This window comes from Amycolatopsis sp. NPDC114504 (assembly GCF_055633595.1).
In genome coordinates this window covers 1,142,498-1,198,144 of record NZ_JBVKDU010000004.1, presented here as the reverse complement: position 1 = coordinate 1,198,144, position 55,647 = coordinate 1,142,498, and the positions used below count along the sequence as shown (strand labels likewise).

The window sequence follows — 55,647 nt, the reverse complement described above, 5'->3', positions numbered from 1 at the left end:
GGCGGTGAGCCGCTTGACGGTGCGCATGGGGTCTCGCTTCCTGAGGGGAATGGGTCGTCCACGACCTGCGAGGCCATCCACTGTCACCCTTCGCGCGCGCCCGGGTCAAGGGAGATGCCCGGAATTACCCCGTGCCCGGTACCCGTGGGCACTCCGCGCGGAGTCCCGTTTGGAATTCTTGTGCTTTGGGAAACGCGCGGGCCGGTGGGACGGTGGTCTGGACCTTCTTTCGAAGGGTTGCCAGGTAACGAAACCGGAGTCATAGTTTGTTGACGTCCACAACGAATACCTGCGAACCGCCCTCGGATGTCCTTTATGGACTCCGTAATCCGTCTCCTCAACGTGGAGGACGCCATGATCTCCCGTCGCTCGTTCCTCAGCCTCACGGCGGCGACGCTCGCCACGGCCACCGCGTGGCCCCTTGCGCGCGCCGCCGACGCCGCGACGCCGGACACGTTCGGCCTCAAGCTGGTGAACAACTCGGGCTCCGGCACCGTGTACGCCTACGTCACCGGCACGACGCCGGACGGGCGACTGGTGCTGCTGCGTGCCGACGGTACGCCGTACTACCCGGACTCGCCGTCCGCGCCGACGACCCCGCTGCCGGAGGACTGCGCCATCCCGATCTCTTCGGGAGCGCAGGTTTCGGTGCCCAAGATGGGCGGCGCGCGCATCTACGTCGTCACGGACGCGAAGCTGGACTTCTTCCTCGACCCGGGGCCGAACCTGGTGCACCCGAGCTTCCTCAACTCCGGTGATGCGAACTTCGGGAAGAACTGGTCGTTCAGCGAGTTCACCTTCAACGACACGCAGCTGTTCGCCAACATCAGCTACGTCGACTTCGTGGGCATCCCGATGGGTCTTTCCCTGACCACGTCCGGATCCGGTACGTCGACGGTCAACGGGCTGCCGGCGGGCGCACTGGACCAGATCGCGTCGTCGCTCTCCTCTTTGGGCGGCGAGTGGGCGGGCCTGGTGCAGACGGGCGGCGGCGGCAACCTGCGCGTGCTGTCGCCGCACCACCATGCGTCCCAGTTCGGCGGGTACCTCGACGGCTACATCGACCAGGTGTGGCAGAAGTACGCGGGCACGGACCTGGTCGTGGACTCGCAGAACCCGGGCCTGGGAACGTTCACGGGCCGCGTCTCGGGCGACCAGTTGGTGTTCGGGGCCGAGTCCTTCGCCAAGCCGGCGACGGCGGACGTGTGGAGCTGCGACAGCGGCCCGTTCGCGCTGGCGGCCGGAGCGAGCGACGCGCGCAAGGCGATCGTCCCGCGCCTGGCGGCGGCGTTGAACCGGACGACGTTGCTGGACAACCCGAACCAGCCCACGGCGGAGGACCCGGCCCGCTTCTACGGAGGCGACACGACCAATCACTACGCGCGGATCGTCCACTCGAAACTGCCGGACAACAGGGGATACGCGTTCCCGTACGACGACGTGAGCCCAGGCCCGGACTTCAGCGGCGCGGTCTTCGCGGGCGACCCCCAGGTGCTGACGCTCACGGTCAACGCGGCGCACGGCTAGAGGCAGTGCGAAAACTGTCGGTGGTGACGGCTAGCCTCATGGCATGAACACGGACGACGCGACGGTCCCGGCGGACCAGCTGACCAAGGGCCAGTGGTTCTGGCACGAGCCTGCGCCGGGCCTGCCCGCGTGGCAGCTGCAGGTGACCTCGGCGGAGTTGCTGGAGGACTCCGTCGAGATCTTCACCACGGACGAGGAGAGGGAGCTGGTTTCGTACCCGCGGAACCGAATGGTGCGGCTGGCTCAGGCCGCTTGAGGGGGAGTTTTTGAGGGGGTTGTGACGTAGGGCACTCGGGCTTCCGCTCGCCGGCGTGGATGGCGGGTTTGAGCGGCGGCCTAGGAGGGGCGGACTCCACTCGCCCCGGCGGCGCTTGCTGGTAGTCGCGGGGTTTGAGCAAGGCCCCGCGAGCCGGCCGGTTGTCTTTCAACGCAGCCGGGCGCCAGGTGATGCGGATCGTCCAGGCCGGACTCTCGTCCGCAGAGCGGTCGGACTGACTGTTTCCGTCGCGTAAGAGTCGCTGGGTGCCAGGCAATGCGGATCGTCCAGACCGGACTCTTGTCCGCGACGCTGTCGAGCTGACCATGCGGGCGTGTCCCGTGGCGCAAGTGCCGCCAGGCGATGCTGACCGCTCAGGCCCGGCCCTCGTCCCGCAGGGCCGCCGGGCGCCAGGTCATGCGGACCGTTGTGCCGTCGTCGCTCGTGTCGATGTCGGACTGGTCCGTCACTTTCTCGATCAGCAGCAGACCCCGGCCACCCGACGTGTGCAGGCCTCGGCGGCGGGGGCGGGCCGGCGGGATTCCGCAGCCCGTGTCCGTCACCGTGACCGTCACCGCGTCTCCGGTGCGGGTTGCCTGGAGGCGGGCCCAGCCGTGGCCGTCCGGGTACGCGTGGGCCGCCACGTTCGCCAGCGCCTCGTACGTGGCCAGCGTGATGTCGTGCGTGCTCTCCGCGTCGAGCGGGAGCTCGCCCAGCCAGCGGGTCAGCTTGCGGCGCAGGTCCGCCACCTCGTTCGGCAGCGCGGGCGCCAGTTCTTCGAACGTCGCCGTGACCACCGTGCCGGCGCCGGTGCGCGCCGGGGGCGTGGTCCCGGTTCGGTCGGCGTCGGTGCGCTGACCCATATCGACGTCGGGTTCCGGGGTATGTCGATACACGATCCGCTCCCATCATCAGCCACGGTTTCCCCCGTGCTTCGGGCTTCTCTGGTGAGCTACCCAGCACGGCGGAGTCTTACCCGTTGTGCTTTTCGTGACGTCGCGCTACCGTTGAGTCAGCACCTCGCGGATGTCGGCCTCTCGGCCGCCCGGAGGAAGCTCCCCGGATCAGGCCGCTCGGCCTCCTTCCTCATTTCCGGTTCCGCCGTTCGCGCGGGCCGGACCCTCATCAGGAGAACCCCCATGTCTTTTCACGGAATCCTTGACCTGTCAGGAAAAACCCCCTTCGTCCGCACCGGCTACCGGCCGGCCCCGGACGACATCGCACTCCCGCTTTCCGTCGTCCGCAGGCACAAGCTGCGTCCCGGCGACGAAATCACCGGCACTGCCGAGGAAATCACCAGCGTCGACGGTGCCGACCCGGCAGAGCCCCGCCTGGACTTCGCCGACCTGGTTCCGGTGCACCCGGACCAGCGGCTGTTCCTCGAAACCACGCCGACGCGCCTGTTGCCGCGCGTGCTCGACCTCGTCACCCCGCTCGGCAAGGGCCAGCGCGCGCTGATCGTTTCGCCGCCGAAGGCCGGGAAAACGACCGTGCTGCGGGAAATCGCCCACGGCATCGCGGTCAACCACCCGGAATGCCGGCTGATGGTGCTGCTCGCCGACGAGCGCCCGGAGGAGGTCACCGAACTGCGCCGGACCGTGCGCGGCGAGGTGATCGCGTCCACATTCGACCGTCCGCCCGCCGAACACGTGGCGGTGGCGGAACTCGCGGTCGAGCGCGCGAAACGCCTGGTGGAGCGCGGCGAAGACGTAGTATTGCTCCTCGACTCGCTGACCCGCCTCGGCCGCGCGTACAACTTGTCGGCCCGCGCATCCGGCCGCACGCTGTCCGGCGGCGTCGACGCGGCGGCGTTGCAGCCGATGAAGCGCATCCTCGGCGCGGCCCGCAACCTAGAAGGCGGCGGATCCCTCACGATCGTCGCGTCGGCACTGGTGGAAACCGGTTCTCTGGCCGACACGGTGTTCTTCGAGGAGCTGAAGAGCACGGGCAACGCCGAGCTGAAACTCGACCGCAAGATGGCCGAGCGCCGCGTGTTCCCGGCGATCGACGTCGCCACATCCGGCACCCGCCGCGAAGAGCTCCTGGTCACGCCGGGCGAGCTGGCCGCGATGCGCGAGGTCCGCCGCGCACTGCCGGGCCCGCACGCGATCGAGCAACTGCTCGACCAGCTCCGCAAGACGGGCTCCAACGCCGAGTTCCTGCTCCGCGTAACGGGCGCCGCGCTCCCGGCCGCCGCCTGACCCGGCGCCGCGCTGCCCGACGCAGCACCACGCTGCACCGTGACCTGACCCAGCGCTGAGCTGTCCGCCGCGGCCTGGCCTGGCGCCGAGCTGCCCCGCCGCGGCCTGACTCGGCGCAGTGTTGCCCGACCCGGTTCCGCGCTGCACCGCGGCTTGATCCGGCGCTGAGCTGTCCGGCGCGGCCTGGCCTGGTGCCGAGCTGCTTGCCGCAGTCTGACCCACCGCCGCGGCCTGCCCTGGCGCCGCGCTCGCCGCTGCAATCTGACCCAGCGCCGCGCTGCCTGCCGCGGCCAGCCCCGGCGCTACCCACCGCGGCCTGACCTGGCGTTGCGCTGTCCGCCGCGGCCAGCCCCGGCGCTACCCACCGCCGCCTGACCCGGCGCCGCGCTCGCCGCTGCAGTCCGACTCAGCGCCGCGCTGCCGCCGCGGCCGGCCCCGGCGCTACCACCGCGGCCTGACCCGGCGCCGCGCTCCCCGCCGCAGTCTGACCCAGCGCCGCGCGGCCTGACCCACCGCCGAGCTGCCCGCGGCGACCTCACCGCGCGCACCGGTCACCAGCGCCGTCAAACCCTCAGCTGCCCCGCCCGGTGGTCTGCTGCAGCTCATCGATCCGCGCCGAGGCCTGAGCCTTCGTCAGCCCCTCCGGCACCTCTTCCCCGGCCTCCTGCGCCAGCGTCTGCAGATACGACTTCTGCGGCCCGGTCATCGGCTCGTCGCCGGTGGTCCAGTCGCTCGGGTCCTTCTCCGGGTTGGGCTCCACCTGATCCGTCATCACAGCCTCCATTCGAACGTCTGTTCGGTCGACTCCGACCCTAGCGCAAGGGTCCGACAATCGCCGGTCACGAGCCCGGCGGGGTGCTCGGCGGGCCCGCCTCGTGGCCCGGCCGGCCGCGGGTCCGGCGCTCGTCCTTCATCCGCTGTTCCGGCACGTGGCGGCGGCCGTCGTTCAACGATTCCAGCAGCTCGCGGTGGAAGTCGCGGAACGTCCGGTAGTAGCCGTCGTCGTAGTCCTCGACGACCTGGAACGTCCACCGGTCGGGGACCACGTTGAGCCCGATCAGCTCCTCGGAGATCCGCCGCGCCCAGTCCGCGTGGCCGGCCTTCTCCAGCGCGTCGACGGCCTCGTCGAGGACGAGGTCCGCGTTGCCCGTCAGCTGGTGGAACGTGTAGAGGTGGCCCCGCGCGCGTTCGACCGTCTCGAACGCTTCGATGACCTTGCCCACCGCCGTGATCGTGGCGTCGTCGTAGTTGTCGACCATAGAACGGAAGATGCCCCGTCCCGGGCGTTCTACACCTCCCGGAACGGGGCATTGACGAACGAACGTCAGGCTGTCGGCCGCGTCGCTCCCGCGTACTCCTTCAGCAGCGGCGAGATCTTGACGACGTCGCCGCTCGTCGGCGCGTGCACCATCTTGCCGTCGCCGATGTACATCCCGATGTGGGACACGGGGGAGTAGTAGGCGACCAGGTCGCCCGGCTGCAGCTGGTCGCGCGGCACCGACGTGCCGAAGCCCGCCTGCGCCGACGACGTGCGGGGCAGCGTGATGCCGGCCTGCTTGTAGGCCCACTGCATCAGGCCGGAGCAGTCGAACGTGCTCGGGCCGGTGGCGCCGTAGACGTAGGCGCTGCCGAGCTTGCTCAGCGCCGCGTCGACCGCCTTCTGCGCGGCCGCGGTGGCCGCCTTGACGGTCGGGGCCTTGCCGCCGGTGTCCTTCTGGGCGGTCTTGTCGGCGGTGCTCAGGGTCTTGCCCTGGGCCTCGATCTGGTCGATCTGGGCCTGGAGGTTCTTCTTCTTGCCCTCGATGTCCGACGCCAGCTTCGCCGCGGCGTCCCGGGCGTCGGTCGCCCGCTTCGCCGCGTCGGTCGCCGCCTTCTCGGCTTCGGTGGCCTTCGCGGCCGCGCCGCTGAGGTTGCCCATCGCGGCGTTCTTGTCGGTCGCGATGACCTCGAGGGCCGCCGAGCGGTCCAGGAAGTCCTGCGTCGACGTGCCGGCCAGCAGCGCCGACAGCTTGTTCAGCTGGACGCCGCTGGTGAACGACGCGCCGGCGAACTTGTCCACCTGGCCCTGGTACTTCTGCTTGGCCTCGATGGCCTGCGCGCCGGAGTCCTTGGCGGCGGTGACGTCGGCGTTGGCCTTGTCGAGTTCTCCCTGCTTCGCGGTGAGGTCGTCCTTCGCCTTGAGCAGGTCTTCGTTGAGCTTCTCCGCCTGGGCCGAGAGGTCGCGGTACTTCGCGAGGGCGTCGGACCCGGTGGGCGGGGCCTGGAGGACGGGGATGGGGGCGGCGGTGGCCGTCGGCTGGGCCATGGTGATGACAGTGATCACCGAGGCCGCGGCGAGGGCACCTGACACCACGCGCTTGACGGGATGCGAACGCATTCTCGCGCGGGTCTCCTTTGCTTATCGGCCGCCGTCGGGCACCGGGGCGAGTCGGGGGCCTCGCCCGTGTCCGGCGCGTGCTCGACCGCAACAGGAAGAGCACGCGGTGGGGTCCGGTACCCAGCAGGGGGTATCGGCGGCGATCTCGCGTCGCCGTCTCATCGACGACCGGGGGCCGCGAGATCTCGAACAGGTTACGAAACGAGCACGGCAACGTCCAGGGGCCCCCTCTGAGAACTCTCCGTGACGGTGAGAAACACGCTTGGACCAGTGATAACCGGATCGACTGTGACCGGGATTACATGTCGCCATCGCGCTTGCTTACCCTACCCCCCTAGGGTATCCATGAGTCATGGCAGACACGACCTACACCGTCACGGGCATGACGTGCGGCCACTGCGCCCGCTCGGTCGAAGAGGAGATCCGCGGACTCGGGGGCGTCACCGGAGTCACCGTCGAACTGACCACCGGCGCGGTGACCGTCAGCAGCAGCGAAGACCTTTCCGTCGCCGACGTGCGCGGCGCGGTCGAAGAAGCGGGGTACCGGCTGACATGAACACCGCAGCGAAGCTCTCCGCCTACGGTGCGGCACTCGCCCTGGTCGCCGTCGGCGCCTGGGCGGCCGGCACCGCCGTCGGTCCCTTCCCCGGCGCGGCCGGGGTGCACGGCGGCGAGGACGCCGCGCACGGGGACGTCCACGGCGGCACCGTCGCGGAGGCCGCGAACCACCAGCCCGGCGGGCTGGCGTCGGCCGCGGGCGGCTACACCCTCACGCCCACCGGCACGACGCTCACCCCGGGCACCACGACGAACTTCACCTTCAGGATCACCGGCCCGGACGGCGCCCCGGTGACCGCCTACGACGTCGAGCACGAGAAGCGGATGCACTTCATCGTCGTCCGCCGCGACACCAGCGGCTACCGGCACCTGCACCCCGGCCTCGGCGCCGACGGCACGTGGAGCGTGCCGATCACCGTCGCCGGCGCGGGCAGCTACCGCGCCTTCGCCGACTTCACGCCCACCGGGGGACCGGCGCAGACGCTCGGCGTCGACCTCGTCGCGCCGGGCGATTTCCAGCCCGTCGAACACCGCGAGTCGCGCGTCGCCGAGGTCGACGGCTACCGCGTCCGGCTCGACGGCGACCTCGTTCCCGGCCGCTCGTCCCGCCTGACCGCGACGGTGACGGAGGACGGCCGGGACGTCACCGATCTGCAGCCCTACCTGGGCGCCTACGGCCACCTCGTCGCGCTGCGCGGCGGCGACCTGGGGTACCTGCACGTCCACCCGGACGGCCGCACGGGCGCGGCCGTGACGTTCATCGCCGAGGTGCCGTCGGCCGGCACCTACCGGATGTTCCTGGACTTCCGCCACGGCGACGTGGTCCGCACCGCCGAATTCACGGTGACCACCGGGGGAGGAGCGCACTCGTGACGCTGCAAGTGGAAGCGAAGAACGTCGAACTCGCCATCACCGGCATGACCTGCGCGTCCTGCGCGGCGAGGATCGAACGCAAGCTCAACAAGCTGGACGGCGTCACGGCGACCGTCAACTACGCCACCGAGAAGGCGAAGGTCGTTTACGGCGGCGAGGTCGCCCCGCAGGACCTCGTCGCCCAGGTCGAAGCGGCCGGCTACGGCGCGGCGCTGCCCGAGGCCGAGCCGGAACTCCGACAAGACGACCCGATCCGGACGCTGCGGCAGCGGCTGGTCGGTTCCGCGGTGCTTTCGGTGCCCGTGATCGCCCTGGCGATGGTGCCCGCGTGGCAGTTCACCTACTGGCAGTGGATTTCGCTCGTCCTGGCCGCGCCGGTGCTGGTGTGGGGCGCGTGGCCGTTCCACCGCGCCGCGTTCGCCAACCTCCGCCACGGCACCGCGACGATGGACACGCTCATCTCGATCGGCACCCTCGCCGCGTTCGGCTGGTCGGTGTACGCGCTGCTGTTCGGCAGCGCGGGCACGCCGGGCCTGAAGCACCCGTTCGAGCTCACCATCGAGCGCATGGCCGGGGACGGCGCCATCTACCTCGAGGTCGCCGCCGGCGTCACGACGTTCATCCTGGCCGGCCGCTACTTCGAGGTCCGTTCGAAGCGCCGCGCCGGCGCCGCCCTGCGGGCGTTGCTGGATCTGGGCGCGAAGGACGTCACCGTCCTGCGCGACGGCGTTGAGCAGCGGATTCCCGTCGGTGACCTGGTCGTCGGCGACCGGTTCCTGGTGCGGCCGGGGGAGAAGGTCGCCACCGACGGCGTCGTCGAGGACGGCGGGTCCGCGATCGACGCGAGCCTGCTCACCGGCGAGAGCGTGCCGGTCGAGGTCGGGCCGGGCGACGCGGTCGCCGGGGCGACGGTCAACGCCGGCGGCCGGCTCGTCGTCCGCGCCACCCGCGTCGGCGCCGACACGCAGCTGGCCCAGACGGCCCGGCTGGTCGAGGCGGCGCAGACCGGCAAAGCCCGGGTCCAGCGGCTCGCGGACCGCGTTTCGGCGGTGTTCGTCCCGATCGTCATCGCGCTGGCCGTGGCGACGCTCGCCTTCTGGCTCGGCGCGGACGCGACGCCGTCGGCCGCGTTCACCGCCGCGGTCGCGGTGCTGATCATCGCCTGCCCGTGCGCACTGGGCCTGGCGACGCCGACGGCGCTGCTGGTCGGCACCGGCCGCGGCGCGCAGCTCGGCATCCTCATCAAGGGGCCGGAGGTGCTGGAGTCGACCCGCCGCGTCGACACCGTCGTGCTCGACAAGACCGGCACGGTGACCACCGGCCGGATGACGCTGGTCGAGGGCGACGGCGAGGTCCTGCGGCTCGCGGGCGCCGTCGAAGTCGCGTCCGAGCACCCGGTGGCCCGGGCGATCGCGGACGCCGCCCGGGAGCGCTTCGGGACGCTGCCACCCGTGACGGACTTCCGCAGCACGCCGGGGCTGGGCGTCGAAGGCGTCGTCGAGGGACGCGCGGTGAGCGTCGGCCGCGCCGCCGGCGGAAGCGCGCTGACCACGGTCGCCGTGACCTGGGACGGCGCGGTCCGCGGCACGCTGGCCGTGGCCGACACCGTCAAGTCGACGTCCGCCGAGGCGGTCCGCCGGCTGCGCGGGCTGGGCCTGACCCCGGTGCTGCTCACCGGCGACAACGCCGCGGTCGCGCGGGCGGTCGCGGCCGAGGTCGGCATCGAGCGCGTGATCGCCGAGGTGCTGCCGAAGGACAAGGCCGACGTGGTGCGCGGGTTGCAGGAGGACGGCAAGGTCGTCGCGATGGTCGGCGACGGCGTCAACGACGCGGCGGCGCTCGCCCAGGCCGACCTGGGCCTGGTGATGGGCACCGGCACGGACGTCGCGATCGAGGCGGCCGACCTGACGCTCGTCAGTGGCGACCTGCGCGCGGCGGCCGACGCGATCCGCCTGTCCCGCCGGACGCTGCGCACGATCAAGGGCAACCTGTTCTGGGCGTTCGCGTACAACGTCGCGGCGCTGCCGCTGGCCGCGGCGGGCCTGCTGAACCCGATGCTCGCCGGCGCGGCGATGGCGGTCAGCTCGGTCTTCGTCGTCACGAACAGCCTGCGTCTGCGACGGTTCGCGGCCGGGTGATTTGTACGGTCCTTGTACCGGGCGGGGTGATGCTGGGCGGGTAAGGATTCCGACCAGTGGAGGACAGGGATGTTCACGAAGGCCGCCGTGCTCACGGCACTCACCGCAGCGGCGTTCGCCGTGGCCGCACCGGCTCAGGCCGAGCCCGCGGCCACGACGGCGCTGCCCACGGCCAACATGGAGGCCGTGCTGAAGGCGGCCCAGATCGACCCCCGCCGCGCGGACGACACGCAGACCCCGGGAGCGCACGACAGCGTGTTGCTCGTGGAGCAGGCCCTGCAGGCGAAGGGCCTGCTGGCCGCGACCTACGTCGACGGGTACTTCGGCACCACGACGATCACGGCGTACTCGCAGTACCAGAAGTCGCTGGGGTACACCGGGATCGACGCGTCCGGGCTGCCGGGGAAGACGTCGCTCGAGAAGCTGGGCGAGGGCCGGTACACGGTGACCGCCCCGGTGTCCGCGGGCAGCCGCATCGCCTACCGCGGGGTCACGACGAACACCCGCACCAAGGCGATGTTGTCGGCGGCCGAAGGGATCGCGGGCATCACCGTCACCCTCACCCAGGGCGGCTACAACCCGGGCGGAGTGGACGCGTCGGCCGGCACCCACGACGGCGGCGGAGCGCTGGACATCTCGGTGTCCGGCATGTCGTCGACGACCCGCACGAAGCTGCTGACGGCGCTGCGCAAGGTCGGCTTCGCGGCGTGGTACCGCACTCCGGCGCAGGGCTTCGACTACCACATCCACGCCATGGCGATCTCCGACCCGGACCTTTCGTCGGGGGCTCAGCACCAGACCGGGGACTATTACCTGGGTATGAACGGGCTCGCCGGGCGCGGGGCCGATGACGGTCCCGCGGTCACCAAGGTCACGTGGGAGGAGTACCAGCGGGGCTGATCCCGCGGGTGTGGCTGTGCCGGGGCGCGGGATCGGACCGCGCCCCGGCACTGGCACACCCGGCCCGAGCGGTGGTTTGATCGAAAGCACCAAACGACCAGGGGGTGCTCCGATGGCCGGCAAGGCTTTCCGCTTCGGTGTGGTGGCGGGCGCGACCGAAGGCGGGGCGAAATGGCTGCGGACCGCTCGGCGGGCCGAGGAACTCGGCTACTCCACCCTGCTTTGCCCCGACAACCTCAACCTGCCCACTCCGACCGCCGCGCTCGCGGCGGCCGCTGCCGTCACCACTGAGCTGCGTGTCGGGTCCTTTGTCCTCGCCAGCCCGCTGCGGACCGCGCGGGCCGCCGCCTGGGAGTCGCACAGCCTCTCCGTCGTCACCGGCAACCGGTTCGAACTCGGGCTCGGGACCGGCCTGCCCACCATGCGGCAGCAGGCCGAAGAGCTCGGCCTGCCCTACGGCTCGGGCCAGGAACGCCTCGACTCGATCTCCGAGACCGTCGACCACGTCCGCCGGCTCGATGGTGACGCTCACACCCCCGTCATGATCGCCGCCGGTGGGCCGAAGGCCCGGCGTCTCGCCGCGGCGAAAGCCGACATCGTCACTCTTGCCGGTGGGGTGCTGACCACCCGGGACGAGATGGCGGGCTACGTCGCGGAGATCCGGGACGCCGCCGGGGATCGCGACATCGAGCTCGGGCTGAACATCTTCGTCGTCGGTGACCACGTGCCGCCGTGGATTCGGGGGTTCATCGGGGTCGATGCCGAGACGCTCATCGAGCACGACTCGCTCACCATGCTCCGCGGCAGCGTCGACGACATGGCCGCCGAGCTGGAACGGCGGCGCGACGAACTGGGCGTCTCCTACGTCAGCGTCAACAGCGCCTTCATCGAGGAGTTCGCGCCGCTGGTGGAGCGGCTGTCGGGGAAGTGAGCGTCGCCGGGTCGGTGTTCGCGCCGCACAGCAGGACCGCGACGCGTTCGCCCGGCTCCGGGCGGTACGCGCCGGCCAGCAGCGCCGCGTACGCCGTCGCTCCGCCGGGCTCCACCGCCAGGCGGTAGCGGTCCCACAAGGCCGTCCTGGCCGCGACGATCGCCGCGTCGTCCACCAGCACCGAGCCCACACGAGTGCGGGTGGCGACCGCGAACGCGATCTCGCCGAGCCGCGACGCGCCCAGGGAGTCGGCGGCGATGCCGGACACCTCCACCGAGACCGGTGAGCCCGCCGCCAGCGCCGCGTGCAGCGTCGGGGCCGTGCGCGGTTCGACGCCGACCACGCGCGCCCGGCCTTCGACCGCCGCCGCGATGCCGGCCAGCAGCCCGCCGCCGCCGACCGCGACCAGGATCGTGTCCAGCGCGTCGATGTCGGCCAGCAGCTCGAGGCCCACCGTGCCCTGGCCGGCGCAGATCTCCGGCTGGTCGTACGCGTGGCAGAAGAGCGCGCCGCGGTCCGCCGCGTCCTTCACCGCCGCGTCGTACGCGTCCGCGTACTTGTCGCCGACCAGCTCGACGGCCGCCCCCAGCTGCCGCAGCTTCGCCACCTTGACCGCCGGCGCGGTCACCGGGACGTAGACCCGCGCGGCCACGCCGAACTCCCGGGCGGCGTGGGCGACGGCGAGTCCCGCGTTGCCGCCCGACGCGGCCGCCACCCCGGCCGCCGAAAGCTCGCCCGCGGCGATGATCCGGTTGAAGGCGCCGCGGGCCTTGAACGACCCGGTGTGCTGCAGGTGCTCGAGCTTGAACCACACGCCGTCGTCGCTGAACACCGGCGTCCGGCGGACGTGGCCCTCGATCCGCGCGGCGGCCCGCTCGACATCCGAAATGCTGATCATGCGCACCAGCATGCGCGCGGACCGCCGTAAGCACCAGCGACGTCTCCTATGCTGGCATTAGCGACGCTTACGGCTGGAGGCTCCCGTGCTCGACGCTCACCGCCTGGCCCTGCTCGCCGAGGTCGCGCACGCCGGGTCGATCGCCGGCGCGGCCCAGCGACTGTCCTTCACGCCGTCCGCCGTCTCGCAGCAGCTGGGCAAGCTCGAACGCGACGTCGGCGCGCCCCTGCTGCACCGCAACCCGCGCGGTGTCACGCTCACGCCCGTCGGGGAGGCGCTGCTGACCCACGCGGAGACCATCGTCGGGGAGCTGCGCACCGCCGAACGGACCGTCCGCGCCCTGCTCGACGAGGAACCGGCGCAGCTCGCCGTCGGCACGTTCGCCAGCGCCGGCATGACGCTCGTGCCCGCCGCGCTCGCCGGGTTCCGCCGCGACCACCCCGCGGTCGCGCTGCGGCTGCTGGACCTCGAACCACCCGACGGGTACGGGCTGGTCAGCTCGCGCGACCTCGACCTGCTGATCACCCACCGCTACCCCGGCGCGCCGCTGCCCGACCCGCGCGGGCTGACGCGGACGCTGCTGCGCTCGGAGCGGTTCCGGCTGATCCTCGCCGAGGGCCACCCGCAAGCCCGCGTCCGACGGCTTACGCTGCGGGCGCTGGCCGGCGAGAACTGGATCTCCGGCAGTCCGGGCGTGCCCAACCGCGGCTGCCTCGAGCAGCTCGCCGACGCCGCCGGGGTGACCCTCACCGTGGCCTACGAAACCCGGGACTACCAGGTGATCCTGGCCCTGGTCGAGGCCGGGCTGGGGGTCGCGTTCGTGCCCGAGAGCGTGCTCGCCCGGATGGGCCCGGCGCGGATCGAGGTCCGCGACGCCGCCGACGCCCAGCCCGCGCGGGACGTCTTCCTGGTGCACCACCGGCGCCCGGGGAAGCTGGTGACCGAGATGGTCGAGCGGCTCAGTCCACAGTAGACGTCCGGGCGGAGAACCGCGCCGAAGCGGCCTGCAGCGCGTCCAGGCACGCGCGGACCGCGCCGTGGTCCTCTTCGCCCGCCCGGCAGATCGCGTAGATCGTCCGGGTCAGCGCCGGGCGCGTCGCGAGGATCCGGACGCCCTCCGGCCGCGGCTCGCGGGCCAGGCGGGGCACCAGCGCCGCGCCGACGTTGCCCGCCACCAGCGCCAGCTGCGTCGGGTAGCCGCCGACCGTGCAGCTGATCCGCGGCTCCAGCCGTTGCTTGCGCAGCACCTGCACCAGCCACTCGTAGCAGCCGGACCCCAGGCTCCAGCCGATCCACGGCAGGTCGCCCACTTCGGACAGGTCGACCGTCTTGCGGTGCGCGAGGCGGTGGCCGGCGGGCAGGGCGAGGTCCGCGACGTCGGAGAACAACGCGATCCGCGTCGTCGACGGCGGGAGCACCGTCGGCCGGTCCTCCCAGCTCTCCAGCACCGCGACGTCGAGGTCGCCGGCCAGCACGCGGGGCATCGTCTGCTCCGCCTCGCCCTCGTGCAGCGTCACCGCCAGCCGCGGGTGCTGCGCGGCGAGCGTCGCCAGTGCGGGCGGCAGGAGCGCGTGCACCGTCGTCGGGATCGCGCCGATCCGCAACGGCCCGATGACGTCCTCGCGCAGCAGCTCCAGGTCCGCCTTCGCCTCGGCGACCTGCGCCAGGATCCGCTCGGCGTGCCCGGCCAGCACCTGGCCCGCCTTCGTCAGCCGGACGCCCCGGCCGCGCGGCTCCAGCAGCCGCTGCCCGGCTTCCTTCTCCAGCTTCGCCAGCTGCTGCGACACCCCCGACGGCGTGACGTGCAGCGACGCGGCCGCCGCGGCAACCGAGCCGTGCGTGGCGACCGCGTGCAGCGCGCGCATCCGCTCGATTCCCAACACGGTAGAGATGCTACCGAATGCCACGCAGAAACATTCGCTTGTCCTTGACAGTCGTCACCCGCAGGCTGGAACCGTGACCACGACCGCGCCCCGCCCCACGACCACCCCCGCGCCGTTCACGGAGCGTTTCGACCCGCGGCTGCTCGCGGCGCTCGGCAGCTTCTGCATCTCCCTGTCGTCGGTCTTCATCAAGGTCTCGCACGCCAGCGGCAGCACGAGCGCGTTCTGGCGCTGCCTGCTGGCCCTGCCGGTGCTGGTCGCGCTCGCCGTGCGGGAACGGCGGAAGTCCGGCCCGGCGCCCCGCGTACTGCTCCCGCTGCTGGCCGGCTCCGGTCTCGGCCTGGACTTCGTGCTGTGGGGTGAGGCCATCCCGCGGATCGGCGCCGGCATCGCGACGGTGCTGCTCGCCGTCCAGGTGATCATCGTGCCGCTGCTGGCGTTCGCGTTCCTGCGGGAACGCCCGGCGAAGCGGTTCGTCCTCGCCGTGCCCGTGCTGCTGGGCGGCGTCGTGCTGGCCGGCGGGTTCGCCGGCGGCGGCTCGTTCGGCCCGGACCCGGTCACCGGCGCCGTCGCGGCGATGCTCGCCGGTGCGGGGTACGCCGTCTACCTCTTCCTGATCCGGCTCAGCGGCGGTGCGGGCGCGCAGGCGCAGTCCCTGGTGCTGGCGACGATCTCCGCCGGGGTCGTCGCCGTCGTGCTCGGCCTCCCGACCGGCACGCTCGACCTGAGCCCGAGCCCGGCGACGTTCGGCTGGCTCGTCGCGCTCGCCGTGGTGGGTCAGCTGATCGGCTGGATTCTCATCTCCGCCGCGCTGCCCCGGATGTCGGCCACCACCGGTGCGACGCTGATGCTGCTGCAGCCGGTCGGCGCGGTGCTCCTGGGCATCGGCCTGCTGGGGGAGACGCCGAGCGTGCCGCAGCTCGTCGGCTGCGCGGGCGTGGTCGCCGCGGTCTGCTTCGCCGGGCGGACCCGCCGCGGAGGATCTGCGGGCCGGGACCGTCGCGGCTAACGTCGCCGGTATGCGTGTACTGGTGGCCGGGGCTTCGGGGTTCGTCGGCGGCCGGTTGTGCCCGGCGCTGGAAGAAGCGGGGCACGACGTCCTCGCGATGACGCGTCACCCGGCGAAGTACGACGGTGCCGGGACGCCCGTCCGCGGCGACGTCGCCGACGTCGGTTCCCTGCGGGACGCGCTCAAGGGCGCCGAAGCCGCGTACTACCTGGTGCACTCGCTCGGCAGCGCGGACTTCAAGCGCCGCGACGCCGACGCGGCCCGCGCGTTCGCCCGGGCGGCGTCGGACGTCGGCCTGAGCCGGATCGTCTACCTCGGCGGCCTCGGGGACGACGAAGACACGCTTTCGGAGCACCTGCGCAGCCGGCGCGAGGTCGAGCGGCTGCTGGGCGAGACGGGCGTGCCGGTGACCGTGCTGCGCGCCGGGATCGTCATCGGGCACGGCGGGACGTCGTGGGAGCTGACCCGCCAGCTGGTGGAGCACCTGCCGGCGATGGTCACCCCGCGCTGGGTCGGCACGCGCACCCAGCCGATCGCGATCGCCGACGTCGTCCGCTACCTGGCCGGCGTGCTCGACCATCCGGAGGCGGCGGGCCGCACGTTCGACATCGGCGGGCCGGAGGTGCTGGCCTACCGCGACATGCTGCAGCGGGTCGCGGCGATCGAGGGACGGCCGCTGGTGATCCTGCCGGTGCCGCTGCTCTCGCCGCGGCTTTCGTCGTACTGGCTTTCGCTGGTCACCGACATCGACGTCACCACCGGGCGGGCGCTGATCGACTCGATGACGAACGAGGTCGTCGTCCGCGATGACGCCATCCGCCGGATCGTCGAGTTCGAGCCGATGGGCTACGACGAAGCCGTGCTGCAGGCACTGGGCGAGCGGGCGAAGAGCCGGCGGCCCGCGTGAAGAAGGCGCTCCTCGCCGGGGTGACGGCCGCCGGGTCCGGCCTGCTCGGCGCGTCGCTGGCCAGCCGGCCGGGTTCGCGCCGGTTCCACGTCCTCACGGCGGCGGTCGCGGCGACCTGGTTCGCCGGCGCGGGGCCGGTGGAACGCGGTCGCCCGGACGTCGCGCAGCCGGTCCTGGCGGGGGCCGGCGCGTTCGGAGTGTTCTACGGCTGCGCGCTGGTGTCCCGCCGCATCCCGCCGCTGCGGCGCGCGATCGCCGGGGTGCTCTCCCACGCGCACCGCGGTTCGACCCCCTCGGTGGTGGCGACCACGCTGGTGACGGGCGCGGCGGAGGAGTTCTTCTTCCGCGGCGCGCTGTACGACGCGTTCGGCGCCCGCGGATCGACGGCGCTCTACGTCCTTTCGACGACGGCGACGCGAAACCCCGCGCTGGTACTGGCTTCGACCGTGATGGGCGCGCTCTTCGCCGTGCAGCGCGGCCGGTCCGGCGGGCTGCAGGCACCGGTGCTGACGCACGTGGTGTGGTCGGCGCTGATGCTGGCCTTCATGCCGCGCCTCTTCCCGCCGGATCAGAACGCTTCGTAGGCGGCCATCACCACGCCGAGACCCCGGTCGTACCCGTTTTCCCAGAGGGTCTGGTTCATCACGTACGACACCACCAGGCGCTGGTCCGCGTCGACGAGGACCACCGAACCGCCCCAGCCGCCCCACGAGCACGTGTGCCCTTCCACGCGGAAGCCCATGCCGTAGCGCATCTTCGCGCCGAGGACGCGGTCCTCGCCGTGGAACTGCTCCTCGAAGACCCGCTCGGCGCCGGCCGGCGACAGCAGCCGGCCGCCACCGCAGGCCAGCACCGACTGCACGGCCGCGACCGAGCGGGCGTTGCCGTATCCGTTGACGGCGGGCAGTTCCGCGCGCCGCCAGGCTTCGGAGTAGGAGTCCGACACCCCGATCAGGAAACCCGGCGGCCGGTCGCCCCGGGGGTCGGGGATGAGCGGCGCGACGCGGTGGTCGTGCTCGGCGGCCAGCCCGATGTGGAAGTCGGCGCCCAGCGGGCCGGCCACCTCCTCGGCGAAGAACGTGCCGAGGCTGCGCCCGGTGACCCGGCGGACGACCTCGCCGACCAGGAAGCCGAAGGTCACCGAGTGGTAGCCGCCCGCGGTGCCGGGCTCCCACGCGGGCGCCTGCGCGGCCAGCCGGGCCGTCACGGCCGGCCAGTCGAACAGGTCCTCGACGGCGATCGGTCCCTCGAAGTCCGGCAGGCCCGCGGTGTGCCCGAGCAGGTGCCGGACCAGCGTCTTTTCCTTGCCCGCGGCCGCGAACTCGGGCCAGTACCCGGCGACCGGCGCGTCGAGGTCGAGGTCGCCGCGGTCGGCGAGGACCAGCGCGCACACCGCGGTCATCGTCTTGGTGGTGGACCAGACGTTGGTGATGGTGTCGCGCTCCCACGCCACCGTGCGCGCGGTGTCGACGTACCCGCCCCACAGGTCGACGACGGGCTCGCCGTCCACGAACACGGCGACCGAGGCGCCCACGTCGTCGGTGTCCAGCGACGCCGCCAGGACGTCGCGCACCTTGCCGAACCGGTCTTCGCACGTTCCCCAGGTGTCAGCCACGGCGGCCAGCAAACTCCGTCCGGCCCGGCCGCACCACTCATTTTAGTGGTGGAGAACCTTTGTCCGGAACGAGCCAGAACCGGGCGGAAACCTTCAAAACCGGCCGCGAGCTTCCTATGCTGGGACGAACCCCCGTGCGTGGAGAGGGATGTCGATGCGGACATTGCTCGTGCTCCTGCTCGTCTTCGGTTCCCTGACCCCGATCCCGGCCGTCGCGGCGACAGCCGTGTGCGTGACCTCGTGCGACACGCTCGACCCGGCGCGGGCCGCGCGGGAGAGCTTTCCCTTGCCCGACAAGGTGATCAACAACCGCGTCGTGCGGCTGCACGCCTCCGATCCCGACGGCATGGCGTGGGCGAGCATCGACAACGGCGTCGCCGGTGACGCCGTCTGGCTCGACCGTTCGTGGGACGGCGGCGCCACCTGGGAAGGCCTGCTGGGCAAAGCGACCATCCCCGGTACGTGGACGGGCACCCGCACGCTCATGTACAACCTCACCGACCCGCAGCACCACCACCGGGGACTGGTCCGGGCGTGCGGGGACGCGCAGGGCGTCGCGTGCACCGCGTGGATCTACCCGGACGTCTGCGACGCCGCGTGCGACCGCACCGCCCCGGGCGCCGGGGACAGCCAGCCGGTGGCACCGACGACGCTCTTCGGCCGCACGATCCGGCTCCACTTCGATGGCAAGGGCATGGCCTGGGCCGGGATCGAAGCCGGCGGCGCCGGCGACGAGATCTGGCTCGACCGCTCCTGGGACGCCGGCGCGAACTGGCCGGACGGCTCGTCGCTGGGCCGCACGAGCGTCGCCTCGGGCGCCACCGGCACCCACACCACGGCGTTCGCGACGCGGGACCCGCGCGGCCGGCTCTACGGCGGCGCGGTGCGGGCGTGCGGCCGCGAAGCCACGCACGCGCAAGGAAGCTGCACGGCCTGGGCGCGCCCGGCGACGACCCGCGCCGCCGGCGCTCTCGACGCCCTGATGTGGTCCTACGACCCGTACACCGCGTGGTGGCCGTCGAGCTGGTGGAACTCGGCGGTCGCGGTGACGGCGGTGGCCGACGCGGGCGGGTTCGACGCCGCGCTGGCCCGCACCTTCGACGTCAACCGCGCGGCTTTTCCTGCCGGGGTACGGAGTTCCGACGCGATCGAGGGCGACTTCGTCAGCCGGGCCATCGACGACAGCGGCTGGTGGGGTCTGGCCTGGATCGCCGTCTACGACCGCACCCACGACCCGCGCTACCTCACCGAGGCGACGACGATCGCGAACTACGTCCACGGGTTCTGGGACACCGGCAGCTGCGGCGGCGGGGTCTGGTGGAACCGCGAGCGGACGTACAAGAACGCCGTCACGGCCGGGTTGTACCTGCGGCTGACCGCGTCCCTGCACAACCGGGTGGCCGGCGACACGGTGTGGGGCCAGCGGGCCAGGACCGCGGGCGACTGGTTCCTGAACAGCGGCCTGATCAACTCCTCGGGCCTGGTGAACGACGGCTTGACGTCGTCGTGCGCCAACAACGGCCAGACCGTCTGGACGTACAACCAGGGGCTCGGCATCGGCGGCCTCCTGGAGCTCTGGCGCGCGACCGGCGTCCAGTCCTATTTGGACGCGGCGAAGCGCCTGGCGGACGCGGCGATGGCGCGGCTCACCTCGGGCGGGGTGCTCGTCGAGTCCTGCGACACCGGCTCGGGCTCCTGCGACGACAACCAGAAGCAGTTCAAGGGCATCTTCACGCGCTACTTCGGCGATCTCGCGACGGCGACGGGCTCGGCCACCTACCGCGCGTTCGCGCAGAAGCAGGCGGACGCGCTGTGGGCGGGCGACCGGGACTCCCTGAACCGGATCGGCCAGCGCTGGACCGGCACCACGCCGAACGTGACGGACTGGCGGACCCAGGCGTCCGGGCTCGAAGCGGTCCTGGCGGCCGGGTAGGTCCGCACGCCAGAATGAGCGGCGTGCGGATCTTCCTCCTCGCGGCCGTGGCCGTGCTCGTCACCGGGTGCACGACCGAGGTCGCGGGCCAGGCCGTGCCCACCGGCTTCATCGTCGAGGACGGCACCCAGCTGCGGTTCCGGCCGGTACTGGCCGAGCTGCCGCCGGGACCGCCGACCGGCTCGGTGACCGCCCGGCAGAGCACCGACCCGGCCACGCAGCAGGCCGCCGCGCAGGCGCTGAACTGCTCGCCCGGCGCGGACCCGCTCGACGGCCGCGACGACCCGGCGCTGCCGCTGGTCAGCTGTGACCGCGCGCAGGGCACCAAGTACGTCCTCGCGCCCGGCTTCCTCAGCGGTGCCGACGTGAGCCGGGTGGACGCCGCCCTCGATCCGCGGAGCGGAAGCCCGGTCATCACCCTCCGCTTCACCACCGCCGGGACGAAGACCTGGGCGGAGTGGACCGGGCAGAACATCGGCAAGCAGGTCGCGATGGTGCTGAAGAGCCGCGTCCTGACCGCGCCGGCCGTGCAGTCCGCCATCACCGGGGGCGAAACGCAGATCACCGGGCAGTTCACGCTGCCCGAAGCGCGGCAGCTGGCGCGCGACATCGCCGGCGGCTGACGCTCTCAGCAGACCGGCGGCTTGACGGCTTCCGTGCAGGCTTCGAACTCCGTCTTGTTCGTCGCCTGCTGCAGCAGCGTGTAGAGCGTCTCGCGCTGGTCGTCGCTCAGCCCGCGGAACACCTCGTCCTCGACCGCGGCGAGCGCGAACTCCGCCCGGGCGAGCAGCTTCGCGCCGACGTCGGTGAGCTCGACCACGTGCCGGCGGCGGTCGACGGGGGAGCGGCGCCGCTCGATCAGGTTCTCGGTTTCGAGCTCGTTGAGCAGCCCGACGACGTTCGTGCCGTCGATCTCGAGCGTCTTCGCCAGGTCCTGCTGGGAGCTGCCGCCCTGGTCGCGCAGGACCGTGAGCGCGATCAGGTGGCGCGGCCGCAGTCCCAGCGGGGTCAGCACCGACTCGCTGCGCAGCTGCAGCCGGCGCGTGAGCTGGCCGAGCAGCGCCCCGCAGCGGTGGGGCGGCTGGTTGACGACCGGCAGCGAGGTCATGCGCCCAGTATATGGGCAGTTCAACGGTCGGTGTGCTATTAATGGTTTGTCTTACATCAACGATCTATGGGTGGCTAACGACATGGCGCATCTCCTCCACATCGACTCGAGCATCCAGGGCGACCGCTCGGTGAGCCGCCGCCTCAGCGCGCGGGCCGCGGCCGCGTGGCAGGCCGCCCACCCGGACGGCACGGTCACCTACCGCGACCTGGGCGCCCACCCGCTCCCGCACCTCGACGCCGACAGCGGGGCGGCCCGCGCGATCCCGCCGGAGCAGCACACACCGGCCCAGGCCGCGTCCTGGGCGCTGACGCAGGAGCTCATCGGCGAGATCAAGGCGGCCGACACGGTGCTGCTGGGCCTGCCGGTCTACAACTACGGCGCGCCGAGCAGCGTCAAGGCGTGGGTGGACCACCTCATCGCGCCGGGCCTGTCGGTCGACCACGCGACGATGACCGGCCTGCTCGGCGGCCGCGAGTTCATCGTGCTGGCGTCGCGGGGCGGCGGGTACGGCGAAGGCGCGCCCCGCGAGGGCTGGGACCACGCCGAGCAGTGGCTCCCGCACGGCGTCTCGCTGACCGGCCTGGAGCCGCGGTTCATCACGGCGGAGCTGACGCTCGCGCACGTGAACCCGGCGATGGCGGAGCTCATCCCGCTGGCGGACGCGAGCCTGGCGACGGCGGAGAAGACCATCGACGCCCTGTGGGCCCCGGCGCGGGTCTGACGCGTGGCCGGGCTTCCCACCCCTGGGCCCGGGGGTGGGAAGCGGCCCCGCCGGACCGCTCGGCGCGCGGATCCCCACTCTCGACCGGTCCGGCCCCGGCCCCGGCGGTAGCAGCGCGAGCACAGCCGGTACCGTGCCGCCGGAGACCGGGTGGCAGGATGCGGCGACCCGGACGGTCCGCACCTGGGCGAGGAAGGTCAGGTTTGAGCGCGCACACCTCCCAGATGGACGATATCCGGCTGGTCGCGCAACCGAGCGCGTTGCCGGTCACGGAACTGTTCGTCCGCCTGATTCTCACCGACTGGTCCCTGATGCCGATGCTGGAGCAGGTGACCGCCACCGCGAGACGGCTGGTCGAGACCGTGATCGAAGCCGGCGACCCGAGGTCCCCCAGCTTCGTGACGGTGCGGCTGCGGCTGCGCGCCGACGTGCTGGTGGTCGAGGTCGACGACGACGTGCCCGGGCTGCCGGAGCCGAAGGTCGCCGGGCCCGGCGAGCGCGTGGGTGTCACGCCCGGCGTCGGCGGGGCCCGCACGACCTGGTGCGAGCTGGAGCTGCCGGGCGGGATGAACGCGAAGCAGGTGCGCCTGCCGCGCCGGCAGGACCGCCGGACCCTGGTCGACGAGCCGGTCTCCGGCGCTCCGGTGGCCGCGGACCCGGAGGTGCTGGAGCGCCTGCTCACGCGGCTGAGCGGCTGGTCCGGCCAGACCTGAGGTGGGCACCCGTCCCGGCTGTCGCGTCGTCGTCGTGCTCTACGACGGCGTCCGCTTGCTGGACGTCTCCGGGCCCCTCGAGGTCTTCGCCGAGGCCAACGAGCACGGCGGCCGGTACGAGCTGAAAACCGCGTCACCCGGCGGCGCCGACGTCCGCGCCAACACCGGGACGCGCCTGGGTGCCGACCTCGACCTCGCGGCGGCCGACCCGCGCGGCGCGACCGTGCTGGTGCCCGGCGGCCCCGAGTGGGTCCGCACGATCGCCGACACCGAGCTCGTCGGGCAGATCCGGCGGCTGGCCGGCGGCGCGAACCGCACGGCGTCGGTGTGCGCGGGCGCGTTCGCGCTGGCCGCCGCGGGTGTCCTCGACGGCAGGCGCGCCACCACCCACTGGGACCTGACCGACCAGCTCGCCCGCCGCTTCCCGCGGGTGCGCGTCGACGCGGACGCGATTTTCGTCAAGGACGGCCCGGTGATCACCTCGGCCGGTGTCACCTCCGGCATCGACCTGGCCCTCGCGCTGGTCGAGGAGGACCTCGGCGCCGAGGTGGCCCGGCTGGTGGCCAAGCACCTGGTCGTCTTCCTGCAGCGGCCGGGCGGGCAGTCGCAGTTCAGCGTCCGGCTGGAGACCGGCCGCCCGCGCACCGAGGTGCTGCGGGCCGTGCTCGACTCCGTCGCGGCCGACCCGGCGGCGCCGCACACCCTCGGCGACCTGGCCGCCCGCGCCGGGGTCAGCGCCCGGCACCTGACCCGCCTGTTCCGCGAAGAGCTCGGCCGCACGCCCGCGCGGTTCGTCGAGCAGGTGCGGCTGGAATCCGCCCAGCAGCAGCTGGAACGCACCACCGAGCCCCTGGACGTCGTGGCGCGGCGATCCGGCTTCGGATCCGTCGAGACGCTGCGACGCGCCTTCGTGCGCGGCCTCGGCGTGACACCGAGCGACTACCGGGCCCGCTTCCGGACCACCGGCGTCGGCTGAACGGTTCGGGCCTCCGATCCGTGCATCCAGGCAGGGAGAGGACGTGGAGGCGAGGAGGCAGCCGACGTGCGCATTGTCATTGCGGAAGAAGACGCCCTGTTGCGGGAGGGACTGGTCCTGCTCCTGCGCAGCGAAGGGTTCGACGTCGCCGCCGCCGTCGACCACCCCGGTGACCTGCTGGCCGCCGTCGACGCGGTGGCCCCCGACCTGGCCGTCGTCGACGTCCGGATGCCGCCGACGTTCACCGACGAAGGACTGCGGGCCGCGCTCGAAGCGCGCCGGCTGGCGCCGGGACTGGCGATCCTCGCGCTCTCGGCGTTCATCGAGGACGGCTACGCCGGCGACCTGCTGGCCGCCGGCGGGGGCGGCGCCGGGTACCTGCTCAAGGAGCGCGTCGGGAAGCCGGACGAGTTCCTCGACGCCCTGAAGCGCGTCGCCGCCGGGGGCACGGTGCTGGACCGCGACGTCGTCGCCGTCCAGCTGGCCCGGCCCCGCCCCGGCGACCCGGTCGCGACACTCACCGCGCGTGAACGCGAGGTCGTCGCGCTGCTGGCCGAAGGCCACTCCGTGCCGACGATCGGGCGGCTGCTCGGCATCGGCACCGCCGCGGCCCGGCAGCACGCCGGGGACGTCAGCGCGAAGCTGCGCGTCCCCGACGACGCCCAGGCGATGCTCAGCTATCTACGAGCGTGAGGACCTCGGCCTGCTTCTCCCGGTACCGGGCGACGTTGGCCAGCTTGACGTCCTCGTAGCCGCGGACGAGGTCCGGCAGCTCGGCCAGCTCCAGGACGCGGGCGCGGTCGGCGTCGGTCGCCGTGAAAGCCCGCAGCACGGTGCCGCGGTAGTCCTCGATCAGCTCGCGCTCGACCCGCCGCACCTCGGCGCGGCCGAACGGGTCGAACCGGGTGCCGCGCAGCTTGCGCGACGCGTGCAGGACCCGGAACGCCGGGCGGAACCACGGGCCCAGGCTGATCTTGCGCTTCATGCCGAGCGCCCGGAGCACCGGCGGGTGCAGCCGGTAGGCGAACTTCGTGCCCGCGCCGAACTGCTCCTCGAGATCCGCCGTGAACGCCGGGTCCAGTGACAGCCGCGCGACCTCGTACTCGTCCTTGTAGGCCATCAGCTTGTACAGGTGCTTCGCGACCGCCTCGGTGATCTCCGTCGGCCCGTCCTCCAGCACCCGCACCTGCTCGACGAACTCCGCGTACGCCCGCGCGTACCGCTCGTCCTGGTAGGCGACCAGGTCGGGGACCCGGACGTCGAGCAGCCGCGCCAGCTCGGATCCCGGCTCCGCGTGCACCAGCTTCCGCGCGGCGGGCTGCGTGACCTGGCGCGTCTCCTTGGGGGCGGCCGTGAGCGCGTCCGGGTCGGCGACCAGCTGACGGCCGCGGCGGAAGGCCTGCAGGTTCGCGGCCACCGCGGTGCCGTTCAGCTCGATCGCGCGCTCGATGACGTCGGCGGGCAGGCCGATCGCACCGGTCTGGAAGGCCGCGCCGAGCTGCAGCACGTTCGCGAACTGGTCGTCGTCGAAGAGCTCCTCGGCCAGGCCGCGCGCGTCGAGCGACACCGTGCGCGCCGCGGCGGTGTCGATGGGCGCGAGGACGCTGCGGGGGTCCGGGAACGACACCGTCGTGTCGACGACCATCCGGCCGGTCGGGACTTCGGTGGTCGAGACGACCGCGGTGGTGCGGGCCGCGTCGGCCACGCCGAGGTTCGCCGCGTCCGCCCCGACCAGCGCGTCGCACGCCAGGTAGAGGTCGCACTCGCCGGTGGCGAGCTTCGGGGCCTGCTCGACCGGCTCCGCCGTCACCTTCAGGTCGGACACCACCGCGCCGCCCTTCTGCGCCAGCCCGGTCTGGTCGAGCGTGCGGACGTGCCGCCCGTCGAGCACCGCGGCGGTGGCGAGGATCTGCGTCACGGTGACGACCCCGGTGCCGCCGATCCCGGTGATCCGGACGGTGAAGTCCTTTGCGGACGCGGGGGGAGTGGGCACGGCGTCCGCGGTCAGCTCGCCGAGCTTCCGGCGCTGCTTCTTGCCGGTCGGCACCACGGTGACGAACGACGGGCAGTCCCCGGCCAGGCACGAGTAGTCGACGTTGCACGACGACTGGTGGATCGCGGTCTTGCGGCCGAACTCGGTGGCCACCGGCTGCACCGACAGGCAGTTCGACTTGGTGCCGCAGTCACCGCAGCCCTCGCAGACGCGCTCGTTGATCACGACCCGGGTGGCCGGCGTCTCCTGCTTGCCGCGACGGCGTTTCCGCCGCTTCTCGGCCGCGCACTCCTGCTCGTGGATGAGCACGGTTACGCCCTTGATGGCGGCCAGTTCTTCTTGCGTGGTCAGGAGTTCGGTCCGGTCGCGGACGTCGACGCCGGCCGGGAACCTGCGGCGCCGCAGCTTCCCGGGCGCGTCGCTGGTGATCACGACCCGCTTCGCGCCCTCGACCAGCAGCAGCTCGGCGACCTTCTCCACCGGCAGCCCGCCGACGGCGTCCTGGCCGCCGGTCATCGCCACGGCCGAGTTGTAGAGCAGCTTGTAGGTGATGTTGACGCCCGCGGCGACGGCCGCGCGGACGGCGAGGCTGCCGGAGTGGGTGAACGTGCCGTCGCCGATGTTCTGGACGAAGTGCTCGGCCTCGACGAACGGCGCCATGCCGATCCACTGGGTGCCCTCGCCGCCCATCTGCGTCACGCCGAGGACGGTGCCGACCTGGTCGGGTTCCATGAACAGGGCCATCGTGTGGCAGCCGATGCCGCCGCCGACCAGCGTGCCCTCGGGCACCTTCGTCGACGAGTTGTGCGGGCAGCCCGAGCAGAAGTACGGCGTCCGGGCGAGCAGCGGCACGGAGATGCGCTCGCGGCGGCGGCGCGCCTTGAAGGCGTCCACCGACGCGATGCCCTCCGGCAGCCGCCGGGCCAGGCCGGTCGCGACGGCGTCCGGGTCCAGCTCGCCGAGCTCGGTGAACAGCGTCCGGCCGTCGCGGTCCTTCTTGCCGGTGATCGCGGGCGCGCCGGGGACGCCGTAGAGGACGTCCTTGAGGGCCGTCTCGATGAACGCGCGCTTCTCTTCGACGACGATGATCTCGTCCAGGCCGTCGGCGAACTCGCGGACGATCCCGGGTTCGAGGGGGTGGATCGCGCCGAGCTTGAGCACGCGGATGCCGTGCTGCTTCAGGGCTTCCGCGTCGAGCCCCAGTGCGCGGAACGCCTGCTGGAGGTCCAGGTAGGACTTCCCGGCGGAGACGATGCCGGTCCGGTCGGCCGGTCCCTGTCGAGTGATCCGGTTGACGGCGGCCGCGCGCAGGTAGTCGAGCACGAGCGGCAGCCGGACGGTGAAGAGGCTGCGTTCCAGCTCGGCGAGGCTCGTGCCGAGCAGACGCGATGTCGGGGTGTGGCGGTACGCGCGGTCGATCTCCGGTGCGGTCCACTGTGGACTCACGGTCGCGGTGCCCGAGGCGTCGGCGACGTTCGCGACGATCTTCAGCGACGTCCAGACCCCGGCGGCGCGGGACAGCTCGACCGCGTGCATGCCGAGGTCGAGGACGTCCTGGGAGTCGGCCGGGTAGAGGATCGGGATCGCCAGGTCGGCGAGGGCGAGCTCGGACGCGCACGGGACGGTCGAGGACTTCGCGTTCGGGTCGTCGCCGACCAGCGCGACGGCGCCACCACGCGGGTCGGTGCCGGCCAGGTTGGCGTGCCGGAGGGCGTCGGAAGCGCGGTCGAGGCCGGGCGCCTTGCCATACCAGAACCCGGTGACGCCGCGTCGCCCGCCGGCGCCCGCGACGAGCTGGCTGCCCATGACCGAGGTCGCGGCCAGCTCTTCGTTCAGGCCGGGCCGGTGGACGACGTCGTGCTTCTCCAGCAGCTTCGCGCGGCGGCCGAGCTCGAGGTCGTAGCCGGCCAGCGGCGAGCCCTCGTAGCCCGAGACGAACACGGCGGGGTCGCCGCCGTGGGCGCGGTCGTGGCGGACGCGGTCGAACAGCAGCCGGACCAGGGCCTGGACCCCGGACAGGTGCACGGTCCCGGCTTCCCGCAGGTACCGGTCCTCCAGCGTGAACGTCTCCACGGCGCGGGCCTCCTTCGCGTCGGTTGTGCCTTGCGGCACACTGCGGCGCGGGTCACCCTCACGCAACAGCCGGGGCCGGATCAGGGCGTCACACGCAAAGTTCAGCGTATCCAGTGACGGAGTGGTCCTGTTTTTTGCGTCCGTTTACGCTCGGACACATGACCGACGACCTGCTCGACGCGACCGACCACGAAATCCTCGGTCTGCTGCGCGAAGACGCCCGCCGCACGCTGTCGGACATCGCGGGCCGCGTCACGCTGTCCACGGCCGCGGTCAAGCGCCGCATCGACCGGCTGCGCGAGACCGGCGTGATCACCGGGTTCACCGTCCAGGTCGACCACGCGAAGCTGGGCTGGGGGATCGAGGCGTTCACCGAGCTGCGGTTCGTCGGGAACACGAAGGTCGCCGAGATCCTGCGCACGACCACGCGGATGCCCGAGGCGCAGGCGGTGTTCACGATCGCCGGCGACCCGGACGCGCTGGTGTGGCTGCGGGTGCGCGACATGGCCCACCTGCAGAAGACGATCGACGAGATCCGCCGTCACCACCAGGTGACCGGCACGAAGACCCTGATCGCCCTCGAGTCGTGGTCCCGGGGGCACTGAGGTGCTCGTGACGCTGGCCGAGCGTCCGGACCTGGCTTCGGCTGTGTACGCGATCCCTTATCCACCGGACTCGCCGAAGTTCATGGCGGGGAGTCTCGCGAGCCTGCTGGTCCGCGGCCGCCGGGTGGCGCGGCGGTGGCCGCATCTGGTGGTCGCGCTGCTCGAGGACGATCGGCCGGTCGCGCGGGGGATCATGGTGCCGTTCCGTGGCCGCGGTTCGCTACCCGCTCGTGGGTGGGACGAAGTGGCGGTGTGGGCCGCGGAGGACGCGCTCGACGACGTCACGCCTGACACTGCGTGTGCGCTGGAGATCGCCGTGCACCCATCGCACCAGGGCCGCGGGCACTCCGGCACGGTGCTGGCGGGGATGCGCGCGGCGGCTGCGGGGTTGAAGTCGCTGGTGATCCCGGTCCGGCCGCCGGACAAGGCCGCGGTTCCTTCGGTGCCGATGCGCGAGTACGCCGCCGAGACCCGGGCGGACGGCCTGCCCGCCGACCGCTGGCTGCGCACCCACGTGCGCGCTGGCGGCCGCGTCGAGGCCGTCGCGCCCTGCTCGGCGACGGTCCAGGCACCCCTCGAAGACTGGCGGCGCTGGACCGGGCTGCCGTTCGACCGCGATGGCGAGACGATCGTCCCGGGCGCGCTCGCGCCGGTGTTCGTCTCGACCGCCCAGGACTTCGCGGTCTACGTCGAACCGAACGTCTGGATCTCCCACCGCGTGGACCAGCGCTGACTAGCTGTATTGATCACGGAGGTTGGGTACGGGGGCGACACGTCGGATGATCCTGGTGTGAGGGAAGGCCTCTCCACCGCCGCACGATGGGCCAGCCGCTACCGCAACCACGGCGAAGCAGGAATGACTGACCGGTCTTCACGGCCCTGGACCAGCCCCAACCGGACACCCACCCGAACCGAACGACGCGTGATCAAAGTCCGGCTGACCCGTCGGTGGGGCCCGGCCCGCATCGCCTCCCTGCTCGACCTGAACCCCTCAACAGTGCACCGGGTCCTGACCCGCTACCGGCTGGCCCGCCTCGCCCACCTCGACCGGACCACCAGCAGCCCGGTCCGCCGCTACGAACACCCCGCATCCGGTGACCTGGTCCACGTCGACATCAAGAAGCTCGGCAACATCCCGACGGCGGCGGCCACAAGATCCACGGCCGCACCCTCGGTGGGCGCACCAGCGCCGCCCACCGCAACCCCGACCGGCCCGCAGGATCGGCGGCCACGCGAATCTGGGCCACAGCTACCTGCACAACGCCGTCGACGACCACTCCCGGCCGGCCTACACGCGTCCCCAACCTCACCGGTCAATACACCTAGCCGTGGATCAGCACCCCGGACGTCCGCTCCCGCTCGAAGAAGAACTCCGGCCACTCCAGGCTGTCCGGAGGTGCGTCGATCGCCGTCGCGCGGCGGCGGAGCTCGTTCAGGTAGTCCGTGTCCAGGAGCGTCCGGGCCGACAGTGGCTCGCGTAGCAGGAGGTCGGCCGGGCCCTGGTACAGGTACGCGTCCACGCCGGGGAAGCCCTTCGTGCCCGGTGGGTAGTCGCGGTTCGTCGGGAAGTACGTCGTGTCGAGCGTGCCCAGCCAGGAACCCCTCAGTGGCACCAAAGCCGGCCACGAGCCCAAGCGCTGTTCCAGGCGTGCGTTGTCCGAGGTGAACCCGTAGTGGTCCGCCACGACGTACGCCGCGTCCGGGTACTCGCGCTCCAGCTGGGCGACCGCCGCGCTGCCGCCGTCGTGCTTCAGGTGTCCCAGCCCGAACAACATCAGGGCCTTGCGGTTCTTCTGCAGCACCTGCGTCTTCACCACGGACACGATCGACCCGTCCCGGTCGTGGAACGGCTCGACGTCCGCCGGACTCCGGACGCGGCTCCAGTCGATCGGCGGGTCGCCCGCCAGCACCCGGATCTTCCGCGCCGCCGGCAGTGTCGCGTCGACCTGCCGGACCAGCGCGAAAAGCTGCTCGTAGTACAACGAAAACCCGCAGCTCGGCTGGGTCGTGTCCCGCCAGACGCGGCTGATGTCCGGGACGTCACCGCCGGCGATGTACGCGTCCAGCAGCGGCTGGAGGCGCGAGTTCCCGCACTCCACGACGATGTCGTTCACCTTGCCGGGGAAGCGCGGGTCCCGGACGAGGTCGAAGACGAACGTCCCGGGTTCGGGGCTGGACTTCGCGACGATCGCATGACTGTCGAACGCCGTGAGCACGGCTCCGACGGGATCGGATGGTGGCCGGGGCTGACCCGCGTCGGCGGGTGCGGCCACCAGCGTGGCGGCCGCTAGTACGGCCAGGACGGTCTTGAACAAGCGCATGACGGCTCCCCAGAACGAATACCTGCTGTCCTACGACAGTAAGACAACTCGGCCAGCATCCAGCTCCGCCCGGACGCTGTCAAGGGCGGGTCAGTGCCGGAACGCCTCCGCGAGCCACCACGAGCCGCCGTCGTCGGCGATCTTCGCGTCGATCACCAGCGGCTCGGCACGCGGACCGGCCAGCCACTCGCGCACCGCGAAAAGGTCTTCCGCCGACCGGACCGTCACGCCCGCGCAGCCGAAGCCGCGGCCGATCGCGGCCAGGTCGGAGTCGGGGAACCGGACCGTGGTCATGTCCGCGTCGCCGAAGTGGTGGACCTCCGCGCCGTACGCCGCGTCGTTGTAGACGATCACCACCAGGGGCAGGCCGAGCCGGACTGCGGTGTCCAGTTCGGACAGTGCCATGTGGAACCCGCCGTCGCCGGTGCCCAGCACCGGCAGCCGGTCCGGGCGGGCCAGCGCCGCGCCGATCGCCGTGCCCAGGCCCAGCCCGATGCTCTGGAACGCCTGCGTGAAGCAGAACCCCTGCTCGTCGGGCACCGAAAGGTAGGCGCTCGGGTAGCCCATGAAGTTGCCCGAGTCGATCGAGACGATCCGCTCCGCCGGCAGCAGCTCGTCCAGGAGCCGGCTCAGCGTCCGCGGGTCGATCCGGCCGCCCCGGGACAGGTCCTCGTGCTCGACGTCGTTCCAGCGGCCCGTCGCGATCCGGGCCGCGACCTCCTCGGTCCGGTAGCCCTGCTGCTCCTTCGCCACGGCCAGGACGTCGACGGCGGTGCACGCGACGTCGCCGACGACGCCGAGGTCGATCGGCCGGTGCGCGCCCAGCGCGCTCTGCTCCACGTCGACCTGGACGAGCTTCGCGTGCGGGCTGAGCAGCTTGCCGTGCCGGGTGGTCCACATGTTCAGCGCGCAGCCCCAGCCGACGACGAGGTCGGCGCCGACGATCAGCTCGGCGGCCTGCGGGGACGCGAACCCGCCCGAGATGCCGAGCGCGAACTCCTCGCCGTGGAAGAGCCCGTGCGCGACGGCCGACGTCGCCAGCAGCGCGCCGGACCGGGAAGCCAGCTCCCGCAACGGTTCCCGGCTGCCGCGGGCGCCGCGGCCGGCGATGAACACCGGCCGCTCGGCCGCCGCGAGGAGGTCCGCGAACGCGGCCACCGCCGAAGCGTCCGGGCGCACCGAAGCGGGACCGGCGATGGCCGGCGGCGAGGACGCTGACGACGCGGGCTGAGCTTGCACGTCCAGGGGCAGGTTCAGCACGACCGTCCGGCGCTGCTGCCGCGCGGTCCGGAAGGCCCGGACGGTGTCGGCGACCGCGGTCGCGGCCGAGTGCACGCGCTCCGGCACCGCGCCGACCGCCGTGGCCAGCGCGTCCTGGTCGACGCGGAAGTTCGACAGCACCGACGCGCCCGCGGAGTCGGCGGTGAGCACGAGCATCGGCGTCCGGCTCTTGGCCGCCTCGGTGATGCCGGTCATCGCGTTGGTCAGCCCGCAGCCCTGGTGCAGCGACAGCACCGAGACCTTCCCGCTCATCCGCGCGTAGGCGTCGGCCATGCTCGCCGCGCCGCCCTCGTGGCGGGCGGCGACGAACCGGACGCCGCCCGCGCGCAGCGCGTTCGTCACCTCGAAGTTGCCGCTGCCCACCACCCCGAAGGCCGTGCCGGCGCCGAGGCCGGCCAGCGTGCGGCCGACCAGTTCGGCGACGTTCACCGCTCCACCAGTGCCAGCACGCGCGCCGGACTGCCGGACCCGCCGACGATCGGCAGCGGCGAGACCACCAGCAGCGTCCCGGTCGGCGGCAGCGCGGCCAGGTTCTGCAGCTGCGTCAGGCCGTGCTTCCCGGCGCCCAGCAGGAGTTCGTGGCACGGGAACATCGGGTCGAAGCCGGGTGCCTGGCCCGCGTCGGTGCCGACGGTCTCGACGCCGAGCCCGGTGATCGCGGTTTCCTCGGCGAGCCACCGCGCGCACTCGGGGGAGACACCGGGGGCGTGCGACCCGGTCTCGTCGGCGTTGAGGAACCGCTCCTGGTCGTCGCTGCGCGCGTCCCAGCCGGTGCGGTAGAGCAGCCAGCCGCCGTCGGGCAGCGGGCCGTGCTCGGCGGTCCAGGCGCGGACGTCGTCGATCGAGAGCAGGAAGTCCGGGTCCTCCGAAGCGCGCGCCGAGAAGTCCAGCACGACCGCGGGCGCGACCAGGGTCTTCAGCGGCACCTGCGAGACGTCGTGACCATCCTTTCCGGACACCCAGTGCACCGGCGCGTCGAGGTGGGTGCCGGTGTGCTCGCCGGTGTGGATGTCGTTCCAGTACCACCGCGGGCCGCGCTCGTCGTAGCGGCTGATCTCCTCCAGCCGGAAGGGGATGGTGTTGGCGAACGGTTCGGGCAGCCGCAGGATCGGCGTGCTCGCGCTCAGCGGAGCGGTGAGGTCGACGATCTCGATCGTCCCCTCGGTGATCGCCTTGCTCAGCCCGTCCAACAACGACATGCCTGCCTCCCGGTGCCGGTGTGCGTCCCGACCGAGACCCTATGCCCGGCGGCCGCTCCTCGACAGCGCTCCCTTGACAGCACCGTGTCCGCGGGTGTTGTCTTAATGTCGTAAGACAATAGGAAGGTGTCGGGTGATCGAGTTCGTCCTCGACGGCCGCTCGCGGGTCGCCACGTACATGCAGCTCGTCGTCCAGGTGAAGCAGTCGCTGCGGGTCGGCCTGCTGCGTCCCGGCGACCAGCTGCCGAAGGTGCGCGACGTGGCCGAAGCGCTGGCCATCAACCCGAACACCGTGCTCAAGGCCTACCGCGAGCTGGTCCTGGAGGGGCTCGCGGAAGGCCGGCCGGGGGTGGGCACGTTCGTCACCGGCAGCCTCGCCGGGCCGTCGCTGGGCAGCCAGGGGCGGCTGCGCGACGAGCTGGTGGCCTGGCTGGAGCGGGCCGAAGCCGCGGGGATGACGGCGGACGACATCGCCGCACTGATCGAGACCACGTTGCGCGGTGCCGCGGTGCCGCACGACCTGTCGTAGGGAGTTCCGTGATGGAGCTGGCGGTTCAGGCCCAGGGGCTGGGCAAGCGGTACGGGCGGGCCTGGGCGTTGCGGGACTGCGCGCTGGAGGTGCCCGCCGGGCGGATCGCCGCGCTGGTGGGCCCGAACGGCGCGGGCAAGACGACGCTGCTGCACCTGGCCGTCGGGCTGCTGCGGCCCGACGCGGGGGAGGTGCGGGTGTTCGGGCGCGATCCGCGGGCCGGCACCTCGGTGCTCGCCGACATCGGGTTCGTCGCGCAGGACACCCCGGTGTACCGGGACTTCACCGCGGCAGAGCTGATCACCATGGGCGGCAAGCTGAACCGCCGCCGCTGGGACGCCGCGCTGGCCCGCGAACGGCTCGCCGCGCTCGGCATCCCGCCGGACCGGCCGGCCGGCAAGCTCTCCGGCGGGCAGCGGGCGCAGGTCGCGCTGGCGCTGGCGCTGGCCAAGCGCCCGCGGCTGCTGCTGCTCGACGAGCCGATCGCGAGCCTGGACCCGCTGGCGCGCCGCGAGTTCATGCAGGCGCTGATGGGCGCGGTGGCCGAGAGCGAGACGACCGTGCTGCTGTCCTCGCACCTGCTCGCCGACCTCGAACGCAGCTGTGACTACCTCGTGGTCCTGCAGCGGTCCCGGATCCAGCTGGCCGGGCCGGTCGACGAGCTCCTCGAAACGCACCGCACGCTCGTCGGCCCGCGGGCGGGCAGCGAGGCTGTCGCGGGCGTCGCGAAGGTGGTCCGCGCCAGCCACACCGAACGCCAGTCGACGCTGCTGGTCCAGCGCGGCGACGGCCCGATCGATCCACTGTGGACGGAGCACGGCGTGACGCTGGAAGACCTGGTGCTGGCGCACCTCGCCGAGGCCGAAGGCCGCGTGACGGCCGAAGCGTGGGGGGTGCCGGCATGATCTGGCTGACCTGGCGCCAGCACCGCAGGCAGGCGTTGTTCACGCTCGTGGCCCTGGGCGTGCTCGCCGCGATCATGGTGCCCACGGGCCTGACGATGCACGCGAAGTACGACAGCCTCGGCCTGGCCGCCTGCCGGGCCGCGCTCGGCGGCGCGTCGATGATCACGCAGACCGAGTCGGCGTCGCACTGCGCGAGCCTGGCGCACCAGTTCGAGCAGCAGTTCGGCGGCATGGTGTTCGTCGCGGTCCTGTTCGTCGTCCTGCCGGTGCTGGTCGGCGTGTTCTTCGGGGCACCGCTGATCTCCCGCGAGGTCGAGCAGGGTACCCACCGTCTGGTGTGGACCCAGGGCGTGAGCCGCCTGCACTGGGTGCTGGTGAAGTTCGGCCTGGTCGGCGGGATCACCGCGGTGCTGGCGGTCGGGTACGCGCTGGGCGTGTCGTGGTGGTTCCGGCCGCTGGTCTCGGCGAGCACCGGCCGGCTGGGGTACATCTCGTTCGACGTCCAGGGGGTCGTGCCGATCGCGTACACGCTGTTCGCGCTGGCACTGGGCGTCTTCGCGGGGGCGTTCTGGCACCGGGTCCTGCCCGCCATGGGGATCGCGCTGGTCGGCTTCACGGTGGTCCGCGTCGCGATCGAGGTCCTGGCCCGGCCGCGGTACCTGCCGGCGCAGACCCTCACGTTCTCCCCGGACGGCAACCAGACTCCCAACCTGGCATCGGGGGACTGGGTGCTCTCGCAGGGCGTCCGCAACGCGGCGGGGGAAATGGTGTCGCCGGGCGCCGAGCTCGGCCCCTGCGGGCCCGGTGGCTGCGGCGGCAACGAGGCCGGTCCCGGTGCCTACAACTGGCTGCAGTACCAGCCGGGCGACCGGTTCTGGGCGTTCCAGGGCATCGAGGCGGGACTCTTCGTCCTGCTGGCGGCGGCGCTGGTGTACTTCGCGCTGCGCCGGGTGCGCACGATCGCCTGAGCGAAGGGGCCGTTTTCCACCGGGCACCCCGCCGGGTGGTGAGTTGCTCACGGTGACCCGGCGCTCTGCGGCCGATCGGGTGGTCTGCCGGGGAAAGCGGGCGAACCGGCCCCGGAGTGCCGGTGGGCCGCCGTAAGGTCGCTCCCGGTGAGGGAGCACAACGGAGACTTTTCCGCTGGGCGCGCGGGGGATTCGGAACCGTGGCGGGTGTGCTTGCTGGACTCGTCGGGCCGGGCACTGGGTGCCGGCATGCTGCTGGGCGAATCCACGGTCCTGACCTGTGCGCACGTCGTGCAGGCCGCCGGGGAGGAAGCGCTTTCGCCGGCCGGGCAGCTCGTGGTCCGCTTCGTCGGCCTGCCGGGCACACCGGAGGCGTACGCCGGCGTCCGGCCGGGGTGCTGGGTGCCGCCGCTGGCCGACGGCCGCGGCGACATCGCCCTGCTGGAGCTGACCGAAGCCTTTCCCGGCGTGCCGGGCGCGCCGCTGGTGCGCCTCGGCGCCGTCCGCGACCGGGTGGTCCACACCTACGGTTTCCCGCCGCCGCACCAGCACGGCGTGTGGGTGAACGACGCCGAGCTGGCCGGCCCGGCCGGGGCCGGCAGCGAGTGGATCCAGCTGAACTCGAAACCGCCGGGCGAACGGGTCCGCCGCGGGTTCAGCGGCGCCGGCGTGATCGACAAGGCCACCGACGCGGTGCTCGGCATGGTGGTCACCGAATACACCGACGAACGGCTCGGGCTCGCCTACCTCATCCCGGTCGAGACGATCGTCCGGCACGTCCCGGAGGTCGCCCGGTGGGTGGGCGAGCCGCCGCGGCCGCCGTCCGGCCCGCTGGTCGTCGTCATCGGCGACCGCGACTCGGCGGTGGTCCGGGACTTCCTGACCCAGGTCCGGCGCGAGCGGCGCGGGGCCCGGCCGGGCCGCGGCGAGCGGCTCGCCGCGATCGTCGACGCCACCGGCAAGACCGCCGACGAGGTGGCCGAGAACGTCAGCGCCGGCATCAGCACCGAGGAGGTCACGACGGTGCTCGCGACCCACCCGGAGGACGTCGCCGTGGCGGTGGCCGGGGTCGACGCCGCCCGCGTGCCTGAGGACGTGCTCACCGGTGCGGTGAAACCGTTGATGGACAAGGGAGCCACCGTGCTCGTCCAGTTCAGCGGGCCGGACTCGCCCGGCGTGCGCCTGGCCCGCCGCTGGGAGAGCGAGCGGAACGCGCGGCGGCTGGACCGGCTGGCGCTGCTGGTCGAGATGGTGGAGCACGAACAGGAGCGGACGCGGGAGCGCGCCGCCCAGGTCGGCACGCCCGCCCCGGTGCCCGCTCCCGCCGCGGACCTGCGCCTGCGGCTGGCCGCGCTGCGGTCGGCGGGCGAGCGCATCGACCCCGGCCGCGTCCGCCGCGCGCTGACGGTGACCGAGCGCGACGCCGAGGCGGCCCGCCGGGAGCTCGTCCGGCTGCACGCCGGCCTCGACGCGCACGCCGCCCGCCACGCCGAGCTGCACGGACGGCTGCGCGGCTACAACGCGAAGGCGACCGACGCGGGCTTGATGGAGGACGAGGAGCTGGCCGGGCTGTACCGCCCGGCGATGGCGGCGCTCACCGCGGTCCCCGGTGATCTCGTCGCCGCGGCGGAGCTGGTCGAGAGCTACGTGCGCGCGGTGCGGCACCGGCTGGCCGGCGCATGACCGCCGAGCCGGTGTGGTGTCACGGGCAGCCCGTCGGGCCGACGGGGTTCTGCGAAGTGTGCGGCCATCGCCGGGTGCCGGTCGAGACCCCCACCGTCGCGCTGAGCACGCCCGCTCCGGAGAGCACCCGGCGCAGTGTCGAGCTCTGGGGCGGGGAGGCCGACTTCCACTCGCTGCCCGCGATCGAGGTGCCGGATCCCGAGAAGCTCGTCCTCGCCGACCCGGACTACCCCGAGCAGCACCGGTTCTGCGGCCGCTGCGGCGAACCCGTCGGCCGCGCCTACGCCGGCGAACCCGGGTTCGCCGAAGGGTTCTGCGAGGGCGAGAGCTGCGGCGAGCCGTTTTCCTTCCTGCCCAAGCTTTCCCGCGAAGAGCGCGTCGGCGACCGTTACGAGGTCCTCGGCTGCTTCGCCCGCGGCGGGCTCGGCTGGGTGTACCTGGCCGCTGACACCGCGCTCGCCGGGCAGCTCGTCGTGCTCAAGGGCGTGATCAACAGCGAGAGCGCGGTGCTGCGCGCGCTCGCGCGGGTCGAGCGGGACGTGCTCATCGGGCTCGACCACCCGAACATCGTGCGGATCAGCGACTTCGTCGAGCACACCCCGCCGGCCGGCGGCGAGCCGGACACCTACCTGGTGATGGAGTACGTCGGCGGCCGGTCGTTGCGCGACCTCCTCGTCAAGGGCCCGCCGCCGCGCGTCGAGCACGTCATCGTCTACGGCCGGGCCATCCTCGGCGCGCTCGACTACCTGCACGGCGAAGGCCTGCTGTACTGCGACATGAAGCCGGAGAACGTGATCCACGGCGACAAGCGCGTCAAGGTCATCGACCTCGGCGCGGCCCGCGCGATCGACGACGCCGCCGGCCCGAGCGTCGGGACCGAAGGGTTCCAGGCGCCGGCGCACGAACTCGCGCGTCACGGCCTGACCGTCCGCTCGGACCTGCACACCGTGGGCAAGACGCTGCAGGTGCTGCTGGACGCCGCGGGCGAGGCCGGCGACCCGGACCGCGTCGCCGGCGGCGTCGACTCCCTGCGCCTGGTCCTCGAGCGCGCGGTCGCGCCGTTCGAGCGGCGGTTCGCCACCGCGTCCGAGATGGCCGAGCAGCTCGACGGCGTGCGCCGGGAAATCCTTTCGCTGCGCGACGAACGGCCGCGCCCGGTTCCGTCGGCGCTGTTCGAGGACACCGCGGAACTGCTCGACGACGGCCTCGGCGTGGTGCCCGGCCTCGACCGCTGGGTCACCGCGGCGCCCCACGGCGAAGAGCGGGACTTCGGGCTGCCGCGCGCCGCCGACGGGGCCGGCCGGCTGCCGCTCCCGCGGGTCGCGCCGGACGACCCGGCGGTGGAGTTCATCGCCGCCGCGGGCGCGCCCGGACCGCGCCGCTGGCTGGACAAGCTCGCCCTGTTCGGCGAACGCTCGGTCGAGATCGAGCTCGCCCGGACGCGGGCGCTCGTCGCGATGGGCGACTCCGACCACGCGGCCATGAGCCTGTCGGCGGCCGAGGAGCTGCTCGGCGCCGAGGCCGCGCGCGACTGGCGGGCGGCCTGGCACCACGGGCTGCTGGCGCTCGTCCGCGGCGACGCCGAGCCGGCCGCGGCCGCGTTCGACCGGGTGCACCGCGCGTGGCCGGGCGAGCTCGCCCCGCAGCTCGCCCTCGGCTTCTGCGCGGAGCTGCGCGGGGACACGCGGCAGGCCGAGCGCCGCTACCGCTCGGTGTGGCACCGCGACCACGGCCAGGTCAGCGCCGCCTTCGGGCTGGCCCGCTGCCGGCTGCGGGAGCGGGGCCGCGACGGCGCGGTCACGCTGCTGGACGCCGTCCCGCCGATCTCCCGCCACTACGACGCCGCCCGGATCGCCGCTGTGCGGATCCGGGTGGCCCGCCTGCCGGACGGGGCGCCGGGCCGGGCCGACCTCGCCGACGCGGCGCGCCGGCTGCCCGAGCTCTACCTCGACGGCGAGTCCCAGGACCGGCTGGAGACGCTCGTCCGCGAAGCCGCGCTGGACTCGCTCGACGGCGGCGGCGAACCGGGCTGGGACGGTGGAGCCCTGCTCGGCGAGCGCGTCACCGACCGCGGGCTGCGCACGCTGCTGGAGCAGTCCCTGCGCCGGCTCGCCGAGCGGGCCCGCGACCGCAACGAGCACGGCGTGCTCGTCGACCTCGCCAACTCCGTCCGGCCGAAGACGAGAAGGTGATCGGATGCCCGAGACCCCGTCGTTCGCACTCCAGCTGAGCCAGAACAAGTACCTGGCGCCGTCGGACGAGCGGATGGACGCCGTCCTCACCGTGCGGGTGGGCGACGCCGGGGTGGCGGCGGAAGCCGTACCGCGGACCGCCGTCCTGCTGCTGGTCGACTGTTCCAGCTCGATGGACTGGCCGCCCACGAAGATCGAGGCGGCGCGGCACGCCTGCCGGGTCGCCATCGGTTCCCTGCGCGACGGCGTGCTGTTCGGGGTGGTGGAGTGCACCGCGCACGCCGAGCTGGTCTACCCCGCGACACCGGAGCTGGCCGTGGCCGGCGAGGGGACCCGGCACCAGGCGAAGACGGCGGTCTCCGGGCTCATCGCCGGCGGTGGCACCGCGATGAGCCGATGGCTGTACCTGGCCCGCGAGCTGTTCGAGCGGAACCCGGTGGCCATCAAGCAGGCCGTGCTGCTCACCGACGGCAAGAACGAGTCCGACCGCACGGGCGCGCTGGAGGCCGCCCTCGACCGCTGCCGGGGCGAGTTCGCTTGCGACGCGCGGGGAATCGGCGACGACTGGGAGCCGCGGGACCTGCAGCGCATCGCGTCCGTGCTGCGCGGCAGCGCCGACGCGGTGCTGGAGGACGCCGAGCTGGCCGCGGACTTCCGGCGGCTGGTCGAGCAGGCGATGGGCCGGACGGTGCCCGACCTCCGACTGCGCTTGACCACGATGCCCTACAGCCGGCTGCGGTTCGTCAAGCAGGTCTTTCCGACCGAGGTGGACCTCACCGCCCAGTGCCGGGCCGACGGCCGCGCGCTCGAACTGCCCACCGGCGCGTGGGGCGACGAGCAGCGCGAGTACCACCTCTGCCTCGACGTCGACGCGGCGGAGCTGACCCGGCACGAAGACCGGCTGCTGGGCACGGTCACCCTGCTCGAGGGCGCGGAAGCCGTGGTGAGCGACCAGCTCCCGGTCGTCGGCTACCTGACCGACGACCTGGCGCTGTCGAGCGTGCCGGACGAGAACGTCGCCCGCGTCACCGGGCAGGCCGAGCTGGGCCGGGCGGTCCGCGCGGGCTGGGACGCCTTCGAGCGCGAGGACCGGGCGGAGGCGGCGCGCGAGTGGAGCACGGCGTACCGGCTCGCCACCGACCTCGGCAACGCGGAGATCCTCAAGCGCCTGGGCCGCCTGATCGACGTCCGAGACGACGGCACCGTGGCGATCAAGGACGGCGTCCGGCCGCGCGACGGGTTCTCGCTCGTCCTCGGGTCGACCATTTCCACCTACACCGCCGAACCCGTCGCCGCGGCGGCCCGGCCCGAAGAGGGCGGTGCGCCGCGTGAGTGTGTCCACTGTGGACACAAGGCGCGGCCGTCGGCCAAGCGCTGCGGGAAGTGCGGGAAGCCGTTCGAGAACCCGGCGGGAGTGCCTTCGTGAGCGCGACGAGCACCACGCGCAAGACCCTGTGGTGGCTGCGGTTCGGGCTGGTGGCCGGCAGTGCCCTGGTGCTGGTGACCGCGCTGGCGACGTTCCTCGGGGTGCGGGCCAGCATCGCCGAGGTGCGCGAGCGGACCGCGCCCGCGGTGCTCGAGGTGTCGCTGGCCAAGGAGGCGCTCGTGGCCGCCCACCGTGCCGCGGTGGGTGCCTTCGAGCACGGCCAGGTGCGCCTGACCGGACCCAGCGAGCAGTACGAGGACGAGATCGCGCTGGTCAGCCAGCAGCTCGCCCAGGTCGCCGAGCACAACGCGGCCGGCGACGAGGGCAGCCAGACGCTCCGGCTCATCGAAGGGCTGCTGCCCGCGTACAACGGCTTCATCGGGCAGGCCGACGCCCACTTCCGCCAGAACGCCGACGACCCGCTCGCCGCGAGCAACCTGCAGTCGGCGTCCGACCTGCTGACCGCGAAGGAGAACGGAATCCTCGCGCGGCTCGACGCACTGGCCGCCGCCCAGCGGGGCGCGCTGGGCGGGCAGCTCGGCACCGACTGGCTGGACCCCGCGATCACGTGGCTGTGGGCGCTGCCGCTGCTGCTCCTGCTCGCCCTGCTGGTGTGGACCCAGCGGTTCCTCGCCCGCCGCTTCCGGCGGACGGTGAACTCGGCGCTGTTCGCCGCGACGGCGGGACTGGTGCTGCTGGGCGTGGGAACGGCGCTGCTGCTCGGGGTCCAGTCCGACGCGCGGGACAGCGGTGCCGCGCTGGCGCACACCGTGGACGCGCGCTCCGCCGCGACGACGGCCACCGCGAGCGGCGCCCAGTGGACGCTCGGCCGGGTACTGCTCGCTTCCTGTGCCAACCGGGGACCGGACGCCTGCGGTGTCACGGTGGCCGCGTTCGTCGCGGCGGCCTCGCCGCCGGCCGTCCCGCCCGCGGCCCCGGCCGGCGTCGACGAGGCGGCGCTGTTGGGGCCTGGGCTCACGGAACCGGGCTGGAGCGGGCTGCTCGGCTACGGGATTCCCGTGCTGGCCGCGGGAATCGGGGTGCTCGCCGCGGGCGGCCTGCAACCGCGGCTGGACGAATACCGGTTCCGGGGAGCGAGAAGCCGATGACGAGACGCTTCACCGTCGCCTTGCTGGCCGTCGTCCTGGCGGCGGTGGTGCCCGGCTGCTCGGCCGGGTCCGGTGCGGAGGTCGTGACCGTGCTCGGCTCGTGGACCGGCGACGAGCAGGCCGCGTTCCAGCGCGTGCTCGACGGCTTCACCCGGGAGACCGGGATCCCGACGCGGTACCAGGGCACGCGCGCGCAGAACCAGGTGCTGCGCGGCGACCTGCAGCAGGGCACCCCGCCCCACGTGGCGGTGCTGTCCAACCCGGCCGAGCTCGCCGGGTACGTGAACTCGGGCGACCTGAAGCCGCTCGACGCCGTCCTCGGCGCGGAAGCGGCGCAGACGTACAGCCCGCAGTGGCTGAAGCTGCAGCAGCTCGGCCGCGGCGCGATGTACGCGGTCGCGGTCAAGGCCGACCTGAAGAGCATCGTCTGGTACTCGCCGAAGACGTTCGCCGGGCCGGAACCGGCGACGTGGGACCAGCTCCTGACGGCGTCGCGGCAGCTCACCGCGGGCGGGCAACGGCCGTGGTGCCTCGGCATGGGCGCTCCGCCGAACTCCGGGTTCCCTGGCACCGACTGGATCGAGGACATCCTGCTGCACCGCGCCGGCCCGGAGGTCTACAGCGCCTGGGCGGCGGGCACCCTGCCGTGGACGGACCCGGCGGTCCGCGCGGCGTGGCAGAGCTGGGGCGACCTGGTCCTGGCGCCGGGCGCGGTCCGCGGCGGCAGCTCGGCGGCGCTGCTGACGTCGTTCGCCGACGCCGGCAAGGCGATGTTCGCCGACCCGCCGGGGTGCGCGTGGGAGCACCTCGGCTCGTTCGCGATCGGCGGGTACACGGCGCTGCCGGGGCCGCCCGTGCCCGATCGCGACTTCCGGTTCTTCCCGTTCCCGGGCGCGGGAGCGGGCGGCCCGTCCGAGGTCTCGGCCGACCTGGCCGGGCTGTTCCACGACACCCCGGCGGCGCGCAAGCTGATGGTGTACCTGGCCGGCGAAGCGGGCCAGCGGATCTGGCCGTCGGGCGGGACGACGTTCTCGGTGCACCAGCGGCTCGTGGACCAGGACGTCTACCGCAGCGACGTGACCAAACGGATCGCGACGACCCTCGCGCGCGGAACCGACCTGTGCTTCGACGCGTCGGACCTGATGCCGTCGGCGATGAGCAGCGCGTTCTACCAGGCGGTGCTGGAATACTTGGCTCACCCCGACCGGCTGGGCACGCTGCTCGACGAGCTCGAGCGGGTGCGGCTCGGCATCGGCCGGGAGCAGTGGCTGGACCTGCCTTGTTGATTTTCGTGTGAGGAGGGCTCGTTGCCGGACTTCGTGCGTTTTCCGCTGGCCGACGGCGGATCGGTGGTCGTCGAGGTGGAGGTGGAGCCGGGCTTGGAGCGCGCGTCGGTGCCCTCGGGGGTGCTGCGCAAGGCGACGACGACGTTCGAGCACGCCCTGAGCGAGGTCCGCACGGCGGCGGGAGCGGCCCTGGCCCAGTTCCGCGACCTGGGCCCGGACGAGGTGGAGCTCAAGTTCGGCGTGAAGCTCGACGCCCAGGCCGGCGCGGTGATCGCCCGGACGGGGCTGCAGGGCCAGTTCGAGGTGAAGCTGAAGTGGGTGCGCGGCGAGGCGGAGGCGTCCACCGCGGAGGCGTCCACTGAGGACAAGGTGGCGGAGGAGCCGGCGGCCAACGGGGTGGCGAGTTCCGGGAACTGGTTCGCGTCGACGAGCGACGGCGCCGCGGAGGATGACTTCGTGGCCGGTGACTTCGCGGCTGATGACTTCGCGGCTGGTGGGGCCGGCTCGGGTTCGCCGGACGTGCCGTAGCGCCACACCGGAACCGGCTCCCTCCCCGCCTCTCCGACGAACGGCGGATTTACAACGTTGTATCCACCCGGTAAAACGGATTTTTACAACGTTGTAACGACGAGCGGAGGCCAACCGTGTCGCTGAGCCGCAGGCAGTTCGTCACCGGGGCCGGTGTTGCCGCCGCCACTCTGCTGACCGGCGTCGCCGCTCCGGATGCCCGGGCCGCCGCCCTCCGCAAGGTCGCCGCCGCGCAGGGTGGCCTCTACACGCCGAACGCCGCTCCGCTCAAGCCCGCCGCCTTCCTCAAGCTGCCGCCCGGGGCCGTCACCGCCAAAGGATGGCTCGCCGGCCAGCTGAAACTGCAGCTCGACGGCCTCTGCGGGCACTACGCCGAGACCTCGCACTTCCTCGACTTCGGCACCAGCGGCTGGGTCCACCCCGAGCGCACCGGCTGGGAGGAAGTGCCCTACTGGCTGCGCGGCTACGTCGATCTCGCCGCCGTCACCGGGGACGCCACCGCGAAAGCCACCGCCGGGAAGTGGATCGACGCCATTCTCGCCACCCAGCAGTCCGACGGCTTCTTCGGGCCCACCGCCCTGCGCACCGCGCTCAACAACGGTCCCGACTTCTGGCCGTACCTCCCGCTGCTGCAAGCCCTGCGCTCGTGGCAGGAGTACACCGGCGACACCCGCGTCGTCCCGTTCCTCACCCGCTTCCTCCGCTACATGAACGCCCAGGGCAAGAGCGCCTTCGACTCCAGCTGGGTGTCCGTGCGCTGGGGCGACGGCCTCGACAGCGTCTTCTGGCTCTTCAACCGCACCGGCGACGCCTTCCTGCTCGACCTCGCCGACAAGATCCACGGCTTCGGTGCCAACTGGGTCCGGAACCTGCCGAGCCTGCACAACGTCAACGTCGCGCAGGGCTTCCGGGAACCCGCCCAGTACGCGCTGCGGTCCGGCGACGCGAGCCTGACCCAGGCCACCTACTCCGACTACGCCACGATCATGGCCACCTACGGCCAGTTCGCCGGCGGCGGCTTCGCCGGGGACGAGAACGCGCGGCCCGGGTTCGGGGATCCGCGGCAGGGCTTCGAGACCTGCGGGATCGTCGAGTTCATGGCGAGCCACCAGCTGCTCACCCGGCTGACCGGCGACCCGGTGTGGGCCGACCGCTGCGAGGACCTCGCCTTCAACTCCCTGCCCGCGTCGCTCGACCCCGCCGGACGCGCGATCCACTACATCACCAGCGCGAACAGCGTCGACCTCGACAACGTGCCCAAGAGCGAAGGCCAGTTCCAGAACGGCTTCGCGATGCAGGCCTACCTGCCGGGCGTCGACCAGTACCGCTGCTGCCCGCACAACTACGGCATGGGCTGGCCCTACTTCACCGAAGAGCTGTGGCTGGCCACGCCGGACAACGGCCTCGCCGCCGCGATGTACTCCGCGAGCAGCGTCACGGCGAAGGTCGGTGACGGCACCTCCGTGACCATCACCGAGGACACCACCTACCCGTTCTCCGAGCAGGTCACCTTCACCGTCCGGACGCCGAAGCCGCTCGCGTTCCCGCTCTACTTCCGGATTCCCGCCTGGTGCGCGGCGCCGCGGCTGGTCGTGGCCGGGGCGGCGGTCGCCGCGACGGCCGGGCCGTCCTTCGTCAAGGTCAGCCGGACCTGGGCGAACGGCGACGTCGTCACGCTCACCCTGCCCCAGCGCACGACCACGCGGACCTGGACGGCCAACCACGACTCCGTGTCGGTCGACCACGGCCCGCTGACGTACTCGCTCAAGATCGGCGAGAACTACCAGAGCCTCGGCGGGAGCGCGCAGTTCCCGCAGTACGCGGTGCACGCGACGACGCCGTGGAACTACGGCCTCACCGCCGGCGCCGCCCTGACGTTCTCGCCGGCGAGCGGCGCGCTGCCCGCCAACCCGTTCACCCCCGACACCGCGCCGGTGAAGATCACCGCGCCCGCGCGGAAGATCGCCGAGTGGACCGCGGACGACCAGAACGTCGTCACGCCGCTGCAGGCGTCACCGGCGCGCAGCGACGCGGCGGTCGAAACCGTCACGTTGATCCCGATGGGCGCGGCGCGGCTGCGCGTCACCTCGTTCCCGACGGCCGACCCGAACGGCCACCCGTGGGTGGCCGGCGGCGGGGGAGCGGGCTTCCGGATCGTGAACCACAACTCCGGCAAGGTTCTCGGCGTGGATCAGATGTCCACTGCGGACAGTGCGCGGGTCGTCCAGTTCACCGACAACGGCACCGACGACCACGTCTGGCACCTCGTGGCGAACGGCGACGGCTGGTACCGGATCCGCAACCACCACTCGGGCAAGGTGCTCGGCGTCGACCAGATGTCCACAGCGGACAGCGCGCGGGTCGTGCAGTTCACCGACAACGGCACCGCGGACCACCTCTGGCAGCCGGTCGACAACGGCGACGGCTGGTGGCGGCTGAAGAACCGCAACTCGGGCAAGGTCCTCGGCGTCGACGGGATGTCCACGGCGGACAGTGCCCAGGTGGTGCAGTTCGGCGACAACGGCTCGGCGGACCACGTCTGGCGCCTCGTCCCGGAAGGCCGGCTGCGGGTCGAGAACCGCAACTCCGGCAAGGTGCTCGGCGTCGACCAGATGTCCACCGCGGACAACGCGCGGGTCGTGCAGTTCGCCGACAACGGCACCGACGACCACCTGTGGACGTTCGAGGCCGCGGCCGACGGCTGGTTCCTCATCCGCAACGTCCACTCGGGCAAGGTGCTCGGCGTGGCCGGAATGTCCACAGCGGACAGTGTGGCCATCGTGCAGTCCACCGACAACGGGTCCGCGGACCACCTGTGGCGCCTGCGCGACGACGGCAGCGGCTGGTTCCGGATCGTCAACCGCAACTCGGGCAAGGTCCTCGGCGTCGCCGGGATGTCCACGGCCGACAGCGCCCAGGTGGTGCAGTTCGGCGACACCGGAACCGCCGACCACCTGTGGCGGCTGCGCCCGTAGTGGAATGACTCAGCGCTTGACGCCGACGATCCCGGCCACGCACTTCGCCGAACCCGACAGCGGCGTGAGCCGGGGACCGTCCGGCCACCACTCGTCGCACACCGCGAGGCCGGGCGCGGACGTCGCGTTCGGCTGGAGGAACTCCAGGCCCGGCAGCATGCCTTCGATCTCCACCCGCGTGCGGAACCGGCCGGCGCCGAGCGGGCCCTGGGTCAGGATGTTCTCGATGCGCTTGGCGATCTCGGTCAGCTCCGCCACCTCGGGGTCGAAGAAGTGCGACAGCACCACGTACGAGCCCGGGGCGAGCGCGTCGATGTACTCCCGCATGATCTCGACCGCGCCGTCGCCCTCGAAGTGGTGCATCGTGCCGACGTGCAGCAGGGCGACCGGCTCGGCGAAGTCGACGTGCCGGCGCACCTCGTCGTTGTCGAGCACCGCCTCGGGCTTGAAGATGTCCGCTTCGACCATGTGCGTGAAGTCGTTCTCAACGAGCAGCGCCCGGCCGTGCGCGAGGACCACGGGGTCGTTGTCGACGTAGACGACCGTGTTGTCCTTCTCGATGCGCTGGACGATCTGGTGCGTGTTCTCCGCCGTCGGCAGCCCGGACCCGCAGTCGAGGTACTGCCGGATCTTCGTCTGGCTCGCGAGCATCCGCAGCGCGCGGTTGTGGAAACCGCGGTTTCCGCGGGCGATGTCGACCGCTTCCGGGACCGCCGCGCGGATCTTCTCCATGACCACGCGGTCGACCTCGTAGAAGTTGTTGCCCCCGAGGAACCCGTCGTAGATCCGGGCGATGCTCGGCCGGTCGGGGTCGACCCCCACCGGCTTCTGGCTCGGGGACAGCGACTCGGACATGGCGACCTCGCAGGACTTCGGCGCGTGGCGTGGGTACACCCAGCGTAGTAGCTCGGGTCCACGCGGTGAACTCGAGGTCAGCCGCTCGGGCGAAGCCGCTGGTCAGGAATGTCGTCCCGGGCGCGTTCGGCGCGTTCACGGCGCAGCCGGGCGAGGTGCTGCTCGATCCGGCGGTCGAGGTCCAGCGCGGCCTCGGACAGTTCCGTCAGGTCGCGACGGGACGCCGGGTGGCCGACGGCCCCCGTGTCCACTTCGTCCCCTGCCCTGTCCACTACCGGCACCTCCGGATCGGATCGGCTCTGGCCTCGTCAAGGCGTTACTGCCCCGACCGGCCCTCGCCAAAACAACCACGGCAGTGAGACCGCGCACGCGGGGGTGCGGCCGTCCGGTGGACCGGCCGGCAAATCCCTGGCCTCAATTTTGACCAAGTGGTAGAAATTCAGGGAACCCCGTGACCTCCAGGAGCCGGTGATGAGCGAGCTTTCCGTGCAGCTGTACTCGGTCCGCGACGCCTTCGCGGCCGACCCCGCCGACACCCTGCGGCGGCTCGCCGCGATCGGCTTCACGCGCGTCGAGCCCTACGGCGTCGTCGAGAACGTCGAGGCCCTGCGCTCGGGCCTGCCGGCGAACGGGCTGACCGCTCCGACCGCGCACGCCCGCCTGCTCGGCGCCGACCAGGCGGCCGTCTTCGCCGCGGCGACCGAGCTCGGCATCGGCCTGGTCATCGACCCGCTCGTCAAGCCGGAGCAGTGGCAGGACCCGGCCGACATCGCCGCCACGGCGGACGCGCTGAACGCCGCCGCCAAGCTCGCGGCCGAACACGGTGTCCAGGTCGGCTACCACAACCACTGGTGGGAGCTGGAGTCCCGGCTCGACGGCCGCAGTGCGTTCGAGGTGTTCGCCGACCAGCTCGACCCGGCCGTCGCGCTGGAGGTCGACACGTACTGGGCCACCGCGGGCGGCGAGGACGCGCCCGCCCTGCTGCGCCGCCTCGGCGACCGCGTCAAGGCGATCCACGTCAAGGACGGCGCCCTGGCCACCGACGCCTCCGGCCAGGTCCCGGCCGGCCAGGGGCAGGTGCCGATCGCCGACGTCCTGGCCGCCGCGCCGGACGCGCTGCGCGTGGTCGAGTTCGACGCCTACGACGGTGACCTGTTCGAAGCCGTCGCCGCCAGCCACGCGTTCCTGGCCGGCCGGTGACCGGCGGGCCGGTCGGCGTCGGGATCGTCGGCGCCGGCGTCATCAGCGGCACCTACCTCGAGAACCTGACGAGCTTCCCGGACGTCCGCGTGCTGCGGATCGCCGACCTCGACACCGAGCGTGCCGCGGCCCGCGCGGCCGAGTACGGCGTGCCGCGTTCGGGCACGGTGGCTGAGCTGCTCGACGACACCGAGGTCGAGCTCGTCGTCAACCTGACCATCCCCGCTGCGCACGTCGACGTCGGGCTCGCGGCCCTCGATGCGGGCAAGCACGTGTGGGCGGAGAAGCCCCTCGCGCTGGACCGCCAGACCGGCCGCAAGCTGCTGGATCGCGCACGGGAGAAGAACCTGCGCGTGGCGAGCGCGCCCGACACCGTCCTCGGCGCCGCGCTGCAGACCGCGCGCCGGGCCGTCGACGAGGGCCGGATCGGCCGTCCGCTGACCGCGTTGGCGTTGTTCCAGGTGGCGGGCCCGGAAGTGTGGCACCCCACGCCGGAGTTCTACTACCAGCCGGGCGGTGGGCCGCTGCTCGACATGGGCCCGTACTACCTGACGGCCCTGGTGCACCTCCTGGGGCCGATCCGGCGCGTCACGGGCGCCGGCGGCCGGGCGCGCGACACCCGGGTCATCGGCTCCGGTCCGCGCGCGGGGACGGAGTTCCCGGTGCTGGTGCCGACGACGGTCACCGCACTCGTCGAGTTCGAAGCAGCCTCGGCGCAGCTCGTGCTGAGCTTCGATTCGGCGCTCAAGCGGACCGGGGTGGTCGAGCTGACCGGCACCGGCGGCACCGCCGTCCTGCCGGACCCCAACCGGTTCGACGAGCCGACCCGGCTGCACCTGCTCGGCGGTGACGAGCCGGAAGAGCTGGCGCCCGCCGGACACGCGGCCTCCCGCGGCACCGGGGCGCTGGAGCTGGCCCGGGCGATCCGCGCCGGCGTGCCGGAACGCGCGTCCGGCGAACTGGCCTACCACGTGCTCGACGCGATGCTTGCCATCGAGGAGTCCCTGACCCGGGGGCAGACCGTGGACGTCGGCAGCAGTGTCGAGGTCCCGCCCCTTTTGCCGGTGGGCTGGGACCCGTACGCGAAGACCCTCTAGACCGGGACGGTGAGCAGGTTCTGCAGGTAGAAGCGCAGCGAACCGACCAGGTCGACGTCGCCGGGGACCGTCAGCCACTGCACCTGCAGGCCGTCCATCAGCGCGATGAAGGTCAGCGTCGCGAGCCCCGGGTCGACGCCGTCCCGCAGCTCGCCGCGGGCGGCCAGGACGGCGAACGACTCGCGCACGCCTTCGCGCGCGGCCCGGTAGTGGCGCACGAAGTACTCGTGCGCCGGGTGGTCGGCGGCGACGGCCTCGGCGGCGAGCCGGGAGTAGAGGTCGACGATCCCGGGGTGGCGCACGTTGTGCTCGGCGAGCGCGACGAAGTGGCGCAGCACCTCGAGGCCGGGCGGCACGGTCAGCTGCTCGCGCTCGGAGTCCTCGGCGTCACGCCGTTCGAGCACGGCGGCGAGCAGGGCTTCCTTGGTCGGGAAGTAGTACAGGAGGCCGGCGTGCGAAATGCCGACCCGCTTGGCGATCTCCCGCAGCGACGAGCCGTGGTAGCCGAGCTCGCCGTACGCCGCGGCCGCCGCCGTGATGATGTCCTCGCGGCGGATCCGGCCCTTCAGGTAGCCCCCGGTCACGGGGTCGCGGTGGTCTCGGCGGCGTGCACGGCACCATCATGCCGCAGCGGTGGTTCGCACAACCGACGTGAGCGGACGAACAAATCGGTTGTGCGAATGGTCGCGGCTTGCGAGCATCGCGGGGTGAAGAGCGCGGAGCGGCAACGGATCATCGTGGAGCGGCTGCGCGACGCCGACCAGGTCGCCGTCGCGGACCTGGCGTCGGCGACCGGCGCGTCGGAGATGACCGTGCGCCGCGACCTCGACCACCTGGCCTCGCGCGGCGTGCTGCGGCGGGTGCACGGCGGGGCCGTGCCGGCGTCGCCGTCCGGGATCGAGCCGCCGTTCGCCGCCCGCGCGACGGCCGCCGTCGAGGCCAAGCGGGCCATCGCGACCGCGGCGGCCGAGCTGATCCGCGACGGCGAAACGATCGTCCTGGACAGCGGCACGACCGCGCTGGAACTGGCGCGGCTGCTGCGCGGGCGCGCGGTCACCGTCATGCCGCTTTCCCTGCACGCGGCCCACGAGCTGGCCGACGACCCGGACGTCCGGCTACTGCTGCCGGGCGGCGAGCCGAGGCCGGGGGAGCAGGCCCTGGTGGGCCCGCTGACCGTCGCGTCGTTGCGCGCCCTGCGCTTCGACGTCGCCGTGCTGAGCCCCTGCGCGTTCGGCCTCGACGCCGGGCTCACCGCGTTCGACCTGGGCGACGCCGAGGTCAAGCGGGCGGCCCTCGCCGTCGCGGCCCGCACGATCGTGCTCGCCGACGGCGCCAAGTGGGGCCGCGCCGCGCTCGCCCACGTCTGTCCCGCCGACCGCGCGGACGTAGTGATCACCGACCCGGGCGCACCCGAGGACCAGCGCGCGGCGCTGGCCGATCTCGGTGTGCTCGTGCACGTCGCCGTCCCCCTGGAGAACCGATGACGACCGCCCCGCCCCGCCCGCGCGCCGCCCGGTTCGCGACCTTCATGTTCTTCGGCCTCAACGGGTTCGCGATGGGCATGTGGGTGGTGCACATCCCGAACATCGAGCGCGCGACCGGCATCTCGCACAGCACGCTGGGCGCGCTGCTGCTGGTGCTCGGCGGCGCGGCGTTCGCCGGCATGCAGATCTCCGGGCCGCTCGTCGACCGCCTCGGTCACCGCCGGCTGGTCCCGGCGGCGGGGGTGCTGCTCGGGCTCGCGCTGTGCGCCCCCGGGTTCGCGAACTCGTGGTGGACGCTGGGGCTTTCGCTGATCCTGTTCGGCTTCGGCAACGGCGCGATCGACGTCGGGATGAACGCGCACGCGGTGGTGGTGGAGCGGGCCTACCCCCGGCCGATCATGGCGGCGTTCCACGCGTTCTGGTCGATCGGCGGCGCGTTCGCGGCGGTCATCGGCGCGGCGACGCTCGGCGCGGGGGTGGCGACCGGCGTGACGCTCACCTGCACCGGCCTGCTGTGCGTGGCGCTTTCCCTGTCGTCCGCGCGGTTCCTGATGGAGTCGTCCGAGGCACCGGTGCCTTCGGCGGCCGCATCTTCCGAGGCGGAGCCGGCGGTGCGCCGCCGCACGCCGGGCCGCGTGGTGTGGCTGCTCGGCCTGCTGGCGCTGGCGCTGATGCTGTCGGAGGGCGTGGCGAACGACTGGGCGGCGCTGCACATGGAGAAGGTCCTGGGTACGTCGTCCTCGACGGCGGCGCTGGCGTACGGCGCGTTCGCGGTGGCGATGACGACGGGCCGGTTCCTGACGGACCGCGTCGCGGCGTGGGCTGGCCCGGCGGCGATCGTCCGCTACGGGGCGGCGCTGGCGGCGGTGGGCCTGACGACGGCCGCGGCGGCGCCCTGGGTGTGGCTGTCGCTGGTGGGCTGGGCGGTGTTCGGCCTGGGGCTCTCGGGCGGCGTCCCCCAGCTGTTCACGGCGGCGGGCAACCTGGACACGCGGGCGTCGGGGGCGTTGATGGCCCGGGTGGTCGGGCTCGGGTACGTCGGGTTGCTGGCCGGGCCGGCGCTGATCGGCGGGCTGACGCGGTGGATGCCGCTGAACGTCACCTTCGCGGTGCCGGTGGTGCTGTGCGTGCTGGCGGCGGTGTTCGCGGGCGTCCTGAGCCCGAAGCCGGAACCGGCGGAGCAACCGGTCGCCTGAGCAGACCCGCACTCACCATCCGCTGAGTGTCGACAGTTTGCATCTGGTTCGATTCCGACTCCTTGACATTGCCTGCATCGCGGACGCAGACTCTCCCGAAGTGTCGACACCTTGCGATCCGCAGTGCAGCCATCGCCAAGGAGGAGCGGTAGTGAACAACCCAGAAATCCCGGGGACGTGCTGATGTCCGTCCCGACCATCTGCCTGGACGCGCGGGACCTGCTGCTCGGCCACAAGGCCCGGCGCGGCGGCGGGTTCTCGACCGCGTGCCTCGACCTGAACCTGCAGATCCACGACGAGGAGTTCGTGGTCATCGTCGGCCCGAGCGGGTGCGGCAAGACCACCTTCCTCGAGGCCGTCGCCGGGCTCGTGCCGGTCGCCGGCGGGGCCCTCGAGCTGGGCGGCCGTCCGATCACCGGGCCCGGCCCGGAGCGGTCGCTGGTCTTCCAGCACGCCTCGCTGTACCCGTGGCGGACCGTCCTCGACAACGTCCTCTTCGGACCCCAGGTGCAGGGCAGGCTCAACGCCGGCACCCGCAAACGGGCGGAGGAGCTGCTCGAGATCGTCGGCCTCACCCAGGTCGCCAAGAAGTACCCGCACGAGCTCTCGGGCGGCATGCGGCAGCGGGTCAACCTCGCGCGCGCCCTGGCCACCGACCCGACGCTGCTGCTGCTCGACGAGCCGTTCGGCGCCCTCGACGCGCAGACCCGCGAGAACCTGCAGGACGAGCTCCTGCGGATCTGGCAGGCGGACGCCGTCACGAAGAAGACCGCGATGTTCGTGACCCACGACGTCAACGAGGCCGTGCTGCTCGCCGACCGCGTGCTCGTCTTCTCCCCGTCCCCCGCGCACGTCGCGCTGGAACTGGTCATCGACGTGCCCCGCCCGCGCGACGCCGCCTGGCGGCGCAGCGCCGAATTCCTGGCCTACGGCGACAAGATCCTCTCGGCCCTCCACCACGAACCCGCAGTTTCGGAGCCGGACCATGACAACAGCGTCACTCCCGCGCACGACAGCGTCACCGAACCCGTCACCGAACCCACCGCCGGCACTCTCGGCGAGCTCCGGCTGGGTGCGGCGACACCGTAGCGGGCTGCTCGGCACGGCCGGGATGGCGATCGTCCTGGTGCTGTGGCAGCTCGCGACGGCGCTCGGCCTCGTCGACGTCTCCTTCAGCAGCAACCCGCTGCGCATCGCCGCGGCCGAGGTGAAGCTCTTCGGCTCCGGCGACATCTACCCGGCGCTCGGCGCGACCGGCCTGGAACTGCTGTGGGGCCTCGGCATCACGTTCGTCCTGGGCATCCCGATCGGGCTCGTGCTCGGCCGCAGCCGGATCCTGCACGACATGACCGAGCCGATGGTCAACATCCTCTACTCGGTGCCGTACGTGATGTTCCTGCCGATCATCATCTTCTGGTTCGGCATCGACAACACCTCCCGCGTGATCGTCATCGTGTGGGCGGCGATCCTGCCGCTGATCATCAACATCACGGCGGGCGTCCGGAACATGGACAGCGACTACACCCGCGTCGCGACGGTGTTCTGCACGCCGCGGCTGAAGTTCTTCTACACCATCGCGTTGCCGGCGACGCTGCCCTACATCCTCGCGGGCGTGCGGCTGGCCGTCGGCCGCGCGCTGGTCGGCGCGATCGTCGCCGAGCTGTTCCTGGCCAGCCAGGGCCTCGGCTACTTCGTGCAGACGCAGACCTCCAACTTCAACATGGACTCGGCGATGGCCGGGATCGTCCTCCTGGCCGTGCTCGCCCTGCTGCTGAACTGGGCCGTCCGGCTGGTCGAACGCCGATTCACCCACTGGGCAGGTGCACAATGAAGAACACCCTCCTCCTGGCCGCGAGCCTCATGCTCGGCCTCACCGCGTGCGGGGGCGGGGCCGGCGGCACGGTCACCGCCGACGCGAGCGGCGCGCTGCCGGTCACCATCGGCTACACCGCGCTCGGCGCGGGCTACTCCGACCTCTACACCGCGCAGGACTACGGCATCTTCGCCAAGCACGGCCTGAACGTGAAGCTGTCCCGGCTCAACGACAGCTCCCAGCTGGTCGCGGGGCTGGCCAGCAACAGCGTCCAGATCGGCGTCGGCGTCGCGGCCGACACGGCGGCGGCGATCATGAAGGGCGCGGACCTCAAGTACGTGGCGATGTCCGAGCCGCACTACAACCTGGAGATGTGGGCGAGCCCGGACGTCAAGTCGGTCGCGGAGCTGAAGGGCAAGAAGGTCGCCATCACCTCACCCGGTTCGGAAAGCGACTTCGGGCTGACGGCGTTGCTGGAGTCGAACGGCCTCAAGCGTGAGGACGTCACCGCGGTGTTCGTCAAGGGCGTCCCGGCCGAGGTGGCCGCGCTCGGCAGCGGTGCCGTGTCGGCGATCCTCACCCAGCCGCCCAACGGCACCGAGAGCCGCAACAAGGGCGCGCACCGGCTCGCCGCGCTGTCGAACATGCCGTTTCCGCTCGGCGCCTACACCGTGCAGTCCAAGTACCTGCAGAACAACCGCGAGGTCGTCAAGCGGTTCGTCGCGGCGGAAGCCGAAGCGCTGCAGTACATCCGCGGGCACAAGAACGAGACGGTGAAGAGCATCCAGAAGTACAGCGGCGTGCAGAGCACCGAACTCGCCGCCTACGCCTACGACTTCTTCCTCGACGTCTGGGCGAAGACCCCGGTGGTGGACGAGAAGGTGATCAAGCAGGCCTTCGACGAAGCCGCGGAGAACGCCAAGACCTCGCCGCCGACGGACGTCACGAAGTACATCGACAACAGCCTGACGGCGTCATGAGCTTCGAAGCCCAGTGGACGAAGTACCTGACCGAACGGGACCGCGCGGTGCTCGCGGCGACGTCGTGGGCGAAGCAGGCCCCGTTCGGTCTGGGGGCCCACCCGGCCGTGCTCGTCGTCGACCTGTACTACGCGGCGCTCGGCCTGCCGCGTCAGGACATCCTCGACGCGGTCGAGGACTGGCCCAGCGCGTGTGGCTCGGACGGCTGGGCGGCGGTCGACCGCACCGCCCCGCTGCTGCGCGCGGCCCGGGACGCCGGGGCGCCGGTGATCTACTTCCACGCGACGCCGTCGGAGTACGGCCGGTGGAACCGCAAGCCGGGCTCGGCGCTGGCCCCGAAGTCCACAGTGGATCCGAACGCGATCGTGTCCGAAGTGGAACCGTGGGCCGGTGACGTCGTGCTGGAGAAGATCGGCCCCAGC

General features: G+C 72.5%; 54 protein-coding genes and 1 pseudogene (2 of these 55 only partly in view). 39 read left to right on the top strand and 16 right to left on the bottom strand.

Annotated features, from left to right (window positions below; translation table 11 throughout):
- On the bottom strand, positions 1-27 hold the 5' portion of the coding sequence (locus ACZ7PG_RS35280; RefSeq protein WP_470243485.1) for a glycoside hydrolase family 16 protein. 870 nt of this gene lie to the left of the window's left edge; 27 of the gene's 897 nt are visible here — the first part of the coding sequence; its start codon is at positions 25-27; its stop codon lies off the left edge, out of view.
- Positions 28-354: 327 nt separating this feature from the next.
- Here ACZ7PG_RS35280 and ACZ7PG_RS35275 point away from each other — a divergent pair, with 327 nt between their 5' ends.
- The gene (locus ACZ7PG_RS35275) at positions 355-1,527 is read left to right on the top strand and encodes a glycoside hydrolase family 64 protein (RefSeq protein ID WP_470243484.1); all 1,173 of its coding nucleotides are present in this window, start codon (positions 355-357) and stop codon (positions 1,525-1,527) included.
- A 43-nt stretch (positions 1,528-1,570) separates the two neighbouring features.
- Positions 1,571-1,783 carry a hypothetical protein gene (locus tag ACZ7PG_RS35270; RefSeq protein ID WP_470243483.1) on the top strand — a complete coding sequence of 71 codons (213 nt, stop codon included), beginning with the start codon at positions 1,571-1,573 and terminating at the stop codon, positions 1,781-1,783.
- Between the two features lie 374 nt (positions 1,784-2,157).
- Here ACZ7PG_RS35270 and ACZ7PG_RS35265 read toward each other — a convergent pair whose 3' ends face one another.
- A complete protein-coding gene (locus ACZ7PG_RS35265; RefSeq protein WP_470243482.1) occupies positions 2,158-2,679 on the bottom strand; it encodes an ATP-binding protein in 522 nt (173 codons plus the stop codon).
- 243 nt (positions 2,680-2,922) lie between these two features.
- Here ACZ7PG_RS35265 and rho point away from each other — a divergent pair, with 243 nt between their 5' ends.
- Positions 2,923-3,984 carry a transcription termination factor Rho gene (gene rho / locus ACZ7PG_RS35260; RefSeq protein WP_470243481.1) on the top strand — a complete coding sequence of 354 codons (1,062 nt, stop codon included), beginning with the start codon at positions 2,923-2,925 and terminating at the stop codon, positions 3,982-3,984.
- A 571-nt stretch (positions 3,985-4,555) separates the two neighbouring features.
- On the opposite strand, the gene ACZ7PG_RS35255 is transcribed toward rho, so the two are convergent.
- From ACZ7PG_RS35255 to ACZ7PG_RS35245, 3 genes are all read right to left on the bottom strand, one after another.
- Positions 4,556-4,756: a DUF3072 domain-containing protein gene (locus ACZ7PG_RS35255; RefSeq protein ID WP_470243480.1), complete on the bottom strand. Its 201-nt coding sequence runs from the start codon at positions 4,754-4,756 to the stop codon at positions 4,556-4,558.
- 67 nt (positions 4,757-4,823) lie between these two features.
- Positions 4,824-5,243 (bottom strand): hypothetical protein, encoded by a 420-nt coding sequence (locus ACZ7PG_RS35250; protein WP_470243479.1) that lies wholly within the window; start codon positions 5,241-5,243, stop codon positions 4,824-4,826.
- A 65-nt stretch (positions 5,244-5,308) separates the two neighbouring features.
- Positions 5,309-6,361, bottom strand: a complete 1,053-nt coding sequence (locus ACZ7PG_RS35245; RefSeq protein ID WP_470243478.1) for a C40 family peptidase — start codon at positions 6,359-6,361, stop codon at positions 5,309-5,311.
- A 352-nt stretch (positions 6,362-6,713) separates the two neighbouring features.
- Here ACZ7PG_RS35245 and ACZ7PG_RS35240 point away from each other — a divergent pair, with 352 nt between their 5' ends.
- The 5 genes from ACZ7PG_RS35240 (at position 6,714) to ACZ7PG_RS35220 (ending at position 11,761) form a co-directional block, all read left to right on the top strand.
- Positions 6,714-6,917, top strand: a complete 204-nt coding sequence (locus ACZ7PG_RS35240; protein WP_470243477.1) for a heavy-metal-associated domain-containing protein — start codon at positions 6,714-6,716, stop codon at positions 6,915-6,917.
- Entirely contained in the window at positions 6,914-7,792 is an 879-nt protein-coding gene (locus ACZ7PG_RS35235) for a hypothetical protein (protein ID WP_470243476.1), read from the top strand. The genes ACZ7PG_RS35240 and ACZ7PG_RS35235 overlap by 4 nt, the downstream gene beginning before the upstream one ends.
- Positions 7,789-9,930, top strand: a complete 2,142-nt coding sequence (locus tag ACZ7PG_RS35230) for a heavy metal translocating P-type ATPase (RefSeq protein WP_470243475.1) — start codon at positions 7,789-7,791, stop codon at positions 9,928-9,930. Before ACZ7PG_RS35235 ends, ACZ7PG_RS35230 begins: the two co-directional genes overlap by 4 nt.
- Before the next feature lie 69 nt (positions 9,931-9,999).
- On the top strand, positions 10,000-10,830 hold the full coding sequence (locus tag ACZ7PG_RS35225; protein WP_470243474.1) for a peptidoglycan-binding protein: 831 nt from the start codon (positions 10,000-10,002) through the stop codon (positions 10,828-10,830).
- A 112-nt stretch (positions 10,831-10,942) separates the two neighbouring features.
- The gene (locus tag ACZ7PG_RS35220) at positions 10,943-11,761 is read left to right on the top strand and encodes an LLM class flavin-dependent oxidoreductase (protein WP_470243473.1); all 819 of its coding nucleotides are present in this window, start codon (positions 10,943-10,945) and stop codon (positions 11,759-11,761) included.
- Here the strand turns inward: ACZ7PG_RS35220 and ACZ7PG_RS35215 are convergent.
- On the bottom strand, positions 11,715-12,659 hold the full coding sequence (locus tag ACZ7PG_RS35215) for a threonine/serine dehydratase (protein WP_470243472.1): 945 nt from the start codon (positions 12,657-12,659) through the stop codon (positions 11,715-11,717). The two genes, ACZ7PG_RS35220 and ACZ7PG_RS35215, sit on opposite strands and share 47 nt — an antisense overlap.
- Before the next feature lie 85 nt (positions 12,660-12,744).
- On the opposite strand from ACZ7PG_RS35215, the gene ACZ7PG_RS35210 reads away from it, so the two are divergent.
- The gene (locus ACZ7PG_RS35210) at positions 12,745-13,632 is read left to right on the top strand and encodes a LysR family transcriptional regulator (RefSeq protein ID WP_470243471.1); all 888 of its coding nucleotides are present in this window, start codon (positions 12,745-12,747) and stop codon (positions 13,630-13,632) included.
- On the opposite strand, the gene ACZ7PG_RS35205 is transcribed toward ACZ7PG_RS35210, so the two are convergent.
- Positions 13,619-14,542: a LysR family transcriptional regulator gene (locus ACZ7PG_RS35205; RefSeq protein WP_470243470.1), complete on the bottom strand. Its 924-nt coding sequence runs from the start codon at positions 14,540-14,542 to the stop codon at positions 13,619-13,621. The genes ACZ7PG_RS35210 and ACZ7PG_RS35205 overlap by 14 nt on opposite strands.
- A 73-nt stretch (positions 14,543-14,615) precedes the next feature.
- On the opposite strand from ACZ7PG_RS35205, the gene ACZ7PG_RS35200 reads away from it, so the two are divergent.
- The 3 genes from ACZ7PG_RS35200 to ACZ7PG_RS35190 are packed head-to-tail and all read left to right on the top strand — an operon-like array spanning position 14,616 to position 17,042.
- Positions 14,616-15,551: a DMT family transporter gene (locus ACZ7PG_RS35200; protein WP_470243469.1), complete on the top strand. Its 936-nt coding sequence runs from the start codon at positions 14,616-14,618 to the stop codon at positions 15,549-15,551.
- 10 nt (positions 15,552-15,561) lie between these two features.
- Positions 15,562-16,458, top strand: a complete 897-nt coding sequence (locus ACZ7PG_RS35195) for an NAD(P)H-binding protein (protein ID WP_470243468.1) — start codon at positions 15,562-15,564, stop codon at positions 16,456-16,458.
- Complete coding sequence (locus ACZ7PG_RS35190) at positions 16,455-17,042, top strand: CPBP family intramembrane glutamic endopeptidase (RefSeq protein WP_470243467.1); 588 nt, start codon at positions 16,455-16,457, stop codon at positions 17,040-17,042. The genes ACZ7PG_RS35195 and ACZ7PG_RS35190 overlap by 4 nt, the downstream gene beginning before the upstream one ends.
- Here the strand turns inward: ACZ7PG_RS35190 and ACZ7PG_RS35185 are convergent.
- Entirely contained in the window at positions 17,027-18,073 is a 1,047-nt protein-coding gene (locus ACZ7PG_RS35185; RefSeq protein ID WP_470243466.1) for a serine hydrolase domain-containing protein, read from the bottom strand. The two genes, ACZ7PG_RS35190 and ACZ7PG_RS35185, sit on opposite strands and share 16 nt — an antisense overlap.
- 154 nt (positions 18,074-18,227) lie before the next feature.
- On the opposite strand from ACZ7PG_RS35185, the gene ACZ7PG_RS35180 reads away from it, so the two are divergent.
- Complete coding sequence (locus ACZ7PG_RS35180) at positions 18,228-20,006, top strand: glycoside hydrolase family 76 protein (protein ID WP_470243465.1); 1,779 nt, start codon at positions 18,228-18,230, stop codon at positions 20,004-20,006.
- A gap of 23 nt (positions 20,007-20,029) precedes the next feature.
- Positions 20,030-20,629, top strand: coding sequence for a SecDF P1 head subdomain-containing protein (locus ACZ7PG_RS35175; RefSeq protein WP_470243464.1), 600 nt, complete (start codon positions 20,030-20,032; stop codon positions 20,627-20,629).
- A 5-nt stretch (positions 20,630-20,634) separates the two neighbouring features.
- Here ACZ7PG_RS35175 and ACZ7PG_RS35170 read toward each other — a convergent pair whose 3' ends face one another.
- Positions 20,635-21,114 carry a MarR family winged helix-turn-helix transcriptional regulator gene (locus ACZ7PG_RS35170; RefSeq protein WP_470243463.1) on the bottom strand — a complete coding sequence of 160 codons (480 nt, stop codon included), beginning with the start codon at positions 21,112-21,114 and terminating at the stop codon, positions 20,635-20,637.
- An 82-nt stretch (positions 21,115-21,196) separates the two neighbouring features.
- Here ACZ7PG_RS35170 and ACZ7PG_RS35165 point away from each other — a divergent pair, with 82 nt between their 5' ends.
- The 4 genes from ACZ7PG_RS35165 (at position 21,197) to ACZ7PG_RS35150 (ending at position 24,220) form a co-directional block, all read left to right on the top strand.
- Positions 21,197-21,838 carry an FMN-dependent NADH-azoreductase gene (locus tag ACZ7PG_RS35165; protein WP_470243462.1) on the top strand — a complete coding sequence of 214 codons (642 nt, stop codon included), beginning with the start codon at positions 21,197-21,199 and terminating at the stop codon, positions 21,836-21,838.
- A gap of 203 nt (positions 21,839-22,041) precedes the next feature.
- On the top strand, positions 22,042-22,551 hold the full coding sequence (locus ACZ7PG_RS35160) for an ATP-binding protein (RefSeq protein WP_470243461.1): 510 nt from the start codon (positions 22,042-22,044) through the stop codon (positions 22,549-22,551).
- 1 nt (position 22,552) lies between these two features.
- Complete coding sequence (locus tag ACZ7PG_RS35155; RefSeq protein WP_470243460.1) at positions 22,553-23,527, top strand: GlxA family transcriptional regulator; 975 nt, start codon at positions 22,553-22,555, stop codon at positions 23,525-23,527.
- Between the two features lie 66 nt (positions 23,528-23,593).
- Entirely contained in the window at positions 23,594-24,220 is a 627-nt protein-coding gene (locus ACZ7PG_RS35150; RefSeq protein WP_470243459.1) for a response regulator, read from the top strand.
- Here ACZ7PG_RS35150 and ACZ7PG_RS35145 read toward each other — a convergent pair.
- Complete coding sequence (locus ACZ7PG_RS35145; protein WP_470243458.1) at positions 24,201-27,593, bottom strand: indolepyruvate ferredoxin oxidoreductase family protein; 3,393 nt, start codon at positions 27,591-27,593, stop codon at positions 24,201-24,203. The two genes, ACZ7PG_RS35150 and ACZ7PG_RS35145, sit on opposite strands and share 20 nt — an antisense overlap.
- 158 nt (positions 27,594-27,751) lie before the next feature.
- Between ACZ7PG_RS35145 and ACZ7PG_RS35140 the strand changes: the two genes are divergently transcribed.
- The 3 genes and pseudogenes from ACZ7PG_RS35140 to ACZ7PG_RS35130 all read left to right on the top strand — a co-directional run.
- Positions 27,752-28,198 carry an Lrp/AsnC family transcriptional regulator gene (locus tag ACZ7PG_RS35140; RefSeq protein ID WP_470243457.1) on the top strand — a complete coding sequence of 149 codons (447 nt, stop codon included), beginning with the start codon at positions 27,752-27,754 and terminating at the stop codon, positions 28,196-28,198.
- Between the two features lie 7 nt (positions 28,199-28,205).
- On the top strand, positions 28,206-28,931 hold the full coding sequence (locus ACZ7PG_RS35135; protein ID WP_470243456.1) for a hypothetical protein: 726 nt from the start codon (positions 28,206-28,208) through the stop codon (positions 28,929-28,931).
- A gap of 69 nt (positions 28,932-29,000) precedes the next feature.
- Positions 29,001-29,381 (top strand): annotated as a pseudogene (locus ACZ7PG_RS35130) (helix-turn-helix domain-containing protein); the annotation flags it as partial.
- 139 nt (positions 29,382-29,520) lie between these two features.
- Here ACZ7PG_RS35130 and ACZ7PG_RS35125 read toward each other — a convergent pair.
- From ACZ7PG_RS35125 to ACZ7PG_RS35115, 3 genes are all read right to left on the bottom strand, one after another.
- Complete coding sequence (locus ACZ7PG_RS35125) at positions 29,521-30,519, bottom strand: hypothetical protein (protein WP_470243455.1); 999 nt, start codon at positions 30,517-30,519, stop codon at positions 29,521-29,523.
- A 90-nt stretch (positions 30,520-30,609) separates the two neighbouring features.
- Positions 30,610-32,229 (bottom strand): thiamine pyrophosphate-binding protein, encoded by a 1,620-nt coding sequence (locus tag ACZ7PG_RS35120; RefSeq protein ID WP_470243454.1) that lies wholly within the window; start codon positions 32,227-32,229, stop codon positions 30,610-30,612.
- Positions 32,226-32,999, bottom strand: a complete 774-nt coding sequence (locus ACZ7PG_RS35115; RefSeq protein WP_470243453.1) for a cyclase family protein — start codon at positions 32,997-32,999, stop codon at positions 32,226-32,228. Before ACZ7PG_RS35115 ends, ACZ7PG_RS35120 begins: the two co-directional genes overlap by 4 nt.
- 133 nt (positions 33,000-33,132) lie before the next feature.
- Between ACZ7PG_RS35115 and ACZ7PG_RS35110 the strand changes: the two genes are divergently transcribed.
- The 10 genes from ACZ7PG_RS35110 to ACZ7PG_RS35065 all read left to right on the top strand — a co-directional run bounded on the left by ACZ7PG_RS35110 (position 33,133) and on the right by ACZ7PG_RS35065 (position 46,600).
- The gene (locus tag ACZ7PG_RS35110; RefSeq protein ID WP_470243452.1) at positions 33,133-33,528 is read left to right on the top strand and encodes a GntR family transcriptional regulator; all 396 of its coding nucleotides are present in this window, start codon (positions 33,133-33,135) and stop codon (positions 33,526-33,528) included.
- Positions 33,529-33,539: 11 nt separating this feature from the next.
- Complete coding sequence (locus ACZ7PG_RS35105; RefSeq protein ID WP_470243451.1) at positions 33,540-34,433, top strand: ABC transporter ATP-binding protein; 894 nt, start codon at positions 33,540-33,542, stop codon at positions 34,431-34,433.
- Positions 34,430-35,401, top strand: coding sequence for an ABC transporter permease (locus ACZ7PG_RS35100; protein ID WP_470243450.1), 972 nt, complete (start codon positions 34,430-34,432; stop codon positions 35,399-35,401). Before ACZ7PG_RS35105 ends, ACZ7PG_RS35100 begins: the two co-directional genes overlap by 4 nt.
- 249 nt (positions 35,402-35,650) lie before the next feature.
- The gene (locus ACZ7PG_RS35095) at positions 35,651-37,084 is read left to right on the top strand and encodes a serine protease family protein (RefSeq protein WP_470243449.1); all 1,434 of its coding nucleotides are present in this window, start codon (positions 35,651-35,653) and stop codon (positions 37,082-37,084) included.
- The gene (locus ACZ7PG_RS35090) at positions 37,081-39,276 is read left to right on the top strand and encodes a serine/threonine-protein kinase (RefSeq protein ID WP_470243448.1); all 2,196 of its coding nucleotides are present in this window, start codon (positions 37,081-37,083) and stop codon (positions 39,274-39,276) included. The genes ACZ7PG_RS35095 and ACZ7PG_RS35090 overlap by 4 nt, the downstream gene beginning before the upstream one ends.
- Positions 39,277-39,280: 4 nt before the next feature.
- Positions 39,281-40,702 (top strand): VWA domain-containing protein, encoded by a 1,422-nt coding sequence (locus ACZ7PG_RS35085; protein WP_470243447.1) that lies wholly within the window; start codon positions 39,281-39,283, stop codon positions 40,700-40,702.
- A complete protein-coding gene (locus ACZ7PG_RS35080; protein ID WP_470243446.1) occupies positions 40,699-41,811 on the top strand; it encodes a hypothetical protein in 1,113 nt (370 codons plus the stop codon). Before ACZ7PG_RS35085 ends, ACZ7PG_RS35080 begins: the two co-directional genes overlap by 4 nt.
- Positions 41,808-43,097, top strand: a complete 1,290-nt coding sequence (locus ACZ7PG_RS35075) for an ABC transporter substrate-binding protein (protein WP_470243445.1) — start codon at positions 41,808-41,810, stop codon at positions 43,095-43,097. Before ACZ7PG_RS35080 ends, ACZ7PG_RS35075 begins: the two co-directional genes overlap by 4 nt.
- Positions 43,098-43,118: 21 nt before the next feature.
- Positions 43,119-43,625: a CU044_2847 family protein gene (locus ACZ7PG_RS35070; RefSeq protein ID WP_470243444.1), complete on the top strand. Its 507-nt coding sequence runs from the start codon at positions 43,119-43,121 to the stop codon at positions 43,623-43,625.
- Positions 43,626-43,741: 116 nt separating this feature from the next.
- Entirely contained in the window at positions 43,742-46,600 is a 2,859-nt protein-coding gene (locus ACZ7PG_RS35065; protein ID WP_470243443.1) for an RICIN domain-containing protein, read from the top strand.
- A gap of 9 nt (positions 46,601-46,609) precedes the next feature.
- Here the strand turns inward: ACZ7PG_RS35065 and ACZ7PG_RS35060 are convergent, their stop codons facing one another.
- Together ACZ7PG_RS35060 and ACZ7PG_RS35055 are read right to left on the bottom strand one after the other, a co-directional pair.
- Entirely contained in the window at positions 46,610-47,455 is an 846-nt protein-coding gene (locus ACZ7PG_RS35060; protein ID WP_470243442.1) for an SAM-dependent methyltransferase, read from the bottom strand.
- 77 nt (positions 47,456-47,532) lie between these two features.
- On the bottom strand, positions 47,533-47,727 hold the full coding sequence (locus ACZ7PG_RS35055) for a hypothetical protein (RefSeq protein ID WP_470243441.1): 195 nt from the start codon (positions 47,725-47,727) through the stop codon (positions 47,533-47,535).
- A 199-nt stretch (positions 47,728-47,926) separates the two neighbouring features.
- On the opposite strand from ACZ7PG_RS35055, the gene ACZ7PG_RS35050 reads away from it, so the two are divergent.
- Both ACZ7PG_RS35050 and ACZ7PG_RS35045 read left to right on the top strand, forming a co-directional pair.
- Positions 47,927-48,655 (top strand): sugar phosphate isomerase/epimerase family protein, encoded by a 729-nt coding sequence (locus ACZ7PG_RS35050; protein ID WP_470243440.1) that lies wholly within the window; start codon positions 47,927-47,929, stop codon positions 48,653-48,655.
- Positions 48,652-49,752, top strand: a complete 1,101-nt coding sequence (locus ACZ7PG_RS35045; protein ID WP_470243439.1) for a Gfo/Idh/MocA family protein — start codon at positions 48,652-48,654, stop codon at positions 49,750-49,752. Before ACZ7PG_RS35050 ends, ACZ7PG_RS35045 begins: the two co-directional genes overlap by 4 nt.
- On the opposite strand, the gene ACZ7PG_RS35040 is transcribed toward ACZ7PG_RS35045, so the two are convergent.
- Positions 49,749-50,336: a TetR/AcrR family transcriptional regulator gene (locus ACZ7PG_RS35040; RefSeq protein ID WP_470243438.1), complete on the bottom strand. Its 588-nt coding sequence runs from the start codon at positions 50,334-50,336 to the stop codon at positions 49,749-49,751. The genes ACZ7PG_RS35045 and ACZ7PG_RS35040 overlap by 4 nt on opposite strands.
- 123 nt (positions 50,337-50,459) lie before the next feature.
- Between ACZ7PG_RS35040 and ACZ7PG_RS35035 the strand changes: the two genes are divergently transcribed.
- The 6 genes from ACZ7PG_RS35035 to ACZ7PG_RS35010 all read left to right on the top strand — a co-directional run.
- Positions 50,460-51,236: a DeoR/GlpR family DNA-binding transcription regulator gene (locus tag ACZ7PG_RS35035; RefSeq protein WP_470243437.1), complete on the top strand. Its 777-nt coding sequence runs from the start codon at positions 50,460-50,462 to the stop codon at positions 51,234-51,236.
- The gene (locus tag ACZ7PG_RS35030) at positions 51,233-52,432 is read left to right on the top strand and encodes an MFS transporter (RefSeq protein WP_470243436.1); all 1,200 of its coding nucleotides are present in this window, start codon (positions 51,233-51,235) and stop codon (positions 52,430-52,432) included. Before ACZ7PG_RS35035 ends, ACZ7PG_RS35030 begins: the two co-directional genes overlap by 4 nt.
- A gap of 183 nt (positions 52,433-52,615) precedes the next feature.
- Positions 52,616-53,521 carry an ABC transporter ATP-binding protein gene (locus ACZ7PG_RS35025; RefSeq protein WP_470243435.1) on the top strand — a complete coding sequence of 302 codons (906 nt, stop codon included), beginning with the start codon at positions 52,616-52,618 and terminating at the stop codon, positions 53,519-53,521.
- Complete coding sequence (locus ACZ7PG_RS35020) at positions 53,505-54,263, top strand: ABC transporter permease (RefSeq protein ID WP_470243434.1); 759 nt, start codon at positions 53,505-53,507, stop codon at positions 54,261-54,263. The genes ACZ7PG_RS35025 and ACZ7PG_RS35020 overlap by 17 nt, the downstream gene beginning before the upstream one ends.
- Positions 54,260-55,225 (top strand): ABC transporter substrate-binding protein, encoded by a 966-nt coding sequence (locus ACZ7PG_RS35015; protein ID WP_470243433.1) that lies wholly within the window; start codon positions 54,260-54,262, stop codon positions 55,223-55,225. Before ACZ7PG_RS35020 ends, ACZ7PG_RS35015 begins: the two co-directional genes overlap by 4 nt.
- On the top strand, positions 55,222-55,647 hold the 5' portion of the coding sequence (locus tag ACZ7PG_RS35010; protein WP_470243432.1) for an isochorismatase family protein. Its footprint extends 279 nt past the window's final position; 426 of the gene's 705 nt are visible here — the first part of the coding sequence; its start codon is at positions 55,222-55,224; its stop codon lies off the right edge, out of view. Before ACZ7PG_RS35015 ends, ACZ7PG_RS35010 begins: the two co-directional genes overlap by 4 nt.

Bases quoted from the DNA above. Each gene is read 5' to 3' on its own strand.
- ACZ7PG_RS35170 (WP_470243463.1), bottom strand. From the start codon at position 21,114: ATGACCTCGCTGCCGGTCGTCAACCAGCCGCCCCACCGCTGCGGGGCG.
- rho (WP_470243481.1), top strand. From the start codon at position 2,923: ATGTCTTTTCACGGAATCCTTGACCTGTCAGGAAAAACCCCCTTCGTC.
- ACZ7PG_RS35220 (WP_470243473.1), top strand. From the start codon at position 10,943: ATGGCCGGCAAGGCTTTCCGCTTCGGTGTGGTGGCGGGCGCGACCGAA.
- ACZ7PG_RS35195 (WP_470243468.1), top strand. From the start codon at position 15,562: ATGCGTGTACTGGTGGCCGGGGCTTCGGGGTTCGTCGGCGGCCGGTTG.
- ACZ7PG_RS35015 (WP_470243433.1), top strand. From the start codon at position 54,260: ATGAAGAACACCCTCCTCCTGGCCGCGAGCCTCATGCTCGGCCTCACC.
- ACZ7PG_RS35030 (WP_470243436.1), top strand. From the start codon at position 51,233: ATGACGACCGCCCCGCCCCGCCCGCGCGCCGCCCGGTTCGCGACCTTC.
- ACZ7PG_RS35125 (WP_470243455.1), bottom strand. From the start codon at position 30,519: ATGCGCTTGTTCAAGACCGTCCTGGCCGTACTAGCGGCCGCCACGCTG.
- ACZ7PG_RS35180 (WP_470243465.1), top strand. From the start codon at position 18,228: ATGCGGACATTGCTCGTGCTCCTGCTCGTCTTCGGTTCCCTGACCCCG.
- ACZ7PG_RS35105 (WP_470243451.1), top strand. From the start codon at position 33,540: ATGGAGCTGGCGGTTCAGGCCCAGGGGCTGGGCAAGCGGTACGGGCGG.
- ACZ7PG_RS35115 (WP_470243453.1), bottom strand. From the start codon at position 32,999: ATGTCGTTGTTGGACGGGCTGAGCAAGGCGATCACCGAGGGGACGATC.
- ACZ7PG_RS35025 (WP_470243435.1), top strand. From the start codon at position 52,616: ATGTCCGTCCCGACCATCTGCCTGGACGCGCGGGACCTGCTGCTCGGC.
- ACZ7PG_RS35240 (WP_470243477.1), top strand. From the start codon at position 6,714: ATGGCAGACACGACCTACACCGTCACGGGCATGACGTGCGGCCACTGC.
- ACZ7PG_RS35085 (WP_470243447.1), top strand. From the start codon at position 39,281: ATGCCCGAGACCCCGTCGTTCGCACTCCAGCTGAGCCAGAACAAGTAC.
- ACZ7PG_RS35245 (WP_470243478.1), bottom strand. From the start codon at position 6,361: ATGCGTTCGCATCCCGTCAAGCGCGTGGTGTCAGGTGCCCTCGCCGCG.
- ACZ7PG_RS35050 (WP_470243440.1), top strand. From the start codon at position 47,927: ATGAGCGAGCTTTCCGTGCAGCTGTACTCGGTCCGCGACGCCTTCGCG.
- ACZ7PG_RS35275 (WP_470243484.1), top strand. From the start codon at position 355: ATGATCTCCCGTCGCTCGTTCCTCAGCCTCACGGCGGCGACGCTCGCC.
- ACZ7PG_RS35100 (WP_470243450.1), top strand. From the start codon at position 34,430: ATGATCTGGCTGACCTGGCGCCAGCACCGCAGGCAGGCGTTGTTCACG.
- ACZ7PG_RS35165 (WP_470243462.1), top strand. From the start codon at position 21,197: ATGGCGCATCTCCTCCACATCGACTCGAGCATCCAGGGCGACCGCTCG.
- ACZ7PG_RS35225 (WP_470243474.1), top strand. From the start codon at position 10,000: ATGTTCACGAAGGCCGCCGTGCTCACGGCACTCACCGCAGCGGCGTTC.
- ACZ7PG_RS35095 (WP_470243449.1), top strand. From the start codon at position 35,651: ATGCTGCTGGGCGAATCCACGGTCCTGACCTGTGCGCACGTCGTGCAG.
- ACZ7PG_RS35270 (WP_470243483.1), top strand. From the start codon at position 1,571: ATGAACACGGACGACGCGACGGTCCCGGCGGACCAGCTGACCAAGGGC.
- ACZ7PG_RS35060 (WP_470243442.1), bottom strand. From the start codon at position 47,455: ATGTCCGAGTCGCTGTCCCCGAGCCAGAAGCCGGTGGGGGTCGACCCC.
- ACZ7PG_RS35250 (WP_470243479.1), bottom strand. From the start codon at position 5,243: ATGGTCGACAACTACGACGACGCCACGATCACGGCGGTGGGCAAGGTC.
- ACZ7PG_RS35235 (WP_470243476.1), top strand. From the start codon at position 6,914: ATGAACACCGCAGCGAAGCTCTCCGCCTACGGTGCGGCACTCGCCCTG.
- ACZ7PG_RS35090 (WP_470243448.1), top strand. From the start codon at position 37,081: ATGACCGCCGAGCCGGTGTGGTGTCACGGGCAGCCCGTCGGGCCGACG.
- ACZ7PG_RS35075 (WP_470243445.1), top strand. From the start codon at position 41,808: ATGACGAGACGCTTCACCGTCGCCTTGCTGGCCGTCGTCCTGGCGGCG.
- ACZ7PG_RS35255 (WP_470243480.1), bottom strand. From the start codon at position 4,756: ATGACGGATCAGGTGGAGCCCAACCCGGAGAAGGACCCGAGCGACTGG.
- ACZ7PG_RS35140 (WP_470243457.1), top strand. From the start codon at position 27,752: ATGACCGACGACCTGCTCGACGCGACCGACCACGAAATCCTCGGTCTG.
- ACZ7PG_RS35215 (WP_470243472.1), bottom strand. From the start codon at position 12,659: ATGATCAGCATTTCGGATGTCGAGCGGGCCGCCGCGCGGATCGAGGGC.